This is a genomic window from Jannaschia sp. S6380 (assembly GCF_023015695.1).
In the GTDB taxonomy this organism is placed as follows: Bacteria; Pseudomonadota; Alphaproteobacteria; order Rhodobacterales; family Rhodobacteraceae; genus Jannaschia.
The window spans coordinates 167321-223222 of record NZ_JALKAS010000002.1 but is presented as its reverse complement, the minus strand read 5'-3'; the positions used below and the strand labels follow the sequence as shown (position 1 = coordinate 223222).

At 69.3% G+C, this 55902-nt stretch carries 55 protein-coding genes (2 of these 55 only partly in view); 26 read left to right on the top strand and 29 right to left on the bottom strand.

From position 1 onward, the window contains the following. Positions 1-905, top strand: partial view of an O-antigen ligase domain-containing protein gene (locus MWU52_RS14130; RefSeq protein ID WP_246953326.1) — the 3' portion only. It extends 484 nt beyond the left edge of the window; the window shows 905 of its 1389 coding nt (coding positions 485-1389); the start codon falls outside the window, past its left edge; the stop codon is at positions 903-905. Beyond that, complete coding sequence (locus MWU52_RS14125; protein ID WP_246953324.1) at positions 902-1837, top strand: glycosyltransferase family 2 protein; 936 nt, start codon at positions 902-904, stop codon at positions 1835-1837. The genes MWU52_RS14130 and MWU52_RS14125 overlap by 4 nt, the downstream gene beginning before the upstream one ends. Here the strand turns inward: MWU52_RS14125 and MWU52_RS14120 are convergent, their stop codons facing one another. From MWU52_RS14120 to MWU52_RS14110, 3 genes are read right to left on the bottom strand one after another with little or no spacing between them, the layout of a single operon-like run. Beyond that, positions 1838-2533: a fumarylacetoacetate hydrolase family protein gene (locus MWU52_RS14120; protein WP_246953323.1), complete on the bottom strand. Its 696-nt coding sequence runs from the start codon at positions 2531-2533 to the stop codon at positions 1838-1840. It lies immediately after the preceding gene. Positions 2534-2550: 17 nt separating this feature from the next. After that, the gene (locus MWU52_RS14115) at positions 2551-3549 is read right to left on the bottom strand and encodes an NAD-dependent epimerase/dehydratase family protein (RefSeq protein WP_246953321.1); all 999 of its coding nucleotides are present in this window, start codon (positions 3547-3549) and stop codon (positions 2551-2553) included. Positions 3550-3590: 41 nt separating this feature from the next. Continuing rightward, the gene (locus MWU52_RS14110) at positions 3591-5519 is read right to left on the bottom strand and encodes a nucleoside-diphosphate sugar epimerase/dehydratase (protein ID WP_246953319.1); all 1929 of its coding nucleotides are present in this window, start codon (positions 5517-5519) and stop codon (positions 3591-3593) included. A 186-nt stretch (positions 5520-5705) separates the two neighbouring features. On the opposite strand from MWU52_RS14110, the gene MWU52_RS14105 reads away from it, so the two are divergent. Both MWU52_RS14105 and MWU52_RS14100 read left to right on the top strand, forming a co-directional pair. Next, entirely contained in the window at positions 5706-6830 is a 1125-nt protein-coding gene (locus MWU52_RS14105; protein WP_246953317.1) for a polysaccharide biosynthesis/export family protein, read from the top strand. A gap of 80 nt (positions 6831-6910) precedes the next feature. Continuing rightward, positions 6911-8023, top strand: coding sequence for a DUF2793 domain-containing protein (locus MWU52_RS14100; protein WP_246953315.1), 1113 nt, complete (start codon positions 6911-6913; stop codon positions 8021-8023). A gap of 7 nt (positions 8024-8030) precedes the next feature. Here the strand turns inward: MWU52_RS14100 and rfbD are convergent, their stop codons facing one another. Genes rfbD through pip form a run of 4 tightly spaced genes read right to left on the bottom strand, consistent with a single transcriptional unit; the run spans position 8031 to position 11493 of the window. Continuing rightward, the gene (gene rfbD, locus MWU52_RS14095; protein WP_246953313.1) at positions 8031-8873 is read right to left on the bottom strand and encodes a dTDP-4-dehydrorhamnose reductase; all 843 of its coding nucleotides are present in this window, start codon (positions 8871-8873) and stop codon (positions 8031-8033) included. Beyond that, positions 8870-9910 carry a dTDP-glucose 4,6-dehydratase gene (gene rfbB, locus MWU52_RS14090; protein ID WP_246953311.1) on the bottom strand — a complete coding sequence of 347 codons (1041 nt, stop codon included), beginning with the start codon at positions 9908-9910 and terminating at the stop codon, positions 8870-8872. Before rfbB ends, rfbD begins: the two co-directional genes overlap by 4 nt. Further along, on the bottom strand, positions 9907-10461 hold the full coding sequence (rfbC, locus tag MWU52_RS14085) for a dTDP-4-dehydrorhamnose 3,5-epimerase (RefSeq protein ID WP_246953309.1): 555 nt from the start codon (positions 10459-10461) through the stop codon (positions 9907-9909). The genes rfbB and rfbC overlap by 4 nt, the downstream gene beginning before the upstream one ends. Positions 10462-10503: 42 nt before the next feature. Continuing rightward, the gene (gene pip, locus MWU52_RS14080; protein ID WP_246953307.1) at positions 10504-11493 is read right to left on the bottom strand and encodes a prolyl aminopeptidase; all 990 of its coding nucleotides are present in this window, start codon (positions 11491-11493) and stop codon (positions 10504-10506) included. 58 nt (positions 11494-11551) lie between these two features. Between pip and ubiG the strand changes: the two genes are divergently transcribed. Continuing rightward, positions 11552-12298: a bifunctional 2-polyprenyl-6-hydroxyphenol methylase/3-demethylubiquinol 3-O-methyltransferase UbiG gene (ubiG, locus tag MWU52_RS14075; RefSeq protein WP_246953305.1), complete on the top strand. Its 747-nt coding sequence runs from the start codon at positions 11552-11554 to the stop codon at positions 12296-12298. Here the strand turns inward: ubiG and MWU52_RS14070 are convergent. Further along, positions 12286-12900, bottom strand: a complete 615-nt coding sequence (locus MWU52_RS14070) for a TetR/AcrR family transcriptional regulator (protein ID WP_246953303.1) — start codon at positions 12898-12900, stop codon at positions 12286-12288. The genes ubiG and MWU52_RS14070 overlap by 13 nt on opposite strands. Positions 12901-13328: 428 nt before the next feature. On the opposite strand from MWU52_RS14070, the gene mbfA reads away from it, so the two are divergent. The 5 genes from mbfA to MWU52_RS14045 all read left to right on the top strand — a co-directional run bounded on the left by mbfA (position 13329) and on the right by MWU52_RS14045 (position 17630). Beyond that, positions 13329-14303 carry an iron exporter MbfA gene (gene mbfA, locus MWU52_RS14065; protein ID WP_246953301.1) on the top strand — a complete coding sequence of 325 codons (975 nt, stop codon included), beginning with the start codon at positions 13329-13331 and terminating at the stop codon, positions 14301-14303. 66 nt (positions 14304-14369) lie between these two features. Then, positions 14370-15308 (top strand): AEC family transporter, encoded by a 939-nt coding sequence (locus MWU52_RS14060; protein WP_246953299.1) that lies wholly within the window; start codon positions 14370-14372, stop codon positions 15306-15308. Then, positions 15305-16111: an S-formylglutathione hydrolase gene (gene fghA, locus MWU52_RS14055; RefSeq protein ID WP_246953297.1), complete on the top strand. Its 807-nt coding sequence runs from the start codon at positions 15305-15307 to the stop codon at positions 16109-16111. Before MWU52_RS14060 ends, fghA begins: the two co-directional genes overlap by 4 nt. Next, on the top strand, positions 16108-16731 hold the full coding sequence (locus MWU52_RS14050; protein ID WP_246953295.1) for an HAD-IA family hydrolase: 624 nt from the start codon (positions 16108-16110) through the stop codon (positions 16729-16731). The genes fghA and MWU52_RS14050 overlap by 4 nt, the downstream gene beginning before the upstream one ends. Further along, positions 16728-17630 (top strand): Gfo/Idh/MocA family oxidoreductase, encoded by a 903-nt coding sequence (locus tag MWU52_RS14045; protein WP_246953293.1) that lies wholly within the window; start codon positions 16728-16730, stop codon positions 17628-17630. The genes MWU52_RS14050 and MWU52_RS14045 overlap by 4 nt, the downstream gene beginning before the upstream one ends. 8 nt (positions 17631-17638) lie before the next feature. On the opposite strand, the gene radC is transcribed toward MWU52_RS14045, so the two are convergent. Further along, positions 17639-18322 carry a DNA repair protein RadC gene (gene radC / locus MWU52_RS14040; protein ID WP_246954598.1) on the bottom strand — a complete coding sequence of 228 codons (684 nt, stop codon included), beginning with the start codon at positions 18320-18322 and terminating at the stop codon, positions 17639-17641. Between the two features lie 110 nt (positions 18323-18432). After that, the gene (gene map / locus MWU52_RS14035; protein ID WP_246953291.1) at positions 18433-19245 is read right to left on the bottom strand and encodes a type I methionyl aminopeptidase; all 813 of its coding nucleotides are present in this window, start codon (positions 19243-19245) and stop codon (positions 18433-18435) included. A gap of 139 nt (positions 19246-19384) precedes the next feature. On the opposite strand from map, the gene MWU52_RS14030 reads away from it, so the two are divergent. Genes MWU52_RS14030 through MWU52_RS14015 form a run of 4 tightly spaced genes read left to right on the top strand, consistent with a single transcriptional unit; the run spans position 19385 to position 22303 of the window. Then, a complete protein-coding gene (locus MWU52_RS14030; protein WP_246953289.1) occupies positions 19385-20104 on the top strand; it encodes a molybdopterin-binding protein in 720 nt (239 codons plus the stop codon). Beyond that, positions 20101-20832, top strand: a complete 732-nt coding sequence (locus tag MWU52_RS18110) for a GNAT family N-acetyltransferase (RefSeq protein WP_246953287.1) — start codon at positions 20101-20103, stop codon at positions 20830-20832. Before MWU52_RS14030 ends, MWU52_RS18110 begins: the two co-directional genes overlap by 4 nt. Beyond that, positions 20829-21395 carry a peroxidase-related enzyme gene (locus MWU52_RS14020; RefSeq protein WP_246953286.1) on the top strand — a complete coding sequence of 189 codons (567 nt, stop codon included), beginning with the start codon at positions 20829-20831 and terminating at the stop codon, positions 21393-21395. The genes MWU52_RS18110 and MWU52_RS14020 overlap by 4 nt, the downstream gene beginning before the upstream one ends. Continuing rightward, positions 21392-22303, top strand: a complete 912-nt coding sequence (locus tag MWU52_RS14015; protein WP_246953283.1) for an OmpA family protein — start codon at positions 21392-21394, stop codon at positions 22301-22303. Before MWU52_RS14020 ends, MWU52_RS14015 begins: the two co-directional genes overlap by 4 nt. A 24-nt stretch (positions 22304-22327) precedes the next feature. Here the strand turns inward: MWU52_RS14015 and MWU52_RS14010 are convergent, their stop codons facing one another. From MWU52_RS14010 to ilvD, 4 genes are all read right to left on the bottom strand, one after another. Further along, entirely contained in the window at positions 22328-23233 is a 906-nt protein-coding gene (locus MWU52_RS14010) for a LysR family transcriptional regulator (protein WP_246953281.1), read from the bottom strand. Between the two features lie 176 nt (positions 23234-23409). Beyond that, entirely contained in the window at positions 23410-23763 is a 354-nt protein-coding gene (locus MWU52_RS14005; protein ID WP_246953279.1) for a hypothetical protein, read from the bottom strand. Positions 23764-23770: 7 nt separating this feature from the next. Then, positions 23771-24550: a DUF6478 family protein gene (locus tag MWU52_RS14000; protein WP_246953276.1), complete on the bottom strand. Its 780-nt coding sequence runs from the start codon at positions 24548-24550 to the stop codon at positions 23771-23773. A 15-nt stretch (positions 24551-24565) separates the two neighbouring features. Then, complete coding sequence (gene ilvD, locus MWU52_RS13995; protein ID WP_246953274.1) at positions 24566-26329, bottom strand: dihydroxy-acid dehydratase; 1764 nt, start codon at positions 26327-26329, stop codon at positions 24566-24568. Positions 26330-26474: 145 nt separating this feature from the next. On the opposite strand from ilvD, the gene MWU52_RS13990 reads away from it, so the two are divergent. Beyond that, entirely contained in the window at positions 26475-27386 is a 912-nt protein-coding gene (locus MWU52_RS13990) for a type II CAAX endopeptidase family protein (protein WP_246953272.1), read from the top strand. Positions 27387-27389: 3 nt separating this feature from the next. On the opposite strand, the gene MWU52_RS13985 is transcribed toward MWU52_RS13990, so the two are convergent. After that, positions 27390-29183, bottom strand: coding sequence for a hypothetical protein (locus tag MWU52_RS13985; protein WP_246953270.1), 1794 nt, complete (start codon positions 29181-29183; stop codon positions 27390-27392). 253 nt (positions 29184-29436) lie between these two features. Between MWU52_RS13985 and accD the strand changes: the two genes are divergently transcribed. Genes accD through MWU52_RS13970 form a run of 3 tightly spaced genes read left to right on the top strand, consistent with a single transcriptional unit; the run spans position 29437 to position 32166 of the window. Beyond that, entirely contained in the window at positions 29437-30381 is a 945-nt protein-coding gene (gene accD, locus MWU52_RS13980; protein ID WP_246953269.1) for an acetyl-CoA carboxylase, carboxyltransferase subunit beta, read from the top strand. 7 nt (positions 30382-30388) lie between these two features. Next, positions 30389-31651 (top strand): folylpolyglutamate synthase/dihydrofolate synthase family protein, encoded by a 1263-nt coding sequence (locus tag MWU52_RS13975; protein WP_246953267.1) that lies wholly within the window; start codon positions 30389-30391, stop codon positions 31649-31651. Continuing rightward, the gene (locus MWU52_RS13970) at positions 31648-32166 is read left to right on the top strand and encodes a hypothetical protein (RefSeq protein WP_246953265.1); all 519 of its coding nucleotides are present in this window, start codon (positions 31648-31650) and stop codon (positions 32164-32166) included. Before MWU52_RS13975 ends, MWU52_RS13970 begins: the two co-directional genes overlap by 4 nt. Positions 32167-32209: 43 nt before the next feature. Here the strand turns inward: MWU52_RS13970 and zapE are convergent, their stop codons facing one another. Beyond that, complete coding sequence (zapE, locus tag MWU52_RS13965) at positions 32210-33256, bottom strand: cell division protein ZapE (protein WP_246953263.1); 1047 nt, start codon at positions 33254-33256, stop codon at positions 32210-32212. Positions 33257-33304: 48 nt separating this feature from the next. Between zapE and MWU52_RS13960 the strand changes: the two genes are divergently transcribed. The 3 genes from MWU52_RS13960 to ggt all read left to right on the top strand — a co-directional run bounded on the left by MWU52_RS13960 (position 33305) and on the right by ggt (position 36891). Then, positions 33305-33718 (top strand): hypothetical protein, encoded by a 414-nt coding sequence (locus MWU52_RS13960; RefSeq protein ID WP_246953261.1) that lies wholly within the window; start codon positions 33305-33307, stop codon positions 33716-33718. Positions 33719-33835: 117 nt separating this feature from the next. Beyond that, positions 33836-35086, top strand: coding sequence for an MFS transporter (locus tag MWU52_RS13955; protein ID WP_246953259.1), 1251 nt, complete (start codon positions 33836-33838; stop codon positions 35084-35086). A 62-nt stretch (positions 35087-35148) separates the two neighbouring features. After that, complete coding sequence (ggt, locus tag MWU52_RS13950) at positions 35149-36891, top strand: gamma-glutamyltransferase (RefSeq protein ID WP_246953257.1); 1743 nt, start codon at positions 35149-35151, stop codon at positions 36889-36891. A gap of 10 nt (positions 36892-36901) precedes the next feature. Here the strand turns inward: ggt and MWU52_RS13945 are convergent, their stop codons facing one another. The 9 genes from MWU52_RS13945 to MWU52_RS13905 all read right to left on the bottom strand — a co-directional run bounded on the left by MWU52_RS13945 (position 36902) and on the right by MWU52_RS13905 (position 45651). Next, complete coding sequence (locus tag MWU52_RS13945; RefSeq protein WP_246953256.1) at positions 36902-37384, bottom strand: hypothetical protein; 483 nt, start codon at positions 37382-37384, stop codon at positions 36902-36904. A gap of 91 nt (positions 37385-37475) precedes the next feature. After that, on the bottom strand, positions 37476-37964 hold the full coding sequence (locus MWU52_RS13940; RefSeq protein ID WP_246953254.1) for an RNA pyrophosphohydrolase: 489 nt from the start codon (positions 37962-37964) through the stop codon (positions 37476-37478). Positions 37965-37998: 34 nt separating this feature from the next. Beyond that, entirely contained in the window at positions 37999-39336 is a 1338-nt protein-coding gene (locus MWU52_RS13935; protein ID WP_246953252.1) for a S41 family peptidase, read from the bottom strand. A 9-nt stretch (positions 39337-39345) separates the two neighbouring features. Continuing rightward, positions 39346-40440, bottom strand: coding sequence for a peptidoglycan DD-metalloendopeptidase family protein (locus tag MWU52_RS13930; RefSeq protein WP_246953249.1), 1095 nt, complete (start codon positions 40438-40440; stop codon positions 39346-39348). Continuing rightward, on the bottom strand, positions 40440-41951 hold the full coding sequence (gpmI, locus tag MWU52_RS13925) for a 2,3-bisphosphoglycerate-independent phosphoglycerate mutase (RefSeq protein WP_246953248.1): 1512 nt from the start codon (positions 41949-41951) through the stop codon (positions 40440-40442). Before gpmI ends, MWU52_RS13930 begins: the two co-directional genes overlap by 1 nt. 40 nt (positions 41952-41991) lie before the next feature. Continuing rightward, positions 41992-42456 (bottom strand): 23S rRNA (pseudouridine(1915)-N(3))-methyltransferase RlmH, encoded by a 465-nt coding sequence (rlmH, locus tag MWU52_RS13920; RefSeq protein ID WP_246953246.1) that lies wholly within the window; start codon positions 42454-42456, stop codon positions 41992-41994. A 1-nt stretch (position 42457) separates the two neighbouring features. Continuing rightward, entirely contained in the window at positions 42458-42955 is a 498-nt protein-coding gene (gene rsfS / locus MWU52_RS13915) for a ribosome silencing factor (protein ID WP_246953244.1), read from the bottom strand. Positions 42956-42977: 22 nt separating this feature from the next. Then, on the bottom strand, positions 42978-44324 hold the full coding sequence (locus MWU52_RS13910; RefSeq protein WP_246953241.1) for an amidase: 1347 nt from the start codon (positions 44322-44324) through the stop codon (positions 42978-42980). Beyond that, a complete protein-coding gene (locus MWU52_RS13905; protein WP_246953239.1) occupies positions 44311-45651 on the bottom strand; it encodes a mechanosensitive ion channel domain-containing protein in 1341 nt (446 codons plus the stop codon). Before MWU52_RS13905 ends, MWU52_RS13910 begins: the two co-directional genes overlap by 14 nt. Before the next feature lie 258 nt (positions 45652-45909). Between MWU52_RS13905 and leuC the strand changes: the two genes are divergently transcribed. Further along, positions 45910-47316 carry a 3-isopropylmalate dehydratase large subunit gene (gene leuC / locus MWU52_RS13900; RefSeq protein WP_246953238.1) on the top strand — a complete coding sequence of 469 codons (1407 nt, stop codon included), beginning with the start codon at positions 45910-45912 and terminating at the stop codon, positions 47314-47316. Positions 47317-47388: 72 nt separating this feature from the next. Here leuC and MWU52_RS13895 read toward each other — a convergent pair whose 3' ends face one another. Beyond that, entirely contained in the window at positions 47389-48456 is a 1068-nt protein-coding gene (locus MWU52_RS13895; protein ID WP_246953236.1) for a hypothetical protein, read from the bottom strand. A 211-nt stretch (positions 48457-48667) separates the two neighbouring features. After that, positions 48668-51445 carry a preprotein translocase subunit SecA gene (gene secA / locus MWU52_RS13890; RefSeq protein ID WP_246953234.1) on the bottom strand — a complete coding sequence of 926 codons (2778 nt, stop codon included), beginning with the start codon at positions 51443-51445 and terminating at the stop codon, positions 48668-48670. A gap of 185 nt (positions 51446-51630) precedes the next feature. On the opposite strand from secA, the gene MWU52_RS13885 reads away from it, so the two are divergent. From MWU52_RS13885 to MWU52_RS18035, 4 genes are all read left to right on the top strand, one after another. Beyond that, complete coding sequence (locus tag MWU52_RS13885) at positions 51631-52461, top strand: peptidylprolyl isomerase (RefSeq protein WP_246953233.1); 831 nt, start codon at positions 51631-51633, stop codon at positions 52459-52461. Between the two features lie 3 nt (positions 52462-52464). After that, positions 52465-53772 (top strand): bifunctional glutamate N-acetyltransferase/amino-acid acetyltransferase ArgJ, encoded by a 1308-nt coding sequence (gene argJ / locus MWU52_RS13880; RefSeq protein WP_246953231.1) that lies wholly within the window; start codon positions 52465-52467, stop codon positions 53770-53772. Beyond that, positions 53769-54167, top strand: coding sequence for an 8-oxo-dGTP diphosphatase MutT (gene mutT, locus MWU52_RS13875; RefSeq protein WP_348645523.1), 399 nt, complete (start codon positions 53769-53771; stop codon positions 54165-54167). Before argJ ends, mutT begins: the two co-directional genes overlap by 4 nt. A 107-nt stretch (positions 54168-54274) precedes the next feature. Further along, positions 54275-54403: a hypothetical protein gene (locus tag MWU52_RS18035; protein WP_281494132.1), complete on the top strand. Its 129-nt coding sequence runs from the start codon at positions 54275-54277 to the stop codon at positions 54401-54403. Positions 54404-54418: 15 nt separating this feature from the next. On the opposite strand, the gene hemH is transcribed toward MWU52_RS18035, so the two are convergent. Both hemH and MWU52_RS13865 read right to left on the bottom strand, forming a co-directional pair. Beyond that, positions 54419-55462 carry a ferrochelatase gene (gene hemH, locus MWU52_RS13870; protein WP_246953229.1) on the bottom strand — a complete coding sequence of 348 codons (1044 nt, stop codon included), beginning with the start codon at positions 55460-55462 and terminating at the stop codon, positions 54419-54421. A gap of 5 nt (positions 55463-55467) precedes the next feature. Next, positions 55468-55902, bottom strand: partial view of a methyltransferase domain-containing protein gene (locus MWU52_RS13865; protein WP_246953227.1) — the 3' portion only. Its footprint extends 378 nt past the window's final position; only the last 435 of its 813 coding nucleotides appear in the window; its start codon lies beyond the right edge, outside the window; its stop codon occupies positions 55468-55470.

Sequence of the window (55902 nt, the reverse complement as noted above, 5' to 3'; positions counted from 1 at the left end):
TCGAGATCACGCGCGACGACCCCCGCCTGGGCCTGGCGCGCGTGCAGACCGTGTTCGCGCATCCGATCCATTACGGGCTGTTCTGCTCGGTCGCGTTCTCGATGGCTTTCGTGGCGCTCAAGGGTCTCGGCTCCGACGTCTGGCGGTTTCTTTCGGCGGGCGGCGTCGCGCTCGCGGGGTTCACCGCGCTGTCGTCGGGGGCGCTGCTCGCCATCGTTCTGCAGGTCGCGCTGATCGGCTGGGCCTGGATGTTCCGCGGGATGGAGCGGCGCTGGTGGTTGCTCGTGGGTCTCTTCGCGCTGGCCTATATCGCCGTCGACCTGATTTCCAACCGGTCGGCCTTCCAAGTCTTCATGAGCCATGCGACCTTCTCGGCCCACAACGCCTATTGGCGCAGCATCATCTTCGAGTGGGGCGTGATGAACATCTTCGGCAACGCCGAGAACGAAATCCCGCCGTCGATCCTGTTCGGCATCGGCCTGAAAGACTGGGTGCGGCCCTATTTCATGTATTCCGGTTCGATGGACAATTTCTGGCTGGTGATGGGCGTGCGCTACGGCGTGCCGGGATTCGCCTTCATCGCCCTGGGTTGGGCCTGGCAGGTGGCGCGGCTGATGCGGGTCAGGCTGGGTCCGGGGCATCCGCTGCTGTTCATCCGGCGGGCCTGCGTCTTCACGCTGCTGGGGCTCAGCTTCACGCTGGCCACGGTGCATGTCTGGGGCAACCTGTTCTCCTTCACGCTGTTCGTGCTGGGCGCGACGGCCTGGCTGGTGCAGCCGGGCGCCACCGACATGGGCGCGCCGCCGCCGGCGCCCGCGGGGCCCGCACGGCCCCGCACGTCCTATACCCGCTTTGCGCCTCGCCCGGGCCGGGCGATGACGATCCGCGCGCGGCGCGTATCATGACCGACCTGCCCCGCCTCGGCGTCGTGATCGTCACCCATGGCTCGGCCGACGTGATCGGCGACTGCCTGGATACGCTTCTGCAAAGCAGGGGCGTCGCGCTATCGGTGGTGGTAGTCGACAACGACTCGCCCGATGCCACGGCCGAAGTGGTGGCCGGGCGCCGGGCCCCGGACCCGCACAACCTGCGCTGGTGCCCGACCCATCGCAACGGGGGCTTTGCGGCAGGCGTGAACCACGGGCTGCGGATCCTGATGGAGGACGCGGGCCTGGACCGGTTTTGGATTCTGAACCCCGACACGCTGGTCCCGCCGGACACCGCCGCCGCTTTCGCCACCCATGCCGCGCCCGACGGTTTCGGCATCCTGGGCGGGCGCGTGATCTATGCCGATCCGCCCGGGGCAATCCAGATCGACGGTGGCATCGTCGACTGGCGGACGGGCCGGACACGCAACCTCAACCAGAACGCGGACGCCGGGACGGCGCCGCCTTCGGCCTCCGACATCGTCTTCGTCACCGGGGCCAGCATGGTCGTCAGCCGGACCTTCGTCGACCGGGCCGGCCCCATGCCCGAAGATTACTTCCTGTATTACGAGGAGGTTGACTGGGCCCTGCGCCGCGGGCCGCTTCCGCTGCTCTATTGTCCGGACGCCGTGGTGCGGCACCGGGCCGGCACCTCGATCGGGTCGCAGCGCCCGGGTCGCCTGGCCTCGCCGTTCTCGGAGTGGTTCAAGCACCGCGCGCGGCTGCGGTTCGTGCGCCGCCACCGGCCCGCATCCCTGCCCGGCGCCTGGGCCTTCACCGTCGCCAAGGCCGGTCAACTGGTTCTGCGGCGCGACCTGCCCGCGGCGGGGGCGGTCCTGCGGGGCGGGTTCGGCCTCGCTCCGCCCCGGGACGTCAGGCGCAGGATGGCCGCCGGGGGCGTCACGCTCTGATCAGGCGGCGGGCCCGATGGTCAGCGTGACGGGGCTCAGCCCCTCGATCGAACCTTCCAGCACGTCGCCCGGCTGCACGGGGCCCACGCCGGCGGGCGTGCCGGTCATGATCACGTCGCCCGGGCGCAAGCGATAGAAGCGCGACAGGTCCGACACGATCGCGCCCACGTCATGGATCATGTCGGACAGGCGCCCGGTCTGCCGGACCTCGCCATCGACGGTCAGGCGTATCGCCTGCGGGCCCACGGGTCCGAACGCAGCGGCCGATGTCAGCGGACCCAGGACCGCCGAACCCTCGACATCCTTGCCCAGGTCCCACGGACGGCGCGCGGCCTTGGCGGCCGCCTGAAGGTCGCGGCGCGTCATGTCCAACCCACAGCCATAGCCGAAGATCGCATCCGCGGCCGCATCGCGGTCGACCCGGAATGCCGGCGTGCCGATGGCGACGACGAACTCCACCTCGTGATGATAGTCCGACGTGCCCGGCGGATAGGGCACCGTCTGGCCGGAAGACACGACCGAGAAGGCGGATTTGGTGAAGTAGAACGGCGCCTCGCGGTCGACCTCGTTGCCCATCTCGGCGGCATGGGCGGCGTAATTGCGGCCCACGCAGAAGACGCGCCCCACGGGGAAGGTCTCGGCCCGTCCCGCGACCGGGAGGCGTGGCAAGGCGGGCAGATCGAAGAGATCGAGCATGGGCACCTCCAGCGGTTTCAGCTTCGGTATTCGTCGCGGTACCAATCGACGAAGGCGCGCACGCCCTCCTCGACCGGCGTGCGCGGAAGGGCGTGGCCCAGAAGGTCCGTCAGCAGGCCGCAATCGGCCCAGGTGGCGGGCACGTCGCCCGGCTGCATGTCCATAAGATTGCGCGTGGCCTTTGTCCCGAGCGCACCCTCGATCGCCTCGATGAAGCGGCCGAGCTCGACCGTCTCGCCATTGCCGATATTGACGATCCGGTGCGGGGCGACGGGGCTGAGGCTGTCGCGTTCCGAGACGGGGTCCGTCCCCGGGGGCCGGCCGATCAGATCGGCGATGCCCTGCACCAGGTCGCCGACATAGGTGAAGTCGCGCCGCATCCGACCGTGGTTGTAGACGTCGATCGGCTGGCCGTTCAGGATCGCGCGGACGAACTTGAACAGCGCCATGTCCGGTCGGCCCCAGGGGCCGTAGACGGTGAAGAACCGGAAGAGCGTCGTCGGCACGCCGTAGAGATGGGCATAGCTGTGCGCCATCGCCTCGCCCGCCTTTTTGGTCGCGGCGTAGAAGGACATCTGCGTGTCGGCCTTGACCGTTTCGCGGTACGGCATGTCCGCGTTCGCCCCGTAGACCGAGGAGGTCGACGCGATCAGCAGATGCGCCGGCGGGTGGGCGCGGGCGGCCTCCAGCACCTCGTAGGTGCCCAGCAGGTTCGCCTCGACATAATCGCGCGGCGCGTCGATCGAATGGCGCACCCCCGCCTGGGCAGCCAGGTGGATGACGGCGTCGGGCCGGTGTTGCGCCAGGAGGTCCGTCATCAGGCCGGGCGTCGCGACATCGCCGATCACGGCGGTAAACCCGTCGCCAAGGCGGGCATGCCGCCGGCGCTTGAGCTCGGGGTCGTAGTAATCCGACAGATTGTCGACGCCGGTGACGTGCCAGCCGCGTTGCAACAACAGGTGGGAGAGGTGGTAGCCGATGAACCCGGCCGAGCCGGTGACGAGCGCGCGTTTCATGGGCCTTGGGTGACGGAAGCGGGATGCACTGTCAAACGGCCCTAGACCTGGATCACCGGTGGGGCAGCGGGTTCGGCGCGGTCCTGTCCGAAACCCGCGACGCGCCGCGACAGCAGGTCCAGTGCCAGATCCGCGTCGCCATCGGCCACCGCGCGGCGCAGGGTGCGCAGAATGTCGGCCATCTCGAACTCCGACAGGCCGTCCTCGCGCACGCGGAAGATCTTGCGATGCGCCGTGGGCCGCTCCGACCCGTCGAAGAACAACTCCTCGTGCAGCTTCTCGCCCTCGGACAGGCCGATATACTCGATCGCGATATCGCCCTGTGGGTTCTCTTCGGACTGAACGCTGTAGCCCGCCGCCTCGATCGCGTGGGTGGCCAGGTCGACGATCCGCACCGGCTCGCCCATGTCGAGAAGGAAGACCTCGCCGCCCTCGGCCATGGATCCGGCCCGCAGCACCAGGCGCGCGGCCTCCTCGATGGTCATGAAATAGCGGGTGACGTGGGGATGGGTGACGGTCACCGGCCCGCCGCGGCGGATCTGGTCGTGGAAGATCGGCACCACCGACCCCGAGGAACCGAGCACGTTTCCGAACCGGACCATCGACAATATCGTGCCGCCGTCGGGCACCCGCGCGGCCAGGTCCTGCACGGCCAGTTCGGCCAGCCGCTTGGTCGCGCCCATGACGCCGCGCGGCCGGACGGCCTTGTCGGTCGAGATCAGGATGAACCGTTCGATCCCCGCCTCGATCGCGGCGGCGGCAAGCATGTGGGTGCCCAGGACGTTGTTCGACAATCCGACCAGCGGGTTGGCCTGCACCAGGGCCACGTGCTTGTAGGCGGCGGCGTGCAGGATGATCTCGACCTCCTCGCGGTCGATCACCTGGCGGACCTGCCCGGCATCGGTGACGGACCCGAGGACGGGGACCAGTTCGACCCCGAATTCGGCGGCGGTGTGGCGCAGCTCCCGTCCGACGTTGAACAGGGCGATCTCGCTCATCTCGAACAGGACGAGGCGGCGGGGCCGACCTTCAAGCAGCTGGCGGCAAAGCTCCGCCCCGATCGATCCGCCGGCGCCCGAGACAAGGACGGACTTGCCGCGGTAGATGTCGAGGCCATCCATCAGGGGCGCCTCGACCTCGTCGCGGCCCAGGAACATCTTCGGCTTCATCGTCTCCAGCCGGTCGATCAGCGCCTCGGTCCCGATGAGTTGCGAGAAGGAAGGCAACGTCTGCACCTCCAGCCCCATCTCCTGCAGCTTGCGGGCGATGCGCGCCTGCTTGGGCGGGCTGAGCGACGGGACGGCCAGCAGCACGCGGTCGATGCGCTTCTGCGCGGCGATCTCGGCCACACGGGTCGGGCGGTGCACGGGCAGGCCGGCGATGGTCAGGCCCTGCATGGACGGGTTGTCGTCGACGAAGGCCACGGGGTCGATGCCCTTGTGGCTGCGGAACGCGCGCACGAGCTGCGTGCCGGTGGAGCCGGCCCCGTAGATCAACACCCGCGTGACCCGGCCGCCGCGCCGGTAGATGGCGAGGACGAGCTGCAGGAGCACGACCCGCGACAGGAACATGAGAAGGAACAGCGTGATCGCGAAACCGGCATAGACCGCGAAGGGCAGGCTCTGCCCCACGGCCACGGTCAGCAAGAAGGCCGCGAAGGCCAGCATCATGGCGAGAATCGCGCTGCGCAGCGTCGCGCTGCCGTCGAATTCGGCCAGCGCCAGGCCCGGCAGGCCAAGCCCGACCGACAGGCCGCCGGCCAGCGCGGTCAGGCTGGGCACCGCGACCAGAAGGGCGACGCCGGCGGGCGGAAAGCCGTAGGGCAGGTTGCTGACCGTCAGCGTCAGCACCAGGGCCGTCACCACGAGGATCAGGTCGAGCGTCAGGAAGAACGCGTATTTCTGGCGTCGGGTCAGGGAACGGAGGATCGATTCAAGACGGGACGGTTCGTTGATCTTGGTACGCGACAAGCCGGCATCCTCTGCATGGCGAATTCTGGCGAACGCCTTTCAACAGTGTGTATTCCATCCGGCAACCCCCGGCAACGCAGGCGAAAAGCGTGCGCGAATACCGGCGCGTCATACGGTAGGGCGCGTTGACCTCGCCGCCCCGTCCGGTAGGTTGGCGCGCGACGACGGGCCCCACTGCCGGGGCACATGGCGGTGGGGGACGACATCATGCGGATCATCAGGTTTTTCGCCGTTCTGGCGTGTCTCGGCACCCTTGGCGGGTGCGCCCTTCCGCGCGGCGCCGCCCTGCAGGGGGAAGTCGTGCGCGCAAGCGACACGCAGGGGGCGGATTTCGCCGTCTATCCCGTCACCCGCGCCCTGTTGCCTTCGATCGCGCAGTGGCCCGACGTCAACCAGCCCCATCTGGGCTGGATCACGGCCAGCCAGGGCAGCTCGGCCCAGGTGATCCGTCCGGGCGACATGGTGACGCTGACGATCTGGGACAGCGACATCAACTCGCTGCTGGTCCCCGCCGAGGGGCGGCGCACCGTCCTCGACCCGATGCGGGTGTCGCCGGCGGGATCGATCTTCGTGCCCTATGTCGGCAACGTCCAGATCGGCGGCACCACGCCACAGGGCGCGCGCAGCCGCGTCGAGGCGGCGCTGTTCGACGTGGCCCCGTCGGCCCAGGTCCAGCTTTCCATGGCCGAGGGCCGGGGCAACGCCGTCGATCTGGTGGGCGGCGTGCGCCAGCCGGGCAGCTTTCCGATGCCGGACGGGAATTTCACCGTTCTCGGCCTGGTGGCCGCGGGGGGCGGGGTCGATCCGTCGCTGGACAATCCGCAGATCCGGCTGCAACGCGGGTCGCGCCTCTACGGCACGTCCATCGACCGCCTTTATGACGAGCCGCGGCTGGACACGCTGCTGCGCAGCGGCGACCAGGTCATCGTTCAGGAGGACGAGCGTTATTTCCTTTCCGTCGGGGCCGCCGGAAGCGAGGCGCTGCACCCCTTCACCCGCAGCACGCTCAGCGCGATGGATGCGGTCTCGATCATCGGCGGCGTGCAGGAGCAGCGCGCCGACCCGAAGGGCATTCTGATCCTGCGCGAATACCCCGTCTCGGCCCTGGCGGCCGGCCAGCGCGGCCCGCGCAACCGGCAGGTCATCTTCACGCTGGACCTGACCTCGGCCGACGGGCTGTTCTCGGCACGAAACTTCCAGATCATGCCCAAGGACCTGGTTTACGTGACCGAAAGCCCGATCACGGCGACGCAGACGGTGTTCAGCCTGATCGGCTCGGTCTTCGGACTGATCCGCACCGCCCCGCGTTGACGGATCCCCACAGACGTTGACAAAGCGTTAACCGCTCAAACCGAGAGTCCCGGTCTTCACATCACCGGAGGCCGCGGCTCATGTCGGAAAACACCACCATCCTGTCCCTGCCCCTGATCCAGGGCGGTCAGGCACAGAAGCACATCACCCACAACGAAGCACTGCGCATGCTGGACGCGCTGGTCCAGCCGGTCGTCACCGATGCCGACCGCACCGCCCCGCCCGACCTGCCGGCCGAGGGCGACCGCCATATCGTTGCCCCCGGCGCCATCGGCGCCTGGTCCGGCCGTGACGGCGACATCGCGGTCTTCGCGGGCAACGGCTGGACCTTCCTGTCGCCCGCCCCCGGATGGCGGGTGCATGACGCCGAGGCACGGGTCGACCGCCGCCATGACGGCACCGCCTGGATCGCCGACGCCGCCCCCGCGCCCGAGACGTTGCCGCAACTGGGCATCAACGCGGCGGCGGACGCGGCGAACCGGCTGGCCGTGGCCTCGGATTCGACACTGCTGACGCATGACGGCTCCGACCATCGACTGGTGCTGAACAAGGCAGGTTCGGGCGATACCGGCACGCTGCTGTTCCAGACCGGCTATTCCGGGCGGGCCGAGATGGGCTGCGCGGGCGAGGATGCGTTTTCCGTCAAGGTCAGCGCCGACGGCACAGGCTGGACAACCGCGCTGCGCTTCGACGCGCTGACAGGACTTGCGACGGGTGCCGCCGTGCAGGACGGGCCCGGCGACGTGACCCCGGGGCGGCTGGCACGCACGGACGGCACGTTCGGCCCCGGCAACCTGCTGGCGCCGGTCGCCACGGTCGCGGGCCTGCCCGCCGGCGGCGTGATCGAACGGCGCGAGACCGCCACCGGAATCGCGGTCCTGCATGCCGACGGCACGATGATCTGCCACGGCACCGTGACGCTGACGCAGTCGGGCGGGCACAAGATGGTGGGTGATTGGGACTATCCGGCGGCCTTTGCCGAAACCACGCCGGTCATCAGCTTCGCCTCGGTCGATCACTCCTCGGTCTGGTCGACCTCCAGCGTACAGCCGAAATATCTGGGCGTGCTGACGCATCAGACCGTCTCGGGCGACACGCTGCGCCTGCATCAGTATAAGGGCGACAACCCGCATACCTTCTCCGAGATGGACGAGCTGGTGGTGAACGTGGTGGCGATCGGGTCCTGGCGGTGAAACCGCGCTAGCGCCGCGATACTTTCCCGACCACATTCTTCAGGGCGGCCCGCCAGTCGGGCCGCCCGATGCCGAAAACGTCCGCGAGCGCCGAGCAGTCCAGCCGCGAATTGGACGGACGCGGGGCCTTGGCGGGCCAATCGGCGGCCGCGATCCCGTCGACGGCGCAGTCCACGCCCGCGGTCGCGAATATTGCCCGCGCGAAGCCGGCCCAGTCGATATCGGGCGACCCCGCGAAATGATGGATGCCCGACGGCGCGCCCTCCGCCATCGCCGCCACGATCTGCCCGCAGGCATCGGCGATAGCGGCGGCAGGGGTCGGCCCGCCGACCTGATCGTTCACCACCGACAAACGGTCCCGTTCGGCCCCCAGGCGCAGCATCGTCGTGACGAAGTTCCGCCCCGTGCCGGAGAACACCCAGCTTGTCCGGAGCACGACATGGCGACCGCCGGCGGCGGTCACGGCGCGTTCGCCGGCCAGTTTGCTGCGGCCATAGGCGCCCAGCGGCGCCACCGGATCGTCCGGGCGCCAAGGGCCGGTGCCGGACCCGTCGAACACGTAGTCGGTCGACAGGTGAACGAAGGGCAGATCCAGTTCCGCGCAGGTGCGGGACATCTCGCCCGGGGCGTCCGCGTTGATGCGCATCGCCGCCGCCTCCGCATCCTCCGCCCCGTCGACATCGGTCCAGGCTGCGGCATTGATGACCGCGCGGGGCCGCGCCGCGCGGATCGCCGCGTCGCAGGCACCCGGCACGGACAGATCGGCGGCCGCCCGGTCCAGGTTGACGACCCCGTGGGATGCCAGCGCACGCGCGACCTGGCCTGTCCGGCCGAACGCCAGGATCGTCACCGCCCCGTCCCCAGCCGGGTGCCGACCCCGGCGCGATCCAGGAGCGGACGCCACCATGCCTCGTTGTCCAGATACCAGCGGACGGTCCGCTCCAGCCCCTCGGCCAGCGTGACGGAGGGGCGCCAGCCCAGTTCCTCGTGGATGCGGCCAGCATCGATGGCATAGCGCGCATCGTGGCCGGGCCGGTCCGCGACGAAGGTGACGAGGTCGGCATGCGGCGCACCCTCCGGCCGCAGCCGATCGAGGATGGCGCAGATCGCGCGGACGAGGTCGATATTGCGCGCCTCGCTGTCGCCGCCGATGTTGTAGCTGCGCCCGACGCGCCCGTTCCGCAACACGGACAAGAGCGCGTCGGCGTGATCTTCCACGAACAGCCAGTCGCGGACGTTCTCGCCGGCGCCGTAGACCGGGATCGGCCGACCGTGCAGCGCGTTCAGGATCACCACCGGAATCAGTTTTTCGGGGAAGTGATAAGGCCCGTAGTTGTTGGAGCAGTTGGTCAGCAGAACCGGCAGGCCGTAGGTCTCGTGCCAGGCGCGGACCAGATGGTCGCTTGCGGCCTTCGAAGCCGAATAGGGGCTGCGCGGGTCATAGGGCGAGACTTCGGTGAAACGCCCCGTGGGGCCCAGCGAACCGAACACCTCATCGGTCGAGATGTGGTGAAACCGGAACGCCTCGGCGCGGCCGCGCCGGTCCCAATGCGCGCGCGCCGCCTCCAACAGGTTGTAGGTGCCGGTGATGTTGGTGGCGACGAAGGCGCCCGGCCCGTCGATCGAACGGTCGACATGGCTCTCGGCGGCGAGGTGCATCACCGCGTCGGGGTCATGGGCGGCAAAGGCGTCATCCAGCGCGCGCCGGTCGGTGATGTTGGCGTGGACGAACGCGTAGTTCGGAGCATCCGCGACCGGGGCCACGTTGGCCAGGCAGGCGGCATAGGTCAGCGCGTCCAGGTTGACGACGTCCAGCCCGGCCGCCACCGCCTGCCGCACCACCGCCGAGCCGATGAAGCCCGCCCCGCCGGTGACCAGCAGCTTCATGCGTCGGCCCCGAAGGGCGCGGCGACGCGGGCAAGGGGCGGCGCGGCGGCGTCCTTCTCCGACAGCAGGGGCGCCCCGATCAGGCCCCAGTCGATGCCGCAGCTGTCCCACCGCACGGCACCTTCGGCCCCGGGCGCGTAGAAGCCGGTGCATTTGTAGACGATCTCCGTTCCCGGCGCGCGGGTCACGAAGCCATGCGCGAAGCCCTCCGGGATCCAGAGCATCCGCCCATTCTCGGCCGACAGGTCATGCCCCGTCCATTCGCCATAGGTGGCCGAGCCGCGCCGCAGGTCCAGGGCCACGTCGAACAGATGCCCCCGCCCGCAGCGCACCAGCTTGCCCTGCGCGTCGGGCGGTGCCTGATAATGCAGCCCCCGCAGCGTGCCGACGGCGTCCGAGACGGAGTGGTTGTCCTGTACGAACGTGGCCTCGATGCCGGCCTCGGCGAAGACGCGGGCGTTCCAGGTCTCGGCGAAGAAGCCGCGCGCGTCGCCGAAGCGGCGCGGGGTCAGCAGCATCACGCCGTCCAGGTTGGTCCGTTCGATCCGCATCGCGCCCTCATCGCTGCCCGCCTTTCCCTAGCGGGCGCGGTGTCAGAAACGCAACTCTCCCGACCGGGCGGCGGCGATGCGGTCCGTGGCCGCGACCAGCTCCTCGGCGATACCCGGCTCCGATAAGGCATGCCCGGCGAAGGGGGCGATCTGAAGCGTAGCGGCAGACCATCCCTCGGCCAGCAGCTGGGCCGAGACGGGCGGGCAGATCATGTCGTAGCGGCCTTGGACGATATCGCCCGGCACATCCGCGATCCGGTCTAGGTTCGCCCGGATCCACCCATCGTGGTCGAGGAACCCGCGATGGGTAAAATAATGGTTTTCCAACCGCGCGAAGGCGCGGGCGTATTCGCCCCCGGGCTCTCCCGACCGGCCCTGCGCCGCGACCGAGGCGAGCGCGTTCTCCCACGCGGCCCAGGCCCGCGCGAAGCGGACCTGTTCCTGCGCGGGCGTGTCGAACAGGCGGCGGTTGTAGGCCGCGATCAGGTCGCCGTGTTCCGCCTCGGGGATCATCCCCGCGAACCGGGCCCAGGCCTCGGGCCAGAACGCCCCCACGCCGCCGCCGTAGAACCAGTCGAGCTCGCGCTCCTCCATCAGGAACACACCGCGCAGGAACAGATGGGCGGCGCGGTCGGGATGGGTGATCGCGTAGATCAGCGCCAGCGTGGCGCCCCAGCTGCCGCCGAACACCGCCCATCGATCGATGCCCAGATGGCCGCGCAACCGCTCGATATCCCTGACCAGATGCCAGGTCGTGTTGTCGCGGATGCTGGCATGGGGACGCGAACGCCCGCAGCCGCGCTGGTCGAACAGGATCACCCGCCAGATATCGGGGTCGAAGAAACGCCGCATCATCGGGCTGCATCCGCCGCCCGGGCCGCCATGCAGCACCGCGACTGGCAGACCGCCGGGGTTTCCGCACTGCTCGACATAGAGGTTGTGACCGTCGCCCACGTCGACCCGCTGCCGATCGAACGGATCCAGCGGGGGATAGAGCGCACCGGCGCTGGTCTGTTGAAGGTTCCGATCCATCTCGCACCTATATAGACCAAGCGCAGCCCTTCAACAGGGCCCCGAGCCGGAGGACGCCATGACCAGCACCATCGACCCCGCCGAGATCGAGAAGTTCCAGGCCATGGCCGCCGAATGGTGGGATCCGAGCGGCAAGTTCAAGCCGCTGCACATGCTCAACCCCTGCCGGCTCGACTACATCACCACCCAGATCGCCGGCGAGTTCGACCGCGATCTGACGGCCGACCGCCCCTTCGACGGGCTCCGCATCCTCGATATCGGCTGCGGCGGCGGCCTTCTGGCCGAGCCGATGGCGCGACTGGGCGCGGACGTCGTGGGCGTCGACGCTGCCGAACGCAACATCCCCGTGGCGCAGGCCCATGCCGCGCAATCTGGCCTCGACATCGACTACCGCCACACCTCCGCCGAGGCGCTGGTAGAGACGGGCGAAGCGCCCTTCGACGTCGTCCTCAACATGGAGGTGGTCGAGCACGTCGCCGATCCGCTCGCCTACCTCACCGCCTGCCAGCGCCTCCTGCGCCCCGGTGGCTTGATGATCTGCTCGACCATCAACCGGAACCCGAAATCCTACGTCATGGCGATCATCGGGGCCGAACATGTCATGCGCTGGCTGCCCAAGGGCACGCACGAGTGGTCGAAATTCATCACCCCCGACGAACTCTACGACCTGATCGGACGCGCCGGACTGACCCCGGTCGACCGGATGGGCTTCGTCTTCAACCCGGTCGCCTGGTCCTGGCGGCTGTCGGATCGCGACCTGTCCGTGAACTACGTCACCGCCAGCACCAAGCCTCAGACGCCGTAGCGCGCCAGGAACGTCTCGACCGCGCCGTCGATCACGCGCTGGCGCTCGGCCTCGGTGACCGTGGTGCGGATGCCGAAGACCAGTTCGGGGAACAGCGTCGCCTTGCACAGCTCGAAGAACTGGTCCGCGGCCAGGTCGAAATCCTCGATCGCCAGTGCGCCATCGGCGACCGCGCAGCGGAAATACTCGACCATCTTCTCGCGGAAGAGCTGCGGTCCGGTCTCGTAGAATTCGCGCCCCAGTTCCGGGAATCGGTCGCTTTCGGCCACGCACATCCGGAAGATCGACTGCCCGAACGGCGACAGGAAGAACCCGAGCATCCGGTCCGCGGCGATGCAAAGGACCTCGCGTGGGCTCGAATCATCGGTCAGGACGGCATCGGCCTCGTCGGCCTGGAGACCACACTCGGCCTTGGCGACCTCCATGAAAAGGACGCGCTTGTCGGGGAAATAGCTGTAGAGCGTGGCCTTCGAGACCCCCGCCGACCGCGCGATCGCGTCGACGCTCGCCCCCTCGTATCCGTCGGCCATGAAAACGGCCCGTGCGCCCTCCAACACCTGGTCGAACTTCCGACCCCGCTTGATCGGTGAAACATCGTTCATTCCGGCACCCCTTTGCCCGAAATATAGCCGAGGCGCGTTGCCGCACAAGCCGAACGAGGCGGCAGGACCGCGCGCGAAGGCCGGCGCGGTCCCGTGACGACCGTCGCGGCGGGGCTGCCGAAAGGGAGACAGGCCGTCGGAACAGGCAACGGTTGCATGCGATTCCGGCTCGATCGAAATGCGCGTCCGATGAGGTTTGCGGACCAAAGCGCACCGCCGCGCGGGGGCACGGCGATGCGCCCGGCCCTCTGGGCCGACGCCCGGCCCGGCCGGCGATGCGGCCGCCATCGAATGTGGCGTTGACGGCCCGCGGCGTCGCGAACCAGCTTGTGGGCCGACGGCCCGCGGCGCAATTCGCGGAACTTCGCCATCGGCCAAGCGTCGCCGTCCCTTGCGCGTCGATCCGCCGGGCCTATCGTGGGATCATCATGTTTCCCGCGCTCCTCAACCGCCGACGTTTCAAGGACCTCTCCGAGCAGGAGATCCTGGCCCTCGCCATCTTCTCCGAGGAGGACGATGCCCGGATCTACCGCGCATTCGGCGAGCGGTTGCGCGGCGACTACCCTGACACGGCCGCGATGTTCGACGACATGGCCGCCGAGGAGGATGGTCATCGCCAACGGCTGATAGATCTGCACGCCGCGCGGTTCGGCGACGTCATCCCGCTGATCCGGCGCGAGCATGTGGCCGGCTTCTACGCCCGCCGTCCCGTATGGCTGGCCGAGACGCTGAGCCTCGACCGGATCCGGGCCGAAGCCGCCGCGATGGAGCGTCAGGCCGGGGATTTCTACCTGCGCGCCGCGCGCCGCACCTCCGACCCGGCCACGCGCAAGCTGCTGGGCGACCTCGCCGCGGCCGAGGCCGGACACACCGCCCGGGCCGAGGGGCTCGCCGACGCGCTGGCGCCAGACGCGCGCGCGGCCGAGGATGGACGCGCCCGCCGCCAGTTCCTGCTGACTTGGGTGCAACCGGGCCTCGCCGGCCTGATGGACGGCTCCGTTTCGACCCTGGCCCCGATCTTCGCCACCGCCTTCGCGACGCAGGACACCTGGACCACCTTCCTCGTAGGCCTGGCCGCATCGGTGGGGGCCGGCATCTCCATGGGCTTCACCGAAGCCGCCTCCGACGACGGCCAACTCTCGGGCCGGGGCAGCCCGTGGAAGCGCGGCCTGGCCTCGGGCGTGATGACGACGCTGGGCGGGCTGGGCCATGCGCTGCCTTACCTGATCCCCGATTTCCGGCTGGCCACCGGCATCGCCATCGCCATCGTCTTCGTCGAACTCTGGGCCATCGCCTGGATCCAGAACCGCTTCATGGAGACGCCGTTCTGGCGCGCCGCGATGCAGGTGGTGCTGGGCGGCGGGCTGGTCCTGGCCGCGGGCATCCTGATCGGACAAGGCTGACCGGGACCGGGGGGGGCGGCCACGGCCATTCTGGACAGCCCCGCCCCGGCCCGCTAGCCCTTCGCCATGCTGGCGATATTCCTGAAAACCGTGCCGTTCTTCGCGCTGATCGGGCTCGGCTATGCCGCCGGCCGCACGCGCTTCTTCACGCCCGAGGCAACGGCCTACCTGACCAAGTTCGTCTTCTGGTTCGCCCTCTCGGCCATGCTGTTCAACTTCGCCGCGAACCTGTCGCTGGCCGACATCTTCGATCTGCGCTTCATCACCGCCTATCTCTGGGGCACCGGCACCGTCTATCTGATCGCGACCGCCGTCGGGATGATCCGCGGCCTGCCCGTCGCGGAATCCGCGGTCGAGGCGCAGGTCGCCGTCATCGGCAATGTCGGCTTCCTCGGCATCCCGATGTTCGTGCTGCTGCTGGGCCCCGAAAGCGCGGGGCCGATGCTGATGGTGCTGGCGACCGACCTGATCGTGTTTTCCTCGCTGATCGTGATCCTCATCACCGGCTCGCGCGAGGGGCGTGTCACCGCACGCACGCTGCGCACCGTGGCGCTGGGCCTGGCGCGCAACCCGATGATCGTCTCGATCGTGCTGGGGCTCGGATGGTCCTATACCGGCCGCGACCTCTGGCAACCGGTGGGCGAGTTCCTGTCGCTTCTGGGCGCGGCCGCCACGCCCGGCGCGCTGTTCGCCATCGGGGCGTCGCTGGCCGGCAAGACGGCCGAACGGCTCTCGGTCGCCGGCTGGCTGACCTTCTGCAAGCTGGTGCTGCACCCGGCCGCCGTGGCGCTGGCGGCCCTCGTCATATTTCCCGTCGCCGACCCGTTCGCGGCGACGGTCATGATCTCGGCCGCCGCATTGCCGGTGGCGGGAAACGTCTACATGCTGGCGCAGCACTACGGCGTGGCGCCGCAGCGGGTCAGCGCCGCGATCCTCGTCTCCACCGCCATCTCGATCGTCACCGTCTCGGTCGTCATCGGCCTGATCACAGGGGGAAGCCCATGAAGACCATCTCCGAAAACCGCTGCTTCGGCGGCATCCAGGGCGTCTATTCGCATGCATCCGAGGCGACCGGCACGGACATGACCTTCGGCCTCTATCTCCCCGAGCACGCGACCGGTGCGGTGCTTTGGTACCTGTCGGGCCTGACCTGCACGCACGAGAACGCGATGACCAAGGCCGGCCTGCAGGCCTGGGCGGCCGAGGCGGGGCTGACGGTGGTCTTTCCCGACACCTCGCCGCGCGGCGCGGACGTCCCCGACGACAACGCCTACGACATGGGCCAGGGCGCGGGCTTCTACGTCGACGCGACCGACGGTTCCTGGGCCACGCATTTTCGGATGGCGCGCTACATCACCGAGGACCTGCCCGAGACGGTGTTCGCGGCCTTCGACCTCGACCCCGACCGTCAGGCCGTGACTGGGCACAGCATGGGCGGGCACGGGGCGCTGACGCTGGCGCTCAAGGCGCCGGGACGCTACCGCTCGGTCTCGGCCTTCGCGCCCATCGCCAACCCGTCCGAGAGCGAATGGGGCCGGCCACAACTGGGCGCCTATGTCGGCGACCCCGCCCCGCATGACGCGACCCTGCTGATCCGATCGGGGGCCGCCTTGCCGCCCTGCCTGATCGACACGGGAACGGCGGACCAGTTCTACGACAAGCTGGGCACGTCCGCCCTGGCCGGCGCCCTGGCCGAGACCCGGGCCGATGCCACGCTTCGCCTGCAGAAGGGCTACGACCACAGCTATTTCTTCGTCGCCAGCTTCGCCGCGGCCCATGTCGCCTTCCACGCGGAACACCTGGCATGAGCGCGATCCGCGCCGTCGTCTTCGACATCGGCAACGTCCTGATCGAATGGCAGCCGGAGCGGTTCTACGACCGCGAGATCGGCCCCGCCCGACGCCGGGAGATGTTCGCCGCCGTCGACCTGCACGGCATGAACGACTGCGTCGACCTGGGCCACGGCTTCCGCGACGTGATCTATGCCGAGGCCGAGCGCATCCCCGCCTTCGCCGCCGAGATCCGCATGTGGCACGATCGCTGGCTGGAGCTGGCCAGCCCGGTGATCGAACGCTCCGTCCGCCTGATGCGCGCGTTGCGGCGGCACGGCATCCCGGTCCACGCACTGACCAATTTCGGGATCGAGAGCTTCGACCTGGCCGCGCGGAACTTCGATTTCCTGCGCGAATTCGACCAAACCTTCGTGTCCGGCCATCTGGGCATCATCAAGCCCGATCCAGGCATCTTCGCCGCCGTCGAGGACGGGCTCGGCCTTCCGGGCGGGGCGCTTTTGTTCGCCGACGACCGCGCGGCCAACGTCGCGGCGGCGGCCGCACGCGGCTGGCAGGTGCATCACTTCACCACCCCCGACGGCTGGGCCGACCGCCTGGTCGCCGAGGGCCTGCTGACGAGCGAGGAGGCGGCATGACGATCCCCATCATCGGACCCGAAGCCGACACGCGGCTGGACTGGTTTGCCCTGACCCGCGCGCTGGCGGCCGGTCACGATCTGCCCCGCGCCGAGATCGGCGATACGTTCCTCTACCGCGATCCCGACACGATGCTCAGCCGATCCGCCTGGATCGACGGTTTGGGCCTGCTTGTGAAGACGGCGACGATATTTCCGGGCAACAAGGCGACTGGCAAGCCCGCCATCGGCGGCGCGGTCTCGCTCTTCTCGGACACCGACGGGGCGTTGGCGGCAATGCTGGATTTCGCGCTCGTCACCAAGTGGAAGACCGCGGGTGACAGCCTGCTGGCCGCCACGCGCCTCGCCCGGCCGGATAGCGAACGCGTCCTGATCGTGGGCGCCGGCGCGGTCGCGCGGTCACTGCACGAGGCCTATTCCGCCGCCTTCCCCGATGCGCGCTTCGCCATCTGGTCGCGGACGGCCGCGACCGCCCGGGCCTTCGCGGCGGAGCGCGGCATCGACCACGCCCCCGACCTCGAGGCAGCCGTGCGCGCGGCCGACATCGTCACCTGCGCCACCATGACGACCGTGCCGATCCTGCGTGGCGACTGGCTGCGTCCCGGTCAGCATGTCGACCTGATCGGCGCCTACCGCCCCGACATGCGCGAGGCCGATGACGTGGCGCTCCGCCGGGCCGACATCTTCGTCGACGCCCGCGCCACGACGCTCGACCATATCGGCGAGCTCAGGATTCCCCTGGCGCAGGGCGTCATCGCGCCGGGCGATGTCATCGCGGATCACTACGACGGCGACGCCATGCGGCGGACGTCGGATGACCAGATCACCCTGTTCAAGAACGGCGGCGGTGCGCATCTGGACCTGATGACGGCGCGCTACATCCTCGACGCCGTGGGCTAGGCCCCGCGCTACAACAGGCCCTCGGCGCGGAACGACACCTCGCGCCCTTTCCCGACGACCAAGTGATCGTGCAGCACGATGCCCAGCATCCCAGCCGCGTCGCGGATGGCACGCGTCATCGTCACATCCGCCTCCGACGGGGTCGGGTCGCCCGAAGGGTGATTGTGTACCAGGATCATCGCCGAGGCATCCAGCGCCAGTGCCCGCTTGACCACCTCGCGCGGATAGACCGGCACGTGGTCCACCGTCCCCCGCGCCAGTTCCTCGTCGGCGATTAGCGTGTTCCGGCGATCCAGGAACAGGATGCGGAACCGTTCCACCGATTGATGCGCCAGTGCCGTGCGCAGATAGGCCAGCAGCGCGTCCCAGGACGACAGGACGGGCCGGCCCAGCACGCGCGCACGTGCCATGCGGTGGCCCAACGCCTCCATGATCTTGATCTGCTCGATCACGGCAGGCCCGACGCCGGGCACGCCCGCCAGACGGTCCGGCGTTGCCGCCATCACGTGGTTCACGTCGCCGAACGTGGCCAGCAGACGCCTGGCCAGCGGCTTGACGTCGCCTCGCGGCAGCGCGCGGCACAGCACCAGTTCCAGCAGTTCGCCGTCGGGCATCGCCGCCGCGCCCCCGTCCATGAAACGGCGGCGTAGACGCGCGCGGTGCTGCGCCCGCAGGTCCGGCTCATTCGTCATCCGCGCGGCGGCGAACAGGTCCGGGAACGGCGCCTCGTGAAACGCGTCGGCGGGCTGGGGGGCGGGGCAGGTCATGAGGCGATAGATGCCCACCGCCCCTTAAGGCCGGGTTAAGCCGTCCAGGTCGGGTGGAACAGGCCGCCGGGCGACTGCGTGAAGATCTCCGCCCCGGTCGCCGTCACGCCCACCGAATGCTCGAACTGCGCCGAGAGCGACTTGTCGCGCGTCACCGCCGTCCAGTCGTCAGCCAGCACCTTGGTCTCGGGACGGCCCAGATTCACCATCGGTTCGATCGTGAAGAACATCCCCTCCTCCAGCACCGGACCGGTGCCCGGGCGGCCGTAATGCAGCACGTTGGGCGGGGCGTGGAACACCCGGCCCAGCCCATGCCCGCAGAAATCGCGCACCACGCCCATCCGGTGGCCCTCGGCATAGGCCTGGATCGCGTGGCCGATATCGCCGAAGGTCCGCCCCGGCGCGACCGCCTCGATCCCCTTCATCAGCGCGTCATGCGTGACCTGGATCAGGCGTTCCGCCTTGCGGGTCAGGGTGCCCGCCACGAACATGCGCGACGTGTCCCCGAACCAGCCATCGACGATCACCGTCACGTCGATGTTGAGGATGTCGCCGTTCTTGAGGATCTTGTCGCCCGGAATTCCGTGACAGACGACATGGTTCACGCTGATGCAGGAGGCGTGCGCATAGCCCTTGTAGCCGATCGTGGCCGAGGTGGCCCCCGCCGCCTCGATCCAATCGGTGATCAGCTTGTCCAGCGCCCCGGTCGTGGCGCCGGGCACGACATGCGCGGCGACCCGGTCCAGGATCTCGGCCGCCAGACGACCGGCCCCGTGCATGCCGGCGAAATCCGCGTCTTCGTGGATGCGGATGCCGTCCCGGGTCAACCTGCCGCGATGTTCGTCCAAGGTTCATTCTCCGTCGTTCGCGGGCGACATAATCCCATCGGTAGGAATTATCCACCGTCCCGCGACAGGATCGACCCCGCGCACCTGTGGCGAAGCGCCGAGGCCCGTCCTATACCCGGACCCGAGCGAGGAGGTCACCATGCCCAACCCCACCGCCGCGATGCTGGTCATCGGCGACGAGATCCTGTCCGGCCGCACCCGCGACGCGAACATGCACCACCTGGCCGGACGCCTGAGCGAGGCCGGAATCACCCTGGCCGAGGTCCGCATCGTCAGCGACGACCACGACGCCATCGTCGCAGCGGTGCGGGCGCTGTCGCGGGATTGGGACACGGTCTTCACCTCGGGCGGGATCGGGCCCACGCATGACGACATCACCGCCGACGCCATCGGCGCGGCCTTCGGCGCTGGCGTCGGCATCCGCGACGACGCGCGCGCGCTGCTGGCCGACCATTACGCCCGCACCGGGTCGGAGTTGAACGCCGCCCGCCTGCGCATGGCCCGCATCCCCGAAGGCGCCACGCTGATCGACAACCCGGTCTCGGTCGCGCCGGGCTTCACCCTCGGCAACGTCCACGTCATGGCCGGGGTCCCGGCGGTGTTCCGGGCCATGGTGGCGACGGTGCTGCCGACGCTGACAGGAGGGGCGCCGCTTTCCTCGACCTCCACCCGGATCGACCGGGGCGAGGGCGACATCGCCGGGCCGCTGGGCGATCTGGCGCAGGCCTTCCCGGACCTGTCGATCGGCAGCTATCCGTTCCAGAAGGATGGCCGGTTCGGCGCCAACATCGTGATCCGCGGCCAGGACCCCGCGCGGGTCGATGCCGCCACCGCCGAACTCGGGACGCTGTTCGCGTGACCGATCCGGCCGCCGACTTGCCCTACGCGGCCCAGGTCCTGGCGGCCATCCGCGCCACCTGGCCGCCGTCGCGGCTCGACCGGATCGGGCCGTTCGATCTGCCGGCGGAACGCATGGGCACGCGGCGCGCGACCTCGGCCCGCCTGCGCCCCGGCGCGACCCCCGACGACGAAGGCATCGCCGCGGTCGAGGCCGCGCGCCCCGGCACCGTCTTCGGTACGCTGGACGGGGCGGAGGACGGTCTGGCCGCCCTTTTGTCCGAACGAGGCTATGCGATGGGCGGCGTCTCGGACCTGATGGCCGGACCGGTCGGGGCGATCCCGGACAACGCGCCGCCCGTCAGCGGCTTCGCCCATTGGCCGCCCCTGGCGATCTGCGACGCCCTGTGGGACGCACATGGCAACGACGCCGCCCGCCGCGCCCCGGCCCATCGCGTGACCGGCCCGCGCACGGCGATCCTGCTGCGTTTCGACGACCGCGCGGCCGGCGCACTCTTCGTGGCGATCCACGACCGTCTGGCCGTCTGCCATATGGTGCTGACGCTGCCGCGCTTCCGGCGGCGGGGTGTCGGGCGGATCGGCCTGGCCCATGCCGCCCGCTGGGCGCGGGGGCACGACGCGTCCCACATCGCCTTGCCGGTCGAGGCGAACAATGCCGCCGCCGTCGCGTTGTACCGGCGCGCGGGTCTCGCCCGACGGGGCGGTTACCGCTATTGGAGTCCGACATGACCGATCTGCCCACCGCCCTGAACCTGCCGCCCGTCGATCCGCTGCCGCCCGAAACGCAGCGCTATTTCGACATCTGCGTCGAGAAGCTGGGTTTCGTGCCCAACGTCCTGCGGGCCTATGCCTTCGACATCGACAAGCTGAACGCCTTCACGGCCATGTACAACGACCTGATGCTGGCACCCTCGGGGCTCTCCAAGCTGGAGCGCGAGATGGTCGCCGTCGCCGTTTCGGCCGAGAACCGGTGCTTCTATTGCCTCGTCGCGCACGGCGCGGCCGTCCGGCAATTGTCGGGCGACCCCGCCCTGGGCGAGATGATCGCGATGAACTACCGCGTGGCCCCCATCGACGCACGCCAACGTGCCATGCTCGACTTCGCCGTGACCATTACCCGCGCCTCCGCCACGATCGAGGCGGCGGACCGCCAATCCCTGCGCGATCATGGGCTGAGCGATCGCGACATCTTCGACCTCGCCTCCGTCGCGGGGTTCTTCAACATGACGAACCGAGTGGCCTCGGCCATCGCGATGGCGCCGAACCCCGAATATCACGGGCAGGCGCGTTGATCCGGGCACTGGCGCTCTCGTTCGCGCTTGCCGGCCCGGCGGGGGCGGTCGATCTGACGATGCCGTTTCCGGCCGCGGCGACGTTCACGGAAAGCCGACCGCTGGCCGCGCATCGCATCGCGACGGGACCGTTCGTCGACACGCTTCCGGTGGTCACGGTCGAGGGCGGGCTGACCCGCCGCGTCTGGCGGCTGGACGCGCCCGAGGCGACCGTGCTGCAGATCCTCGCCCCCCTGCGCGCCCAGTTGGAGGCGGAGGACTGGCGCGCGGTCTTCACCTGCGCCGATCGGGCCTGCGGCGGGTTCGACTTCCGCTTCGGGATCGACGTGACCCCGGCACCGGCGATGTTCGTCGACTTGGCCGACTATCGTTATCTGGCAATGCGCAAGGGCGAGGCCTGGACTACCCTCGTCGTCAGCCGTTCGGGCGCGCAGGGTTTCATCCAGGTCACCCGCATCGACCCCGAAGCCGAGGCCGCCCCGGTCAAGAGCGCGTCGAACCCCGCTCCGCCGCCGATCCCGTCCACCGGGTCTGATATCGTGCGGGCGCTCGTGTCGTCCGGTCATGCGGTGCTGGCCGATCTCGATTTCGCCACCGGGTCCAGCACGCTGGGCCGGTCGGACCATGCTTCGATCGCAGCACTGGCGGCGTTCCTTCGCGACAATCCCGGCACCACGGTCGCGCTGGTCGGCCATACCGATGCCGAGGGCGGCACCCAGGGGAACATGGCCATCTCGCGCAGGCGGGCCGAAAGCGCGCGCGCGCTACTGATCGAACGTCATGGCATCGCCCCCGGCCGGGTCGAGGCGCAGGGCGTGGGCTATTTCGCCCCGATCGCCCGCAACGACACGCCGGACGGGCGACGGGCGAACCGCCGGGTGGAAGTGGTCATCACCTCGACCGAATGACGCGGGCGCCGCGCGCGCGTCCTATCACCAGCCGCCGGGGCCGCGGTCGCGAAAACTCTCGACCAGGAAATCGATGAAGGCGCGCACCTTGGGCTGCGTATAGCGGCCCGGCGGATAGACGGCGTAGATGCCTTGCGTCTCGGGCGCCATGCCGTCGATGGCGGGAACCAGACGCCCGTCCTTCATCGCCTCGGCATAGAGGAAATCAGGCAAGAACGCGATGCCCAGCCCGTTGCAGGCGGCGTTCAGCAGCGATTGCCCGTCATTCACGGTCAGCCAGCCGGCGGAGCGGACCTGACGCTTTTCGCCCGAAGGCGCGGTCAGCTTCCAGACCGATCCGTTGGCCTGGTTGGAATAATGCAGCAGCTTGTGTTCGTTCAGGTCGTCGATGCGCTGTGGACGGCCGTATTCCTCTAGGTACTGGGGGGATGCGATCATCTGCTTGTGGGTCTCGGCCAGCTTGCGCGCACGCAGGCTCGAATCCTCCAGATCGCCGATCCGTACGGCCAGGTCGAACCCTTCGGAGATGAGTTCCACGTAGCGGTTGTTCAGCACCATGTTGACGGTGATCTCGGGGTATTCGTGCAGGAACCCCCCCAGGATCGGCGACAGGTGGTTCACGCCGAAATCCGTGGCCACCGAGACACGCAGCATCCCCGAGGGGGCCGATTGCATCGACGTGACCAGGGCATCGGCCTCACCGGCGTCGTTCAGGACACGCCGGGCCCGATCGTAATAGGCCAGCCCGATCTCGGTCGGGGACACCCGGCGGGTCGTGCGGTTCAGAAGCCGCGCCCCCAGGCGCGTCTCGAGGGAGGACACATGCTTGGACACCGCCGATTTCGAGATGCCGAGCTTCTTCGCGGCATCGGTGAACCCGCCCTGGTCGACGACCGTGGCGAATGCTTCCATTTCTGACAGACGGTCCATGAAAAGGCCCTTGGGAATAATTCGACTGTCCCGAAGCTGACGACCAATTGCGGCACGACCAAGCCGCGCGCCGGTCAATCGCGGGATGGATTCGGGATTAAAGCGGGGCACGAAACGCCGAAGCCGACCGTGCAGATGAAGGTTAACGCAACGTTAACACCCTTGGCGAACAGCGATTATCCGCCGCTGGCCAGACGTCGGAACGCCGCCTTGAGGATCGAAAGTTCGGCCCGCAGCGCGCCCAGCTCGGCGCGCAGATCCTCGGGCGCCGAGAGGCCGCAGACGATCGTCAAGCTGTCCAGAACCTGTCCGTCGGCCGTGCGAATCACCACCGTGCCGGTTCCCTCGCTCAGCGCGCGGCGGCCGATCTCGCCCTCCACCTGCCAGCCGCTCTCGACAGCCACCGCCGTCAGGTCGCCCACGGTCTCGCCGTCCAGTTCCATCCGCAGGTCGGGCGGCGCGCCGTCCCCTCGGAGCAGTCCGCGATAGCGGCCGGCGGTGATCGCGATGCGGTGAAGGGTCCAGGACATCGCGGCCTCAGATATCGGCGCGCGGGCGGCGCGTCAGGGTCAGATCCTCGATCCGCACCAGGTTCATCTCGGGCTTCTCGAAGATGATGTCGATCCAGGCACCCTCCAGCCGCGCGGGGTTGATTTCGACGAAGCCCAGGTCAAATTCCGCCTTGGCCGGCCCGCCGGTGGGACCGTGAGGGCGCAGCTCGCTGACAAGCTGTTCGGTGTTGGGACCGTGGCGCACGTTCAGCCGCACGAACATCTCCGCCGGCCGCTCCATCTTCAGGCGCGCGGCGACACCGATCAGCTGCCCCGACCCAAGACCCGCGACCCCCCCGGTCGGCAGGTTGACGACCAGCGACAGGAACGATCCCTCGAAGCCCAGCGCATCCAGCGTCAGCGCAAAGGGTGCGGCCGCCGCGGCATCGCGCACCCGGTCCTGGCGCAGGGTGATCTCGGCCAGCGGGCAGTCGTGGAACAGGGTCACGCCCTCGGCCAGTTCGGTGCCGCCCCCGGCGCCGGCGAAGGTGGCCTGCGACAGCGCCCGCGCCCAGGGGGCCGGCCGCCAGGCCCAGTCGCATTGGGCCGGACGGTCCATCACTTCGGCCCCGATACGCGGCCCCAGCAGGCGCCGGTCGGCCGCCTTGGCGACCTGCCGGGCGCGCTGCGCCACCTCGCGCGCCAGGGGTGCCAGCCGCGCCAGCGTTTCGGCATCGGCGGTCTCGCCCGCGGCGGCCGCACGCTGCCAGGCGCGCAACGCGCGGCGGGAGCGCAGACTTTCGAGGAACCCCGGGGGCCGGTGCATCGCCGCGGACCCCGCTTAGAGGTCCATGTACACATGCGCCTCGCCGGCACCGCCCGGATGGGTCGGCGCCCCATCCTTGGCCGAGCCCACGAGCTGCGCGTATTTCCACAACGCACCCGAAGCATAGATCGTCGGGCGCGGTCCGGCCCAATCGGCGCGGCGGGCGTCCATCTCCGCCTCGTCGATATCGACCTCGATCGTACCCTCGACGGCATTCAACGTGATGACGTCGCCGTCCCGCACCAGGGCGATCGGGCCGCCATGCGCCGCTTCCGGCCCGACATGGCCGACGCAGAACCCGCGCGTCGCGCCCGAGAACCGCCCGTCGGTGATCAGCGCGACCTTCTTGCCCATCCCCTGACCGGAAAGGGCGGCGGTCGTCGCCAGCATCTCGCGCATGCCGGGGCCGCCGGCGGGACCCTCGTTGCGGATGACGATGACCTCGCCCTCGGCGTATTTGCGGGCCTTCACGGCCTCGAACGCGTCCTCCTCACACTCGAAGACGCGGGCCGGGCCGGTGAACACCTGGCTCTCCTCGGACATGCCCGCGACCTTCACGATGGCCCCTTCGGGCGCGAGGTTCCCCTTCAGGCCGACGACGCCGCCGGTCTTCGTGATCGGCGTCGCGACCGCGTGGATCACGCGGCCATCGGCCTCGCCCTTCACCTCGTCCAGCATCTCGCCGATGGGCTTGCCATGCGCCGTCATGCAATCCTCGTGGACCAGGCCGGCCTTCCGCAGCTCCTTCATCACGACGGGCACGCCGCCCGCCTCGTAAAGGTCCTTGGCGACGTATTGCCCGCCCGGCTTCATGTCGACGAAATAGGGCGTGTCGCGGAAGATGTCGCAGACATCCTGCAGGGTGAACGCGATCCCCGCCTCGTGTGCGATGGCCGGCAGGTGCAGGCCCGCATTGGTCGACCCGCCGGTGCAGGCCACGACCCGCGCCGCGTTCTCCAGCGACTTGCGGGTCACGATGTCACGCGCGCGGATGTTCCGGTCGATCAGGTCCATCACCGCGCGGCCCGACGCCTCGCCATATTGGCCACGGCTTTCATAGGGCGCGGGCATCCCCGATGAGTTGAAGAGCGCCAGCCCGACCGCCTCGGACACGCAGGCCATGGTGTTCGCGGTGAACTGCCCGCCGCAGGCGCCCGCCGAGGGGCAGGCCACGCGCTCCAGCACGGCCAGTTGCGCGTCCGACACGTCGCCAGCCTGATAGCGGCCGACCGCCTCGAACATGTCCTGCACGGTCAGGTCGCGCGACGCGAAATCCTCGGGCACGTCCGACCCCTCGGGCACCTTGCCCGGCAGGATGGAGCCGCCATACATGAATACGGACGGCGTGTTCAGCCGGACCATCGCCATCATCATCCCGGGCAGCGACTTGTCGCAGCCGGCGAGCCCCACAATCGCGTCGTAGCAATGCCCCCGCATCGTCAATTCGACCGTGTCGGCAATCGCGTCGCGCGACGCGAGGCTCGACCGCATCCCCTCGTGCCCCATGGCGATGCCGTCGGTGACCGTGATCGTGGTGAACTCCCGCGGGGTGCCGAACGCGGCCTTGACGCCGACCTTCACCGATTGCGCCTGCCAGTTCAGCGCGATGTTGCACGGCGCCGCCTCGTTCCAGCAGGTCGCGACGCCGACGAAGGGCTGCGCGATCTCCTCCTCGGTCAGTTCCATGGCATAGAAATACGACCGATGCGGCGCCCGCGCGGGGCCTTCGGTGACGTGGCGGCTGGGCAACTTCGACTTGTCGGTGCGGTTCCGCAGCATCTCGGCTCTTCCTTCTTCGAATGTCGCCCCCGGGGATAGACGCCGCGTCACGACGGGACAAGCGGCGGATGGGGCCCCGCGCGCGATTGCCCTGACGACAAGGCGTTGCTAGCATCCGCGAAAAAGACCCGAGGGACCGTCGCGCATGTGGACCACAGATTTCGACCGCTTCGTGGCCCCCGCCCGGGCCCGACCGGCGCTTTGGCGCGTGCTCCTCGGCTTCCTGATCGTGGCCGTGGGCTTCGCGCTGGGCTTCGCGGCCATGCTCGTGGCACTCATCGCCGCCTTCGGGCCGGACGGCGCGAACGCCTATCTCGGCACGCTGGCCACTGGGGGCGGCACGCCGACGATGGTGGTGCTGATGCTCGCGGTCTTCATCGGCCCCCTACTCGCGGTGATGGCCGTCGCGCGCCTGCTGCATGGCCGGCCGGCGGCCACGCTGTTCGGGCCGAACCTCGGGCGCGGTTTCATGACCGCCGTGGTGATCGCCGCGCTGGTCTACGCGGCCGTGACACTGCTGCTGCCGATGCCGTTCCGCCCGGTGCCCAACACGCCGCTGTCGCTGTTTCTCAGCTTCCTGCCGCTGGCGCTGGTGGGCATCGCCATCCAGACCGGCGCCGAGGAGGTGGTGTTCCGCGGCTACCTGCAACAGCAGCTCGCCGCCCGCTTTCGCCACCCGATCGTCTGGATGGGCCTGCCGGCCATCGCCTTCGGCCTGTTGCATGGCGACCCGTCCGGCGGGACGGAGGATCTGTGGCTCATGCTGCCCCCCACGCTTTTCGGACTGATCGCGGCGGACCTGACGCGTGTGACCGGCTCCATCGGGGCGGCCTGGGGGTTGCATTTCCTCAACAACTGCTCGGCGATCCTGCTGCTGTCGGTCGACGGCAACCTCTCGGGCCTGTCGCTTTACCGCACGCCCTTCGGAATTGAGGCACTGTCGCTCGCCGACCCCCTCATCTGGCAGGAGATGCTGACCACGATCATAGTCTGGGTCTGCATCCGCCTGTGGCTGGCGCGCCGTTCGACCGGCACCGGCGCGGTCGAAGACGCCTGAACTTCACGCGAACAGGAAATCGTTCGCGCCCAGATCGTCGGGGTCCAGCCGTCCGCGCGTCACCGACACCTCCAGCCGTTCGCCGCGCAGGTCGATCGTGACGCCGCCCGGTCCGGCATTGCGGATGTCCAGATCGAAATAGTCGACATCGCCGAAATTCCGCAGGTCGATCCGGTCGACATCCGCCTCCCAGTCGGTGATCGCGTCGTCGCGCCGGTCGCGGCTCAACACGAAGACATCCGCGCCGGCACCCCCCGTCAGACGATCGCTGCCACCGCCATCATGAAGGACGTCGTCGCCGGCATCGCCCTGGATGCGGTCGTTGCCGTTGCCACCGTAGAGGATGTCCGCATCGCCACCGCCATAGAGCCGGTCCGCCCCCGTGCCACCCTCCATGATATCGAGACCGGCGCGGCCGATCAGGCGATCGTTGCCGTCGCCGCCGGAAAAGGCGTCGAACCCGGCGCCGCCGTCCAGCGTGTCGTTGCCCTTGCCGCCGTCGAGATTGTCGTGACCGGCGCCGCCCACCAGGCGGTCGCGTCCCGACTGCCCCTCCAGCAGATCGTCGCCCCCGCGCCCTTTCAGCACGTCGTTGCCGCCGCGCCCCGCGATCCAGTTCTCGGCCCCGTTCCCGTTCAGCGTGTTGTTCCCGCCATTTCCGGCGCGCTCCGCGTCGCCCTTGGTGAACTGATGCACCTGGATGCCGTTGCTGTCGCGAAACCCGGTGATCTCCTTTGCCAGCACGAAGGTCTTGCCGCCCTTCTGCAAGACCTCGACATCGGTGGTCCGGCCGTAATCGGTGCCGTCGAAGCGGCTCTCGTCGACCTCGTGCAGCATGCCGTTGCCGTTCAGGTGGAACACGGCCTGCGTGGTGCCGCCGACCGCCACGAAGGTCTCGCCATCCATCTCGAAGCCTTCGAAATAGGGTCGCAGGCTGTTCCAGTGATCCTCGCCGGGGGTCAGGACCTGCAGGTCGCGCGCCTCGACCCGGCCATCCGCGGTCAACTCGAACACGCCCATCGTCAGGGTCCCGCCCGACAGAAGGAACGTCCGGCCACCGACCTTCACCTCCTCCACGAGGCCCAGGCCGCCCAGCGTGTCCAGCATCGACGGGTCGACCTCGCTTTGCCGGCCGACCTTGCCGTCCTGACGGATCTTCACCAGCTGGTGGCCGTCATAGATGACGTAGCCGTCCTTCCCGACCGAGGCCGTGCCGATGACGCGCGACGGGTATTCCTCGTCCGACAGGTCCAGCGTGTCCGTCACCTCGATCCCGCCGTCGCCGCCGATCCGCATGATCGACAGGATGCCCTCGTCGTCGTCGAAGCCGGTCACGAACTTGCGGTTGTCGGTCTGGATCGTCTGGAGGTACTGCACACCGCCCCAGGACGACGCGGGCAAGCTGTCGGCGACCGTCAGGCTGCCGTCCCGTCCGATCTCGACGCTGTGGAAGCCGTAGACATGGTCGCGGCCGTCGAAATACCGCCCCGAGGTCAGCATGTACGCGCTGCTGCCCTTGTCGATGACGGCCATCTGGTCCCAGTAATACTCGCCACCGACCAGCAGGTCCGGCGCGCTGCCCGGCCCGTCCTGCAGATATTGCGCGGCATGTTCCATCCGGCCGGCCCCGCTGACCGTCATGCGCGCGATGCCCTGCGCCGGGCCCGACCCACCCTCGGTCGTGGCGAAGACGAAGCTGCGCCCCAGCACATGCGCGACCGTCAGATCCGTGATCTCCGCCACACCCGGCAGCATGTCCGCCGCGTCGTCGAAGATGTCCGTTGCCCGAAGCCCCATGCCGAATCCCCCGCCTGGCTGCCATTCCCCGGGGTAAACCGTTACGGCGGCTTGGGACGGGGGGCGAGGGGCCAGCCGGCAGGTGTTGCCGCAACACCATGTTTCCGGGCGGAAATTCGCCTGTTTTTACCAAAGCCTATGTCGCAGTTTAATCACCGCCCGCACGTCGCTCCGTCCGCGTGGCCCGGGCGCGTCGAATTGCAATCCGCCGGTCCGCTGGCTATCTCGACGGAAGGTCTCGAAGGAACGCCCGATGAACTGGATCTCGAACTACGTCCGGCCCAAGATCAACTCGCTGTTCTCGCGCCGCGAGGTGCCCGAGAACCTGTGGTCCAAATGCGACGAGTGCGGCACGATGCTGTTCCACCGCGAGCTTCGCGACAACCTCAACGTCTGCACCAATTGCGGCCACCATATGCACATCCCGCCGCGCGAACGTCTGGAGGCGCTGTTCGATGGCGGCGTGTTCACGCAGATCAAGGTCCCCGCCCCGATCGAGGACCCGCTGAAGTTTCGCGACCAGAAACGCTATCCCGACCGCCTGAAGGCCGCGCAGAAGGCCAGCCAGGAGGCCGAGGCGATGCTGGTGGCCGAGGGCGAGATCCTGCGCACGCCGGTCGTGGTCGCGGTCCAGGATTTCGGCTTCATGGCCGGGTCGATGGGCATGTATGTGGGCAATGCCATCATCGCCGCCGCCGAACGCGCGATCAAGCTGCGCCGCCCGCTGGTCCTTTTCTCCGCCGCCGGCGGCGCCCGCATGCAGGAGGGCATCCTGAGCCTCATGCAGATGCCGCGCACCACCGTCGCCGTCGAGATGCTGAAGGAGGCGGGGCTGCCCTATATCGTCGTGCTGACGCACCCGACCACCGGCGGCGTCACCGCCTCCTACGCGATGCTGGGCGACGTCCACATTGCCGAGCCGAACGCGCTGATCTGCTTCGCCGGCCCCCGCGTCATCGAGCAGACCATCCGCGAGACCCTGCCCGAAGGGTTCCAGCGCGCGGAATACCTGCTCGATCACGGCATGCTCGACCGGGTGACGGCACGCGGCGACCTGCGCGACGAACTGGCGACGATCCTGCGGATGCTGATGGGCGAGGGGCCGGTGGTCCACGGCGACCTGCCCGCGCCTGCCGCCGACGAAGGCGCCGAACCCGCCACCGCCGAACCCGCCCCCGCGACCGCTGACCGGGGCTGACGGGCCAATGACGACGGGGTCGGATCTGGTCCTCGACCGGTTGATGCGGCTGCATCCCAAGGTCATCGACCTGGTGCTGGACCGCGTTCATCGCCTGCTCGACGCGCTTGACCATCCCGAGACGCGCCTGCCACCCGTGATCCACATCGCCGGCACCAACGGCAAGGGCTCGACGCTGGCGATGCTGCGCGCCGGGCTCGAAGGGGCGGACGACATCTGCCACGCCTACACCTCGCCGCACCTGGCGCGCTTTCACGAACGCATCCGCATCGCCGGCGATCTGATCCCCGAGACGGCGCTGGCCGACCTGCTGGCCGAGTGCGAGGCCGCCAACGAGGGCGCGCCGATCACCTATTTCGAGATCACGACCGTCGCCGCGCTGCTGGCCTTCGCGCGGACGCCCGCGGACTGGACCCTCTTGGAGGTGGGGCTGGGCGGCCGGCTCGACGCCACCAACGTGGTGAACCCGGCGCTGACGGTCATCACGCCCATCTCGATGGACCACGAGGGGTTCCTGGGCGACACGATCGAGAAGATCGCCGCCGAGAAGGCCGGCATCCTGAAACCCGGCATTCCCTGCATCGTCGGCCCACAGGACGACGCCGCGCTGGAGATCATCGAGTACCGCGCCGCCCGCCTGAATGCGCCGCTGCAAGTCCACGGCCAGCACTGGCACGTGACCGAGGAGGATGGCCACCTGCTGTTCCAGGATGAGACCGGATTGATGGACCTGCCCCTGCCCCGCCTGATCGGCGCGCACCAGGTTGCCAATGCCGGCATGGCGGTCGCCGCGCTGCGCATGCTCGACCGTGCGACGGGGGCCGAGGCGGCGATGACCGATGCCGTCTGGCCCGCGCGGATGCAGCGCCTCACGTCGGGCCCGCTGGTCGATGCGGCGCCCGCCGACATCTGGCTCGACGGTGGCCACAACCCCGCCGCGGGCGCCGCCCTGGCCGAGGCGCTGACCCGCCTGCCGCCGCGTCCGCTGCACCTGATCTGCGGCATGCTGAACACCAAGGATGCCGTGGGATACATGCGTCCGCTGGCGCCGCTGGCCGCGCATCTGCACGCCGTCTCCATCCCCGGCGAGGTCAACACCCTGACCGCCGCCCAGACCGCCGCCGCCGCCCGCACCGCCGGCATCCCCGCGTCCGAAGCGCATGATCCTACCAATGCCGTCGCCGCCATCGCGCGGACCGCGCCCGACGCACGCATCCTGATCTGCGGTTCGCTCTACCTCGCGGGCCGCATCCTGCGCGACCACGGATGATCCGCGCCGCCGCCTTCCTCGCCGCGCTGACCGCGCCGGCCGGGGCCGCCACCCACGGCTTCTGCTGGATCGGGGCGCAGGGTTACCGGATCGAGGGGTTCATCTCCTATCCCGATACCGCCACCGGCATCGTGACCGAAGCCGACGTGACCGGTTTCGGCATCACCGGCTGGCGCGACGACAGCTATCTCGGCCGCTGGTCGCTCAAGGACCTGACGCCCGACACCTCCTGGACGCTGCGTTTTGATACCGACCGGCTCGCCTTTCCGATGGGCGGCTATGTCGAGGACGGCACTTATCAGGAATGGAACGCCAACGGCTTCGCCGACGATTGCGGCGACCCGGGCTTCGGCTTCAACGGCGGCAACCGCGCGCAGGACGTCTGCGTCGACGGCGTCTTCATCGAGGAGTCGGGCATCGACCCGAACACGCCGCTGTCGATCTCGCCCGACGCGTCGAACCCCTGCGGCCCGCTGCCGATGTCGGCCCTCCCGGTGCGACGGGCGCGCATCTGACCGGTCTGCGTCTCGCGGGCGCGATGCGCGCCGGTCGGTCAGGTCATCCCTGATCGGCGCCCCAATCCGCGGCCTGCATCTCGCGCAGGCGCGACGCGGTGCGCTCGAACTCGAACACATCGCCGGGGGCCAGGTCCTCCGGCTCCGCCTCCGCAGACACGATCAGGCGCACGCGCGCCTCGTAGAGCGCGTCGATCAGCGTCACAAAACGCCGCGCCTCGTTGCCGTGCGCCCGGCTCAACTTCGGCACGTCGGTCAGGATCAGGACCCGCACCGCCCGCGCCAGCGCCAGGTAATCCGCCGCCCCCAGCGGCCGCCCGCACAGTTCCGCGAAGGACGCGCGCGCCACGCCCGAGGCGAAGTCCTCCAGCCGCAGATCGCGCCCCTTCACCCGCAGCGTCAGTCCCTCGGACCGCCCGTCCGACAGCCGCGCCCAGACGTCGTCCAGCCGTCCGCCGCCCACGAAATACGCGGGCTCTCCGCCCAAGCGGTCCTGGCGGTAATCGCGCCGCGCTGCCAGTTCGTGCACGATCATTCGCGTCTTCACCATCTCGATGAAGGGCAGGAACAGCGCCCGGTTCAGCCCGTCCTTGTACAGATCGTCCGGCACCCGGTTCGACGTGGTGACGACATGCACGCCGCCGGCGAACAGCTTTTCGAACAGGCGCCCGACGACCACCGCGTCGGTGATGTCGGTGATCTGCATCTCGTCGAAGCACAGTACCCGTATGTCCGCGATCACGCCGTCCGCGAAGGGCCCCAACGCGTCGCGCGTGCCCGCGGCGCGGGCCTGGTGCATCGCCTCGTGCGCTTCCTGCATGAAGGCGTGGAAATGGACGCGTCGTGACGGGGCGGGCGCGGCCTCGTGGAACAGGTCCATCAGCATCGACTTGCCGCGCCCCACACCGCCCCAGAGATAGCATCCCATCGGCCCCTCGGGCGTCTTGCGGCGGCCGAAGAACCCGCGCGCCGGGGGCGCGGCCAGCTTGGCCCTTATCGTCTCCAGCGGGGCCAGCGCCGCCTTCTGGGCCGGATCGGCGGTCAGATGGCCCTCCGCCACCCGGGCATCATAGATCTCTTGCAGCGTCATCCCCCGAGCCATAGCGTCGGGGCCCGAATTGCGAAAGGCATCGAGAGGATGGCAGATCGCGACCTGACCGGCTCCTGGCTCGGCCGATACGCCTATGCGGACGCCACCGGCGAGGACGACGACATCGTCCCGTTCGAGGCGCGTCTGGCCCAGGACGGCACCGATCTGACGGGCCGCGCGACCGAGCCGAACACCTTCCGCCCCGATTTCGGGCCGGAACTGGCATCGACCCTGGACGGGCGCACGGCCGGCGACGAGATCCGCTTCGTCAAGCGCTACGACGGCCTGCCGCGGAACGAGGCGCCGCACTACCGCGGCCGGATCGACGCCAAGGGCGAGCGGATCACCGGCACCTGGGGCTTTCCGTCCTATCCGGGCTTCACCGGGACCTTCACGATGATGCGCAAGCCCCGCGCGGCGGCGCGCAAGGGGTCCCGGGCCGGGGCGTCCATCGACGCGTGACCCCCACACCGTGACCCGTTCGCGTCGCAACAGGATGGCGCTTCACATAAGGGTTCGTGTCGGTCGCATCAGAAATGCTGAATTGAACCGGCGGCGGGAAAGCGGAACACTTGCCCGATGACCGATCGCGCCCCGCCCGCCGCCAGCCCCCTGCTGACGCCCGTCCTGATCTCGGGCTGCGTCGTCCTGATGATCGGCTTCGCGATCCGCGCCAGCTTCGGCGTCTTTCAGATCCCGATCGCCTCGGAGTTCGGCTGGCCCCGCGCCGAATTCTCCCTCGCCATCGCCATCCAGAACCTTGCCTGGGGCATCGGCCAACCCATCTTCGGCGCCATCGCCGACCGCTTCGGCGACCGCAAGGCCATCGTCGCGGGCGTGATCTGCTACGCCGCGGGACTGGTCCTGTCGTCGATGGCGACGACGCCGGGCGCGCATCAACTGCTCGAAATCCTGGTGGGCTTCGGCATCGCCGGCATGGGCTTCGGCGTCATCCTGGCCGTCGTCGGCCGCGCGTCCTCGGACGAGAACCGGTCGATGACGCTGGGCATCGCCACCGCCGCCGGCAGCCTGGGCCAGGTCTTCGGCGCGCCCGCCGCCGAATGGCTGCTGGGCTTCTATTCGTGGCAAGAGGTGTTCCTGATCTTCGCCGGCGTGGTGGGCCTCGCGCTCTTCGCGCTGCCGACGATGCGTGCGCCCGTCGCCTCCAGGGCGGAGCTGGAGGAGTCGATGGGCGCCATCCTCGGCCGCGCCGTCCGCGACCCGTCCTACGGCCTGATCTTCGTCGGCTTCTTCTCCTGCGGCTATCAGCTGGGCTTCATCACCGCCCATTTCCCCGCCCTCGTGACCGAGATGTGCGGCCCCATCGATCCCGGCTCCACGCTCCATTCGATGGGGATCACCACCACCTCGGCCCTGGGCGCGGTATCGATCTCGCTCATCGGCCTCGCCAACATCGCGGGCACCCTCTACGCGGGCTGGCTGGGCAAGCGGTACTCCCGCAAGTACCTGCTGGCGGGCATCTACATGGGCCGCACCGTCGTCGCCGCGCTTTTCATCGCGCTGCCGATCACGCCGCTCTCGGTCATCCTGTTCTCGGTCGCGATGGGCGCGCTCTGGCTGGCCACGGTGCCGCTGACCTCCGGGCTCGTGGCCCATATCTACGGGCTGCGCTACATGGGCACGCTCTACGGGCTGGTGTTCTTCAGCCACCAGCTGGGCAGCTTCCTCGGCGTCTGGCTGGGCGGCTCGCTCTACGATTCCACCGGCAGCTACGTCGCTGTCTGGTGGGTCGGCGTGGGCGTGGGCCTCCTGTCGGCCGTCGTCCACCTGCCCATCCGGGAGGTGCCTTTGCGGCTGCGGGCGGCCTGAAGGGGTTGCCCTTACGTCAAATCGGTTCATCCTGTCCCGGACGTCCAGACAGGAGAGAGACCATGCGCACAGCCCTCAGCCTATCGCTGCTGCTTGCCCTGCCCGCCCATGCCCAGACCGCCGCCGACGCCGTCGCGCCCGAGGCCGCGTCCGGCCTCTCGCCCGAGGCCGCCGCCCCGGTCGAGGCTCAAGACTGGATGGTCGCCGCCGCGAACCCGCTGGCCGCCGAGGCCGGGGCCGACGTCCTGCGTGAAGGCGGCAGCGCGGCCGATGCCATGGTCGCGGTGCAGGCCGTGCTGGGCCTGGTGGAGCCGCAATCCTCGGGCCTGGGCGGCGGCGCCTTCCTGGTCTGGTACGACGCCGAAACCGGCGAGTTGACCACGCTTGACGGGCGCGAGACGGCACCCGCCGCCGCCACGCCGACGCTGTTCCAGACCGATGGCGAGACGATGGGCTTCTTCGACGCGGTGGTCGGCGGCCTGTCCGTCGGCACACCAGGCACGCCCATGCTGATGGAGGAGGCGCATCGCCGCTGGGGCCGCGCGAGTTGGAGCGGGCTGTTCGACGCGGCCATCGCCCATGCCGAGGACGGGTTCGCCGTCTCGCCGCGCTTGGCCACGCTGGTCGCGGACGATGCCGAGAAGCTGTCGACGCAGCCCGCGACGGCGGCCTATTTCCTGCCCGGTGGCACCCCGCTGGCTGAAGGCGACACGCTGACGAACCCGGCCTATGCCGCCACGCTGCGCGCCATCGCGCAGGAGGGGACCGATGCCTTCTACGCAGGCGAAATCGCCGAGGGGATCGTCGCCGCCATCCGCGGCGCGTCGCAGCCCGGCCTTCTGTCGACGCAGGATCTTGCTGCCTACGAAATCGCCGAACGCCCCGCCGTCTGCGCGCCCTATCGCGGCGCGGAGGTCTGTGGAATGGGCCCGCCCTCCTCCGGCGCACTGACCGTGGGGCAGATCCTCGCCCTGGTGGAGCCGCACGACCTCGCCGCCCTCGGCCCCGATTCGCCCGAGGCCTGGCGCCTGATCGGCGACGCCTCGCGCCTCGCCTTCGCCGACCGGGGCCGCTACATGGCCGACAGCGACTTCGTCCCGATGCCGAACCTGCTCGATCCGGCCTACCTGTCCGAACGCGCGACCCTGCTCGACGGCGACGATGCCCTGCCCGAGGTCAGCGCCGGAACGCCGCCCTGGGACCACGCGGCGCTGGACATGATCCCGGACTGGGGCGACGGCTGGACGCCCTCGATGCCCTCGACCTCGCACATCTCGATCGTCGATGCCGACGGCAACGCGCTGTCGATGACCACCACGATCGAGAACGGTTTCGGCAGCCGGGTGATGGCGCCGGGCGGGTTCCTCCTGAACAACGAGCTGACCGACTTCTCCTTCTCGACGCATGACGAGGGCCGTCCGATCGCCAACCGGGTGGAGCCGCGCAAGCGTCCCCGCTCCTCGATGTCGCCGACGATCGTGATGCGGGACGGCGCGCCGGTGCTGGTCGTTGGCTCGCCCGGGGGCAGCCGGATCATCGGCTACGTCGCCAAGACGATCATCGCGCATGTGGACTGGGGCATGGACGTGCAGGAAGCGGTCGCGATGCCGCACCTGGTCAACCGCTTCGGCACCTACGACCTGGAGGCCGGAACCGCGGCCGAAGCCCTGGCCGAACCACTGACCGAGATGGGGTTCGAGACGAATGTGCGCGACTTGACCTCGGGCCTGCACATCATCGCGGTGGGCGAGACGCTGACCGGCGGGGCCGACCCGCGCCGCGAAGGGGTGGCCATCGGCGAATGAAGCCTGCCCGTCACGAGGGCGGGGTGCAATCCTCGCCCTTCAGGCAAGCCGCCGCGCCCGCGACGACCTCCGGCGTGGCGCTCAGGGCGAAGCGGGGACAGGGCCCCTGGACCAGCACGTTCTCCTCGCCCCTGCGCTCCAGGAACAACAGCACGCGGTCCAGCGGCACGCCGCCGCACCAGGCGCCGGCGCATTCGACCTCGACCGTCACCGGGAATGCCGCGTCGGTGCCGAAGCCGCCCGCATCGGCCAGCTTGCCGTCGAACCGCGTGCGGACGGTGTAGCCCTGCCGGTCGTTCGGGTCGGTTCCCGTCGTGTCCGGGATCGTCTCGCCCGGCAGCAGCTGCAGGCGTCCGACGGAAAGGACATATTGCGCCTCGGCGGCGTCCGCCGCCTGGTACGACGCCTGAACGCTCGGGCGCAGGCAGGACAGCGCGGCGGCGGGCGACGCGAGCGCGGTCGAAAGCAGAACGGCGAGGATCGTGCGTGTCATGGGCGGGCTCCGGTATCCGATTGCGCGAAGGCTGCGCGCAGGCGGGTCGGACAGGCAATAACGGCCCGCATCCACCCGCGGATCGCCGCCGTCACAGAAGGCCGAACGCCCGAAGGACCCGTTCGTAGAGGTCACGCTTGAACGGAACGATGGCCTGCACGACGTCGGCCGGATCCATCCAGGCCCAGCGTGAGAACTCCCGCTCGTGGGCGTCCAGGTCGACCGCCGAATCCGGCCCGTCGTAATGCATGCGGAACCAGTGCTGTTCCTGCCCCCGGAACCGCCCTTTCCACAATGTCGGCACCAGTTCCGGCGGCAGGTCGTAGGCCACGGGCGTGTCCAGACGATCCACGATCCGGACGGCCCCGGCCGCGAGACCGGTTTCCTCGCGCAGTTCGCGCAGGGCCGCGGCCTCCGGCGTCTCGCCCGGGTCGATCCCGCCCTGCGGCATCTGCCAGGCGACCGGGGCGCCCGCCGGGCGGTCGATGCGTTCGCCCACCCAGATCCGCCCCTGCGGGTTGGTCAGGCAGACGCCGGCGCAGGGCCTGTAGGGAAGCCCCGCGATCTGCTCCGGTGTCATGACCGGAGGTCGGCGCGCGGTTCGCGGCACCGCCTCACTCGACCTCGATCGCGGTCAGGCCCTTCAGGATGTCGATCGCATAGGCCAGCTGGTAATCCTCGTCGCGCAGCTCCGCGGCCTCTTCGGCGGCCTCCTGCTCCTTGCGGATCTGCTCCTGCTCGTCCTCGGTCAGGCTGTCATTGGTGATCGCCCCGCGCAGCGAGGATTCGGAGCGGCGCGAGCGGCCGTTCGTCTCTTCGGTCTCCTCCTCCTCGGCCTCGGGATCGCGGGGCGGCTGCTGGACGACGATGTCCGGCGACACGCCGAGCGCCTGGATCGACCGGCCCGATGGCGTGTAGTAGCGCGCCGTGGTCAAACGGATCGCCCCGTCGCCCTGCACCGGCATGATGGTCTGGACCGATCCCTTGCCGAAGCTCTTGGTGCCGACGACGACCGCGCGGCGATGGTCCTGCAGCGCGCCCGCCACGATCTCGGATGCGCTGGCCGAGCCGCCGTTGATCAGCACCACCATCGGCAGCCCCTCGACCACGTCGCCGGGCTTGGCGTTGAAGCGGTCGCCACCCTCGGATTGCCGCGACCGGGTCGAGACGATCTCGCCCTGCTCCAGGAACGCGTCGGCCAGTCCGACGCCCGCCGTCAGCAGGCCGCCGGGATTGTTGCGCAGGTCGAGCACGACGCCGTTGACGCTTTCCAGCCCGCCCATCTCCTCGAGCGTGTCCTCAAGCCCGTCCATGACGTTCGGGATGGTCTGGTCGTTGAAGGTCGACGCCCGGATCACGACGCTCTCGCCGACCTTGCGGACATGCGCCGCGGTCAGCTTGATGATGTCGCGCGTGATCGAGATGTCGATCGGCTCCTCCAGCCCGTCGCGCACGATGGTGATCAGAATGTCGCTGCCCACCGGGCCGCGCATCAGGTCGACCGCCTCCTCCAAGGTGAAGCCCAGGATGCTCTCGCCGTCGACGCCGGTGATATAGTCGCCGGCCTCCACGCCTGCCTCGAAGGCGGGCGTGCCGTCGATGGGCGTGATGACCTTGACGTAGCCCTCCTCCTGCGTGACCTCGATGCCCAGACCGCCGAACTCGCCGCGCGTGTCCTCCTGCATGTCCTCGAAATCGCGGGGCGGCAGATAGGAGGAATGCGGATCGAGCGAGGTGAGCATGCCGTTGATCGCGGCCTCGATCAGTTCGCCCTCGTCCACGTCTTCGACATACTGGTTGCGGATGCGCTCGAAGACGATGCCGAACAGGTCGAGCTGTTCGTACACCGTCGCCTTCTCGGCTTCCTGCGCCAGCAGCGGACCTGCGACCTGCGTTGTGGCCAGGATACCGGCCAGGATTCCGCACCCGGCGGCCATCGCGAACTTCTTCATCTCGTTCCCCTACTCGGTGGCGAAATACTCCGCCGGATTCACGGGCCTGCCGCCCTGTCTGACTTCGATATAAAGCGTCTCGGGCCGCGAAGCGCCACCGTCCCGGACCGCGTCGCGCCGGAAATCGTCACGCCGTGGCGGGCCACCGCCCATCAGGCCCAGGGGTGCGCCCCGGTCCACGATCTCCGCGTGGCGAGCGTAGACCTCGGCCAGCCCGGCGAAAACCAGCAACAGCTCCGGTCGCGGCTCCAGGATGATCACGTTCCCGTAATCGAGAAGCGGACCGGCATAGCGGACCGTTCCCGTGACCGGAGCGGTGACCAGCGCGGCGGGCGCCGTCGCCAGCACGATGCCCGGCCGCGCGATGCCGGCGGCATCGGCCTCGCCCGCGCGGCGCAGGGCGACGCCTTCGGCCGGGCGCGGAAACGGCAGGTCCAGCGGCGCGTCCGCGGATTGCGACAGCGTGCCCAGCCCGTCGGCAAAGGCCGCGAGCGTGTCGACCCGGGCCAGCAGCGCGTCGATCCGTTCCTCGTCCCCGGCCAGACGGGGGGGCAGATCGTCGCGCTCGGCGATCGCCTCGGAGAGGGCCACGCGCGCGTCCTGCACGCCGGCCAGCCCCGCCTCCAGGTCCGCGGCGGCGGACCGCTCAAGCATCCGCAACTCCCGCAGCGTCTCGAGGTCCGACCGGAGCGCATCGGCACGGGCCTGAAGCGCGGGCGCGATCCCGCTCAGCATCATCGACGAACGCGCGGTTCCCAGCGGGCCGGAGGGATGCAGCAGCAGAAGCGGCGCCGGGGCCCGTTCCATCGACGACAGGACCGCCACGAGGCGCGCGATCTCGGTCTCCCGCGCGCCCAGGTCGGCGGCGAGCGCGCGCTCCCGGATCGCAACCTGCCGCAACCCGTCGCGCAGGGATGCCAGCCCCCGTTCATAGGCGGTGATGACAGCCGTCAGCGCGGCGACCCGGTCGCGCGCGCCCCGCGCATGATCGAGCGCGGCGGCCGCGCGGGCCAGCTCGTCCGCGGCCGCGCGCGCCTGGTCCGCCGCCGTTTGCGCCGAAACCGGCCAGCCCAGGCAGAGGAGCACGAGGACGGCGCGGAGCATCAGGCGATCAGGCTTTCGCCGGTCATCTCTTCGGGCGCATCGAGCGCCATCAGCTGCAGCAGCGTCGGCGCCAGATCGCCCAGCTTGCCGTCGCGCAGCCGGGCGCCGTCCGGCCCGCCCCACAGGATCACCGGGACGGGGTTCAGCGTGTGCGCGGTGTGCGGCTTGCCGGTCTCGGGGTCGATCATCGTCTCGCAATTGCCGTGGTCGGCGCAGACGATCATCGCGCCGTCGGTCCCCTCCAGCGCCTCCAGCACGCGACCCAGGCCCCGGTCCACCGCCTCGCAGGCGCGCGTCGCCGCCTCCAGGTCGCCGGTATGACCCACCATGTCGGGGTTGGCGTAGTTCACGACGATCAGGTCGTAGCCCTCCCCGATCGCGGCGACGAAGTGATCGGTCACCTCGACCGACGACATCTCGGGCTGCAGGTCGTAGGTGGCGACGTCGGGTGACGGCGGCATGTGGCGGTCCTCGCCCTTCTCGGGCGACTCCTTCCCGCCGTTCAGGAAGAAGGTCACGTGGGGGTACTTCTCGGTCTCGGCCAGGTGGAACTGGCGCAGGCCCTTTTCGGCGACCCAGTGGCCCAGCGTGTTCGGGACGGTCTGCTTGGGAAACACCGTCGTCATGTAGGCGTCGTGCCGCTCGGAATAGTCGACCATGCCCAGCATGTGCAGCTCGGGGCGGTCGCGGGTCTCGAACCCGTCGAATTCGGGATCGGCCAGCGCGGCCAGGATCTCGCGCGCGCGATCGGCGCGGAAGTTCAGGCAGAAGACGCCGTCACCGCCCCGCATGCCCTCGTAATCGCCCAGCACGGTAGGCTGAATGAACTCGTCGCTCTCGTCGCGGTCCCGCGCGGCAGCGAGGGCGGCGGCGCTGTCCGCCGCATGTTCCCCCTCGCCCCAGACCATCGCGGCCCAGGCGCGTGCGACCCGGTCCCAGCGATTGTCGCGGTCCATGGCGAAATAGCGCCCCGAGAGCGTGGCCACCGTCACCCCCTCGGGCAGATCCGACGTCAGGCGTTCGAAGAAATCCTCGGCCGATCGCGGCGCCACGTCGCGCCCGTCGGCAATCGCATGCAGCGCCACCTTCACGCCTTCAGCGGTCACGGCACGACAGGCGGCAAGGACGTGGTCGATATGGCCGTGAACGCCACCATCCGAAATCACGCCGATCAGATGCGCCGTCCCCCCGGACTGGCGGAGCGTGTGCACCCAGGATGTCAGCGCGGCCTCGGCGGCGAAGCTGCCGGTCTCGATGGCGTGGTTGATCTGGCCCAGATCCATGCGCACGACGCGGCCCGCGCCGATATTCATGTGACCGACCTCGGAATTGCCCATCTGCCCCTCGGGCAGGCCCACGGCGGGGCCGAACGTGGTCAGCGTGGCATTCGGGCGGGTCGCCATCAGCCGGTCGAAATGGGGCGTCTCGGCCCGGTCGGGCGCCGATTGCTCGGGCCGGTCCGACAGACCCCAACCGTCGAGAATGCAAAGGATGACGGGTTTCTTCTGCATGGGTGATCTCCGGATCGCTCGGGGTCGTTCTAGGCCGCGATCAGGTCCGATGGTAGGGGGACCCCGACAGGATCGACGCCGCGCGGTAAAGCTGTTCGGCCAGCATGGCCCGGATCAGCATGTGCGGCCAGACCATCGTGCCGAAGGCGAAGGCGGCATCGGCCCGGCCACGCAGGCCCGCGTCGAGGCCGTCGGCCCCGCCGATCACGAAGGCCACGTCGCGCGCGTCGTCGCGCCAGCGTCCCAACTGCGCGGCGAATTCGGGCGACGTCGCCTGCCGCCCGCGCTCGTCGAGGATCGCGACGACGGCGCCCGGCGCCACCGCCCGTTCGATCGCCTCGGCCTCGGCAGCCATGCCGGCGCCCTTGGCCTCGATCTCGACCAACGCGACGGGGGGCAGGCCGACGCCGCGTCCGGTTCGGGCGAAGCGGTCCAGGTAGTCGTCGACGAGGGCCTTCTCGGGGCCCTTGCGCAGGCGCCCGACCGCGATCAGCTGCAGCCTCACCTCAGGCGGGGCGGGCGGGCTGATCGGCGGCGGGGTCCTGCCACATCTTCTCGAGCTGGTAGAACTCGCGGACCTCGGGGCGGAAGATGTGCACGATGACATCGCCCGCATCCAGCAGGACCCAGTCGCCCTGCCCCTTGCCTTCGGTGCGCGCGGTGCGGCCCAGACGGGACTTGAGCCGTTCGGTCAGCTTTTCGGCCAGCGCCGTGACCTGGCGCGTGGACCGACCCGAGCAGACGACCATGTGATCGGCGACCGTGGACTTGCCGCGCAGGTCGATCTGCACGATCTCCTCGGCCTTCTCCTCGTCCAGCGATGTCAGGATAAGCGCCAGCGTCTCGTCGCTGGCCCGGGTGTCCCCGGTGGGCCGTTGGGCCCGGTCGGTGGGCAATTGGGTTTCGGCAGGCAGTGTCCGATCCTCCGGTATGGTGGGCGCGGGTGGCCCGGCATGAAAACAGGCTAGCACCGGGTCGGTGACCGGGCAATGCGTCCCGGTCATGTGGGGACGCCCGCCCCCGGGGTCAATCGATGTCGGGCCGGCGATCCGCCCAGGGGGCTGCGGCGTGCATCCGGCGGGCCAGCGCGATCAGATCGCCATCGGCCCCGCGCCGCCCGATCAGCTGCACGCCCATCGGGAGCCCGTCCCGGAACCCGACCGGCACGCAGATCGCGGGCAGCCCGGCCAGCGCGGCGGGCACGACCACCTCCATCCACCGGTGGTAGGTGTCCATCGACCGCCCGGCCACCTGTTGGGGCCAGTCCAGCGCCGCGTCGAACGGAAAGCACTGGGCCGCCGGCAGCGCGATCACGTCGATGTCGAGTGTGGCCATCCGGCGGAACCACGCGGCGCGGATGCCGCTGGCGCGGGTTACTTCCTCCAGCTTCAGGGCTAGGCCGCGCTCCACCTCCCAGACCAGTTTCGGCTCCGACCTTGCGGCGAAGGCGTCCGACCAATGCGGGCGCAGTTTCTCGGCGATGGCGAAGCTGCGCAACGTCGTCCAGGCGGTCCAGATTTCCTCGGCTGGGAAGGGTGGCGCCATCGGCTCGGCCAGGCCATCCAGGGCGTCCTGGCACAGGTCCAGGATCCCCGCCTCGCAGGGATAGGCTCCGCCCCAGTCCCCCGCCCAGCCGATCCGCAGCGATTTGGCCGGCGTGGCGCGGTAGGGGCCCGACGACCCCGGCACGCGGGCGTCAGGCGCCGCCATCACCGACAGCAGCAGTTCCAGATCGTCGGGCGTGCGCGCCATCGGCCCGTCCGTGGCGAGCTGGTGCAGCGCCGGGTCGCCCTGCGGCGCGGCCGGCACCAGGCCGAAGCTGGGCCGCAGACCGAAGACGTTGTTCCAGGCGGCCGGGTTGCGCAGCGAGCCCATCATGTCCGACCCGTCGGCCAGCGCCACGAGCCGGGCGGCCAGCGCCGCCCCCGCCCCACCCGAGGAGCCGCCGGCGCTGCGCGACGGGTTCCACGGGTTCACCGTCGTGCCGTGCACGGGGTTGTAGCTGTGCGAGCCCAGTCCGAATTCGGGGGTGTTCGTCTTGCCGATGACGATGGCCCCTGCCGCCTTCAGGCGCGCGACCATCGGGGCGTCGACCTCGGGGACGTGATCGGCGAAGGCCGGGTGCCCATAGGTGGTGCGCAGCCCGGCCGTGTCGGCCAGGTCCTTGATCGCCATCGGCAGCCCACTCAGGGGGCCGGGGCGCGGATCGGCCGCCTCGGCCAGCAGATCGTCGCGGGGGCGCAGTGACACGATGGCGCGCAGATCGGACGCGGCGATCCGGTCCAGCGTGTCGGCCATCAGGTCGGGCGCGCGCAGGCGACCGCCGCGCATGGCGGAGAGCTGCGCGAGGGCGTCGCGGTCAGTCCAGCGCACGGGCGGCGCCGTCGGTGTCCGCGTCCGGGTGGATGCGCACCTCGCGCTGCGGGAAGGGGATCGAGATGTCGTGTTCCTTGAACGCGTCCCAAAGCGCGAGATAAACGTTGCCGCGGATGTTGGTCAGGCCATCCGTCGGGTCGGTGATCCAGAACCGCAGGATGTAGTCGACCGACGAATCCCCGAAGCCGACGATGTGACAGACCGGACGCTTGGACGACAGGACCCGCTCGGTCGAGGCCGCCGCGCCGATGGCGACCTTGCGGACCAGGTGGGGGTCGTCGCCGTAGGCCGTGCCGAAATAGATGTCGAGCCGGACGAGCGCGTTGGAATGCGACCAGTTCACCACCAGGCCGGTGATCAGGTCCTCGTTCGGGACGAGGTATTCCCGGCCGTCGCGCGTCGTGATCGACACGTAGCGCGCCGTGAGCGCGTCGACCCAGCCGAACGTGTCGCCGATGGTGATGACGTCGCCGGGCTTGATCGACTTGTCGAGCAGGATGATGACGCCCGACACGAGGTTCGACACGACCTTCTGCAGGCCGAAGCCGATGCCCACGCCGATGGCGCCGGACAGGACCGCAAGCCCGGTCAGGTCGAACCCTACGGCCTTCAGCCCGAGGAAGAACGCCCCGGCATAGAGGACGATCTGCAGCAGCTTTACGACCAGCACCCGCATGGACGGGCTGATATCCTCGTTCTTCGAGATCCGGCTCGACGTGGTCTGCGCGAGGAAGCGGGCCACCGCGAAGAGGATGCCGATGACGACGAGCGCGGTGATGATGCCGAGAAGCGAGATCCGGAAATCGCCGAACTCGATCGCCAGGTCGTCGAGGACACGCGTCGTTTCGTCGAGAATGCCCAGATAGAAGACCGTGACATAGATCCACAGCCCCCAGGCCACGATCTTGCGCAGGAACGGGTTGCGCACCAGCCGGGCGACGAAGCTGACGACCATCCAGGCGGTGCCGATCGTCGCCGCCAGCCCGATCAGGTAGGAACGCGACGGCCATGTCACCTCGCGCATGATCGTGAACGCGCCCCAGGCGAGGGCCGCGAAGATCACCAGGCCCAGCCGGTTGCGCACGATCACGAGCCAGCGAAGCTGCCATTTCGGCCGCCCGGTCTGCGTCCGCATCCAGCGCGTCATCCGCTCGCCTGCCCAGCGGCGCAGAACCCAGGCCAGCAGCACCAGCCCCAGGATGATCAGCACCTGCCAGAGCTTCCACCCCGGTTGCAGCAACTCGCCGACGAAGCCCGCGCCCTGCGTCACGATGCGCAGGATCTCGTCCTTCAGGGGGATCGTCTCGAGGATGTCGTCTTCCATGCCTCCATCTATGGGGGATGGGACGCGCCAATATCAATCGCGCCCGTACCGGGCGGGGCGGGATGTCCCGTTGCCTCGCGCGGGCAAGGGGTCTATCCAGCGGGACCATGAGACGAATGCACGATCTGGGCGATCACGCCTTCCTGCCGTGGCGGTTCTTCGGCCGCGCGCATGGCGATTGCGCGGGGGGCTGAGGCGCGATCCGCCCCCGACCCGATCCGACCAAACCCGAGACCCATCCGCCAAGGGATCCAAGCGATGACCGGCAAGACGCTCTACGACAAGATCTGGGACGCCCACCTGGCCCACGAGGCCGAGGACGGCACCTGCCTTCTCTATATCGACCGCCACCTGGTGCACGAGGTCACCAGCCCGCAAGCCTTCGAGGGGCTGCGCATGGCGGGTCGCGCCGTGCATGCGCCCGACAAGACGATCGCCGTGCCCGATCACAACGTGCCCACCACGCTGGACCGCGCGAACGCCGCCACCATGACCGAGGACAGCCGCATCCAGGTCGAGGCCTTGGACCGGAACGCGCACGACTTCGGCATCCACTACTACCCCGTCTCGGACGTCCGGCAGGGCATCGTGCACATCGTCGGGCCCGAACAGGGATGGACCCTGCCCGGCATGACAGTCGTCTGCGGCGACAGCCACACCGCGACCCATGGCGCCTTCGGGGCGCTCGCCCACGGGATCGGGACGTCCGAGGTGGAGCATGTGCTGGCCACGCAGACCCTGATCCAGAAGAAGTCCAAGAACATGAAGGTGGAGATTACGGGCAAGCTGCGCCCGGGCGTCACCGCCAAGGACATCACCCTGTCGGTGATTGGCAAGACCGGCACGGCCGGCGGCACCGGCTATGTCATCGAATACATGGGCGAGGCGATCCGCGACCTGTCGATGGAAGGCCGGATGACGGTCTGCAACATGGCTATCGAGGGCGGTGCGCGGGCCGGCCTGATCGCGCCGGACGAGAAGACGTATAAGTACTGCATGGGTCGGCCCCACGCGCCCAAGGGCGCCCAGTGGGAGGCCGCGTTGACCTGGTGGAAGACGTTGAAATCCGATGAAGACGCGCATTGGGACAAGGTGGTGACCATCGCGGGCGAGGACATCGCCCCCGTCGTCACCTGGGGCACCTCGCCCGAGGATGTGCTGCCGATCACCGCTTCCGTGCCGGCCCCCGGCGATTTCGAGGGCGGCAAGGTCGACGCGGCGAAGCGGTCGCTCGACTACATGGGTCTGACGCCGGGCACGCCGCTGAGCGAGGTTCCCATCGACACGGTGTTCATCGGCTCCTGCACCAATGGCCGGATCGAGGATCTGCGCGCCGCCGCCGCGATCCTGAAGGGCAAACGGATCAAGGACGGCATGCGGGCCATGGTGGTGCCCGGCTCGGGCCTCGTCCGCGCGCAGGCCGAGGAGGAAGGGCTGGCCGACATCTTCATCGACGCCGGTTTCGAATGGCGCCTGGCGGGCTGCTCGATGTGCCTGGCCATGAACCCCGATCAGCTGTCCCCGGGCGAACGTTGCGCGGCCACGTCGAACCGCAACTTCGAGGGCCGGCAGGGCCGCGGCGGACGCACGCACCTTATGTCGCCGGCGATGGCCGCCGCGGCGGCCGTGACGGGCCGCCTGACCGATGTGCGCGAGATGATGTAGATCCGATGCCGGGACGCAGGATGAAGGGGCGGTCCGACGGGCCGCCCCTTTCCGCTTGCGTCGATGTCCGGCCTAGTTCGCGGCGAGGGCCACGTTCGGGGCGATGTCGCCCAGCATGACGAAATGGCCGATATCCTCGCATCCCGGCATCGTGAAGCCGAGCGTGGTGGTGCGGGCCGACGTGCCCGGCATCGTGCGGATCGTCCTGGCCTCGACGGGGCGGCCGCAATTCTCGGCCAGGACGGGTGCCTCGACGCTCAGGCGGACAGGTTGCGCGGCCGGGGCGGTATAGACCCAGGCCATCGCGGCCCCCGCAGATATCGCTTCGCCCAGGCGCACGAGGTGTCCCCCCGTCCCGGTCAGGGTGCGCGCCACGGTGAAGGGCGTCTCGGGCCCGATATGTCCGGGGTCGCCATAACCGGCCGCGTCCTCGAAAGCATGCAGCTCCAGCCCGGCCGTGCCCTGCCATTGCAGGACGGCGCGTGTGTGGTCGCTCAGACCGATGACCGGAGCGGTGACATCCGCACGATCCCCGCCCGCGACCTCGACCGCGATGGCGGCAGGGTCGGACAGGGCGGGCAGCGTGATCTGCGCCACACCGGACGCATCCAGCGAGACCGTGAAACGCAAGTCGTCGTGGATCACGTCCAACCGGGACGCACCGTCGCAGGGTGCGCCGATGTCGAGCGCGACGAGCGCGCCGGCGAGCGGCACCGCGTCGACGGTCAGGGCGCATTCGGCCACGCGGACCGGGTTGCCGTAGGATGCGTCGATGGCATCGTCCAGCACCGGCGCCACCGGCTCCGCCCCGCCAAGCGGCAGCGCGACGGCCGGGCGACCGTCGGGCGTGACGGATCGGGGCGCCGGCCCCGCCATCTGGACCGGGTCACCCGAAAGGGTCGGTACGGCCGGCAGCGTGGGCAGGTCCGGCGAATAGGCCAGCGTCGGCTCGTAGCTGCGCGGGATCAGAAGATAGAGCAGGGCCCCGCCGAGGACGACCGCGGCGCCGACGGACGCAAGCCGCGCCGGCGGCTGCGCGCCGAGCGCCGTGCGCGCGGAGGTCAGAAGCGCGCGGCCACGCGACGGCGCGGCGGCGGGCGGCGCGTCGTCTTCGAGCGCGTCGAATTCTTCCTGGGTCATCGCCTATCCTCGGGGAAACAAAGCGTTTCCGGGACCGTGCCCCACGATTCGGGCGATTCTTGGGAGACTCCGGCCCGAATCCGCGACGCATCGTGCGAGTTGTGTCGAACCAGCCACCGCCCCTAAGCCACCGACGCCATCCGAAATCGGCACGCGGTCGGACCGGGGTCGTCGCAACCGCTTGAATCTGTGTCGAAATTCGCGCTCGGGCCTAGTAGGCGCCGTGGCAATGCTTGAACTTCTTGCCCGACCCGCACGGGCACGGGTCGTTGCGGCCGGGGTTGCCCCAGGTGGTCGGGTCCCCCTCGACGAAACCCGGTGCGGCCGCGGCCACGGCGGCGGGGATGGCGGCCGCGGGGGCCGCCTGTCGCGCAGCCTCACCGCCGGGTGCCTGCGGCGCGGCACCAGCCGTGGCGGGCTCGGGCCGACTGGGCGTGCCCTCGGGGGTGGCGCCCGCGCCGCGCTGCTGCGCGATCAGCCGGTCCATCATCGCTTTCCGCTCCTCGTCCGAGAGCGGCCGGACCTTCGCCAGCTTGCGCGTCACTTCCACGCGCAGGCTGTCCAGCATGTTCTCGAACAGCTGGAATCCTTCGGTCTTGTATTCGTTCAGCGGATCGCGCTGCGCATAGCCCCGGAAGCCCACGACCGAACGCAGATGCTCCAACGTCAGCAGATGTTCGCGCCACTTGGCGTCGATGGTCTGCAGCAGGAACTGCTTCTCGATCTGGCGCATCTGGTCGGTGCCGAAGACCTCGACCTTCTCCTCCATCAGCTTGTCCGTCGCCGCGTAGAGCCGTTCGCGGATGACCTCCTGGTCGACGCCGTCCTCCTCGGTCCATTCCATGATCGGGACGTCGACGCCCAGCGTCTCGATCGCCGCGACATAGAGGCCCTGCCCGTCCCACTGGTCGGAATAGGTCTTGGGCGGCATGTATTCGTCGACCAGGTCGTCGACGACCTGATGGCGCATGTCCTGGGCGATCTCGCCGATATCCTCGGCCTCCATGATCTCCAGGCGCTGCTCGAACACAGCTTTGCGCTGGTCGTTCATGACGTCGTCGAATTTCAGCAGCTGCTTGCGGATGTCGAAATTGCGCCCCTCGACCTTGGCCTGCGCGCGCTCCAGCGACTTATTCACCCAGGGGTGCACGATCGCCTCGCCTTCCTTCATGCCCAAGCTCGACAGGACCTTCTCCAGCCGTTCGGACCCGAAGATGCGCATCAGGTCGTCGTCCAGCGACAGGAAGAAGGCCGACCGCCCCGGATCGCCCTGCCGCCCCGACCGACCGCGCAGCTGGTTGTCGATCCGGCGGCTCTCGTGCCGCTCGGTCGCCAGCACGAACAGGCCGCCGGCCTCCAGCACGCGCTGCTTCTCGTCGGCATGTTCGGCCTCGATGCGGCTGCGGGCGGTGTCCGGGTCGGCCTCGGGGTCCGCGGCCAAAGCCTCCAGCACCTTCATCTCGACATTGCCGCCCAACTGGATGTCGGTGCCGCGCCCGGCCATGTTGGTGGCGATGGTGATCGCGCCGAACTTGCCGGCATCGGCGACGATCTGCGCCTCCTGCTCGTGCTGGCGGGCGTTCAGCACGTTGTGCGTCAGCCCCTCCTTGGTCAGCAGGTCCGACAGCATTTCGGATTTCTCGATCGAGGTGGTGCCGACCAGGACGGGTTGCCCCCGCTCGTGCGCGCCACGGATCTCGTCGACGATGGCGGCGTATTTCTCGGCAGCGGTGCGATAGACGGCGTCATGCTCGTCGGCGCGCGCGATGGGGCGGTTGGTCGGAACCTCGACCACGCCCAGCCCGTAGATCGACATGAACTCCTCGGCCTCGGTCGCCGCGGTGCCGGTCATGCCGGAAAGTTTCGCATAGAGGCGAAAGTAGTTCTGGAAGGTCACGCTGGCCAGGGTGACGTTTTCGGGCTGGATCGACACGCCCTCCTTGGCCTCGATCGCCTGGTGCAGACCGTCGGACAGGCGGCGGCCGGCCATCATGCGACCCGTGAACTCGTCGATCAGCACGACCTCGTCATTGCGCACGATGTAGTTCTGGTCCTTCTGGAACAGCTTGTGCGCGCGCAGGCCCTGATTAACGTGGTGGACGATCGTCGTGCTCTCCGGGTCGTAGAGCGACTGCCCCTCGGGCAGGATGCCCGCGACCGACAGCCGCGTCTCCAGCCACTCGTTGCCCTCGTCGGTGAAGGTCACGCTGCGCTGCTTCTCGTCGAGGGTGAAATGCTCGTCCTGGATCTCGGGGATCAACTGGTCGACGCGGGTATAGAGGTCGCTGCGATCCTCGGACGGGCCCGAGATGATCAGCGGCGTCCGCGCCTCGTCGATCAGGATCGAATCGACCTCGTCCACGATGGCGTAGTTGTGACCGCGCTGCGCCATCTCTTCCTTCGAGGCGCGCATGTTGTCGCGCAGGTAATCGAAGCCCAGCTCGTTGTTCGTCGCGTAGGTGATGTCGGCGCGGTAGGCGGCGCGCTTCTCCTCCTCGGGCTGCTGCGGCACGACGACGCCGACGGTCAGGCCCAGCGCGTTGTAGACCTTGGCCATCCAGTCCGCGTCGCGGCGCGCGAGGTAGTCGTTGACGGTGACGACATGCACGCCCTTGCCCGACAGCGCGTTCAGATAGGCCGGGAAGGTGGCGACCAGGGTCTTGCCCTCGCCCGTCTTCATCTCGGAGATGTTGCCCTGATGCAGGAAGATCCCGCCCAGCAACTGCACGTCGAAGGCGCGCAGGCCCAGGGCGCGGCGCGCCGCCTCGCGGCAGTTCGCGAAGGCTTCGGGGAGGAGATCGTCGAGCTTCTCGCCGCCCCGCGCGCGTGTGGCCAGGGCCTCGGTCCGCTCCTTGATGCCCTCGTCGGTCAGCGCCTCGAACTCCGGCTCGAGCGCGTTGATCCGTTCGACGATCTTCAGCGTGGCCTTGACCTTGCGGTCGTTCGGCGTGCCGAACACTTTCTTCGCGATAGCACCAAGTCCCAGCATGTCCGTCCCAATCCTCGCACCCTTGCCGACTGTGAGAAGTCCCCATATCTCAAAGGGGATTTTCCGGGGCGGGGGCGCGGTAAAAAAAGCCTTGGCCGCACTTAAGACCCGCCCCCACGGGTGTCAACGAAGGCGCCCCGGACACCTGCAACGTTTGGCCCCGCCGGGCCTGAAAGGACCCCCCAATGCGACACATTCTGACTTCGGCCGCCGCAACACTCGCCCTTTGCCTGCCGCTCCAGGCCCAGGCGCAGGATGCCTCGACCGTGCTGGCGACGGTGAACGGCACGGACATCACGCTGGGTCACCTGATCGCGCTGCGCGGCCGGTTGCCCGCCCAGTATCAGCAGCTTCCCGACGATGTGCTTTTCCAAGGCATGCTGGATCAGCTGATCCAGCAGCAGGTCCTGACCGACGTGGCCGAACCCGGTCCGGCCGACGAGATCTGGCTGGAGAACGAGCGCCGTGCCTACCTCGCCGGCCGCGCGCTGGAGGAGATCGCCGCCGGCGCGGTGGACGAGGCTGCGGTCCAGGCCGCCTATGACGAGGCCTATGCCGATGCCGAGCCGCAGACCGAGTTCAACGCGAGCCACATCCTGGTCGAGACCGAGGAGGCCGCGCAGGAGATCGTCGCCCGGATCGAGGCCGGCGAGGATTTCGCCGAGGTCGCGCGCGAGGCGTCCACCGGCCCTTCGGGTCCCAATGGCGGCATGCTGGGCTGGTTCGGCAAGGGCATGATGGTCCCCGCATTCGAGGAGGCCGTGGCCACCATGGAACCCGGCACGATCAGCGCCCCGGTCGAGACGCAGTTCGGCTGGCACGTCATCAAGCTGAACGAGACCCGCGAGAAGGGCGCCCCCGAGATGTCCGAGGTGCGCGCGGAACTCGAGGCGGAGGTCCAGAACGAGGCGGTCGAAGCCGAGATCGCGCGCCTGACCGACAGCGCCGAGATCACCCGCAGCGCGGCGGAGATCGACCCCGCGGTGGTCCGCGACGACGCGCTTCTGGAGAACTGAGCCATGGGGAAGGGGGGAAAGAAGAAGGCGCTGAAGACGCGCATCGCGGAATTGGAGGCGCAGCTCTCCGCGCCCGCGGGGCCGGCGGTGTCGCCGCTGGCACCCGCCTTTTCCGATCTTCCTCCCATCGACGGGGTGCGTTTCGCGACCGCCAAGGCCGGCATCAAGCAGCGCGATCGCGCCGACGTCATGCTGGCCGAAATCGCCGCGGGCAGCGCCATCGCGGGCGTGTTCACCAGTTCGGCCACCCGATCCGCCGCGGTGCTGGATTGCCAGGCCAAGCTTTCGCGGCGCACGGCGTCGGGCGGCTGGGCGATCCTGGTGAATTCCGGCAACGCGAACGCGTTCACCGGGGCCGATGGCGAAACCGCGGTGGCCGCGATCTGCAAGGGGGTGGGACAGGCGCTGGGCCTCGCGCCTTCGCGCGTCCTGACCTCCTCGACCGGGGTTATCGGCCAGCCTCTGGCGCATGACCGGATCACGGCGGTTCTGGACAAGCTCGCCACCAAGCTTTCGGCCGAACGGATGGCCAAGGCCGCGCGTGCCATCATGACCACCGACACCTTTCCCAAGGGCGCGACGCGGAGTGTCGAGATCGACGGCGAGACCGTCACCATCGCCGGGATCGCCAAGGGCTCGGGTATGATCGCGCCGGACATGGCGACGATGCTGGGCTACGTCTTCACCGATGCCCGGATCGGCGACCGGCCGTTGCAGACGATGCTGTCGGATCTGACGAAGCGCACCTTCAACGCGGTGACGGTCGACGGCGACACCTCCACCTCGGATACGGTGATCGCGGCGGCGACGCGTCGGGCGGGGCCCGAGATCACGTCCGCGCGCACCACGGCCGGAAAGGCGTTCAAGGCCGCGCTGCACGAGGTGCTGCACGACCTGGCCCTGCAACTCGTCATGGATGGCGAGGGCGCGACCAAGCTGGTCGAAGTGCAGGTCACCGGCGCCGCCAACACGCTCGACGCACGACGGGCGGCGCGGGCCATCGCCAACTCCCCGCTGGTGAAGACGGCCGTCGCGGGCGAGGATCCGAACTGGGGCCGCGTGGTGATGGCCGTCGGCAAATCGGGCGCGCGCGCCGATCGCGATCGCCTGACGATCCGGTTCGGCGAGATCACCGTCGCCGAGAACGGCCGCATCGCCGAGGGCTATACCGAGGAGGCGGGCGCCGCCTACATGACCCGCGACCGGATCACCCTGGCGGTGGATCTGGGCATGGGGCAGGCCGCGGACAAGATGTGGACCTGCGACCTGACCGCCCGCTACGTCGAGATCAACGCCGACTACCGTTCGTGACGACGGTTCTCGTCTCGGCGGCCGCGCTCATAGATCGCGACGGCCGCGTCCTTCTGGCGCGGCGTCCCGAGGGCAAGGAACTTGCCGGTCTGTGGGAATTCCCCGGCGGCAAGGTCGAACCGGGCGAGACGCCCGAGGTCGCCCTTGTCAGGGAGCTGCGGGAGGAGCTGGGCATCGAGACCTGGGATAGCTGCCTCGCGCCGCTGACCTTCGCTTCGCATGCCTATCCGCGGTTCCACCTGCTGATGCCGCTCTTCGCCTGCCGCAAGTGGGAGGGGCAGCCCCGCTCGCGCGAGGGGCAGGAACTGGCCTGGGTCCGGCCCGCACGGCTGCGCGACTATCCGATGCCGCCGGCGGATCTGCCGCTTATCCCGATCCTGCGGGACTGGCTCTAGCGCTTCAGATTGGCAACAGTGACGCAAGGTTGAGCAATTTGTGTCTTCCAATGCCGCGATCGGTCCATAGAATCCGGACGCAGACACAGCGCATCGGAGATTCCGGCATGCTCAAGACAATCGTCATCGGCAATCATCTCTCGATCCAGGGAACCTTCGTGCAGATGCTGCGCGACGGTCTCTGCCAGGTCCGGGTCGGCACCCAGACCTTCACCGGGCGCCCGATCTCGGGCTGAGACTCCGGGCGCGGCCTAGAGCCACCCCGCCATGTTCTCGGCCGCGATCTCGGCCAGCGCGTCCATATGCGCCGCGTCGTCGTTCAGGCACGGGATGTAGGTGAAACGCGCGCCGCCGGCGTCCTCGAAGCTCTCGCGGATCTCCTCGTTGATCTCTTCCAGCGTCTCGATGCAATCGGCGCTGAAGGCCGGCGCGATAACGGCGATGTTGCGACGTCCCGCCTCGGCCAGCCGCGCCACCTCCTCGACGGTGTAGGGCTTGAGCCACTCCTCCGGGCCGAACCTCGACTGGAAGGTCGTCACGATCCGGTCCTCGTCCCAGCCCAGACGCTCGCGCAGCAGCCGCGTCGTCTTCTGGCACTGGCAGTGATAGGGGTCGCCCTCCGTCAGGTACCGTCGCGGCAGCCCATGATAGGAGCAGACCAGCATCTCGGGCGGCGTCTCGGCCAAGGCGTAGGCCCGCTCGACCGAGGCGGCCAGCGCGTCGATATAGCGGGGGTCCGCGAAATAGGGGGCGACCGTGCGGCTGGCCGGCTGCCATTTCAGCTTCATCAGCCCGCGAAAGAACTGGTCGTTCGCCGTCGCCGCGGTCGCGCCGGCATATTGCGGATAGAGCGGGAAGAACACGATCCGCTCGCACCCCGCCGCCTGCATCTCGGCCACCTTGGCGATCGTCGACGGCTTGCCGTAGCGCATGGCGTAGTCGACCATCACCCGGTCCCCGAACCGCGCCTGCATCCGTTCGGCCATTGCGGCCGTCTGCGCCTTGGTGATCGTGGCCAGCGGGCTCTCGTCCGCGTCGTTGTTCCAGATGGAGGCATAGGCCTTGCCGGATTTCGACGGCCGCGTCGACAGGATCACGCCCTGCAGGAGCGGCTGCCACAGGAACGGCGAATAATCGATCACGCGGCGATCGCTCAGGAATTCGTTCAGGTAGCGCCGCATCGGCCAATAGGACGTCCCGTCAGGCGTGCCCAGGTTGGCCAGCAGCAGCCCGACCTTGCCCATCCGGACGGGCGGATGATCCGCCGGTGCGTCCGCCAGGGGCAGCTTGTCCATCCTGTTCATCGCTCACCGTCCAGTTCGGTCACGCCCAGCGCATCCGCCAGCCGGGCCTGCGCCGATCCCGGCCGCAGGGGTTTCGGTTGCGTTTCCGACGGGGCCCATCCGTTCAGGAAGATCGTCTGGAACGTCGCCGATATGCCGTCGCCCGAAGGGAAGGCAGCACGGTAGATACGGTCGGCGCGGTCGAACAGATCGCGCGGCGGCGTGCGGCGATGCCGCGCAGCCAGCGCGTTGGTCTCGCCCATCGCGCGAAGGTCCCGCGCCAGATGGGCGAGGTCGCGATAACGCACCGCCAGGTTGGTGACGTCGGCCACCGGCAGGGCCAGGCCCGCGCGTTGCAGCAGCCCGCCCAGATCGCGCGTGTCGGCCATGGGCAGGACACGCGGGCTCAGCCCCCCCGTCAGCTCGACCTCCGCCTGGCCGAGGGCCGCGCG

Coding starts and splice junctions, on each gene's coding strand:
- MWU52_RS14125 (WP_246953324.1), top strand. CDS start 902: ATGACCGACCTGCCCCGCCTCGGCGTCGTGATCGTCACCCATGGCTCG.
- MWU52_RS14120 (WP_246953323.1), bottom strand. CDS start 2,533: ATGCTCGATCTCTTCGATCTGCCCGCCTTGCCACGCCTCCCGGTCGCG.
- MWU52_RS14115 (WP_246953321.1), bottom strand. CDS start 3,549: ATGAAACGCGCGCTCGTCACCGGCTCGGCCGGGTTCATCGGCTACCAC.
- MWU52_RS14105 (WP_246953317.1), top strand. CDS start 5,706: ATGGCGGTGGGGGACGACATCATGCGGATCATCAGGTTTTTCGCCGTT.
- MWU52_RS14100 (WP_246953315.1), top strand. CDS start 6,911: ATGTCGGAAAACACCACCATCCTGTCCCTGCCCCTGATCCAGGGCGGT.
- rfbB (WP_246953311.1), bottom strand. CDS start 9,910: ATGAAGCTGCTGGTCACCGGCGGGGCGGGCTTCATCGGCTCGGCGGTG.
- rfbC (WP_246953309.1), bottom strand. CDS start 10,461: ATGCGGATCGAACGGACCAACCTGGACGGCGTGATGCTGCTGACCCCG.
- pip (WP_246953307.1), bottom strand. CDS start 11,493: ATGGATCGGAACCTTCAACAGACCAGCGCCGGTGCGCTCTATCCCCCG.
- ubiG (WP_246953305.1), top strand. CDS start 11,552: ATGACCAGCACCATCGACCCCGCCGAGATCGAGAAGTTCCAGGCCATG.
- MWU52_RS14070 (WP_246953303.1), bottom strand. CDS start 12,900: ATGAACGATGTTTCACCGATCAAGCGGGGTCGGAAGTTCGACCAGGTG.
- mbfA (WP_246953301.1), top strand. CDS start 13,329: ATGTTTCCCGCGCTCCTCAACCGCCGACGTTTCAAGGACCTCTCCGAG.
- MWU52_RS14060 (WP_246953299.1), top strand. CDS start 14,370: ATGCTGGCGATATTCCTGAAAACCGTGCCGTTCTTCGCGCTGATCGGG.
- fghA (WP_246953297.1), top strand. CDS start 15,305: ATGAAGACCATCTCCGAAAACCGCTGCTTCGGCGGCATCCAGGGCGTC.
- MWU52_RS14050 (WP_246953295.1), top strand. CDS start 16,108: ATGAGCGCGATCCGCGCCGTCGTCTTCGACATCGGCAACGTCCTGATC.
- MWU52_RS14045 (WP_246953293.1), top strand. CDS start 16,728: ATGACGATCCCCATCATCGGACCCGAAGCCGACACGCGGCTGGACTGG.
- radC (WP_246954598.1), bottom strand. CDS start 18,322: ATGACGAATGAGCCGGACCTGCGGGCGCAGCACCGCGCGCGTCTACGC.
- MWU52_RS14030 (WP_246953289.1), top strand. CDS start 19,385: ATGCCCAACCCCACCGCCGCGATGCTGGTCATCGGCGACGAGATCCTG.
- MWU52_RS14020 (WP_246953286.1), top strand. CDS start 20,829: ATGACCGATCTGCCCACCGCCCTGAACCTGCCGCCCGTCGATCCGCTG.
- MWU52_RS14010 (WP_246953281.1), bottom strand. CDS start 23,233: ATGGACCGTCTGTCAGAAATGGAAGCATTCGCCACGGTCGTCGACCAG.
- MWU52_RS14005 (WP_246953279.1), bottom strand. CDS start 23,763: ATGTCCTGGACCCTTCACCGCATCGCGATCACCGCCGGCCGCTATCGC.
- MWU52_RS14000 (WP_246953276.1), bottom strand. CDS start 24,550: ATGCACCGGCCCCCGGGGTTCCTCGAAAGTCTGCGCTCCCGCCGCGCG.
- ilvD (WP_246953274.1), bottom strand. CDS start 26,329: ATGCTGCGGAACCGCACCGACAAGTCGAAGTTGCCCAGCCGCCACGTC.
- MWU52_RS13990 (WP_246953272.1), top strand. CDS start 26,475: ATGTGGACCACAGATTTCGACCGCTTCGTGGCCCCCGCCCGGGCCCGA.
- MWU52_RS13985 (WP_246953270.1), bottom strand. CDS start 29,183: ATGGGGCTTCGGGCAACGGACATCTTCGACGACGCGGCGGACATGCTG.
- accD (WP_246953269.1), top strand. CDS start 29,437: ATGAACTGGATCTCGAACTACGTCCGGCCCAAGATCAACTCGCTGTTC.
- MWU52_RS13975 (WP_246953267.1), top strand. CDS start 30,389: ATGACGACGGGGTCGGATCTGGTCCTCGACCGGTTGATGCGGCTGCAT.
- MWU52_RS13970 (WP_246953265.1), top strand. CDS start 31,648: ATGATCCGCGCCGCCGCCTTCCTCGCCGCGCTGACCGCGCCGGCCGGG.
- zapE (WP_246953263.1), bottom strand. CDS start 33,256: ATGACGCTGCAAGAGATCTATGATGCCCGGGTGGCGGAGGGCCATCTG.
- MWU52_RS13960 (WP_246953261.1), top strand. CDS start 33,305: ATGGCAGATCGCGACCTGACCGGCTCCTGGCTCGGCCGATACGCCTAT.
- MWU52_RS13955 (WP_246953259.1), top strand. CDS start 33,836: ATGACCGATCGCGCCCCGCCCGCCGCCAGCCCCCTGCTGACGCCCGTC.
- ggt (WP_246953257.1), top strand. CDS start 35,149: ATGCGCACAGCCCTCAGCCTATCGCTGCTGCTTGCCCTGCCCGCCCAT.
- MWU52_RS13945 (WP_246953256.1), bottom strand. CDS start 37,384: ATGACACGCACGATCCTCGCCGTTCTGCTTTCGACCGCGCTCGCGTCG.
- MWU52_RS13940 (WP_246953254.1), bottom strand. CDS start 37,964: ATGACACCGGAGCAGATCGCGGGGCTTCCCTACAGGCCCTGCGCCGGC.
- MWU52_RS13935 (WP_246953252.1), bottom strand. CDS start 39,336: ATGAAGAAGTTCGCGATGGCCGCCGGGTGCGGAATCCTGGCCGGTATC.
- MWU52_RS13930 (WP_246953249.1), bottom strand. CDS start 40,440: ATGCTCCGCGCCGTCCTCGTGCTCCTCTGCCTGGGCTGGCCGGTTTCG.
- gpmI (WP_246953248.1), bottom strand. CDS start 41,951: ATGCAGAAGAAACCCGTCATCCTTTGCATTCTCGACGGTTGGGGTCTG.
- rsfS (WP_246953244.1), bottom strand. CDS start 42,955: ATGACCGGGACGCATTGCCCGGTCACCGACCCGGTGCTAGCCTGTTTT.
- MWU52_RS13905 (WP_246953239.1), bottom strand. CDS start 45,651: ATGGAAGACGACATCCTCGAGACGATCCCCCTGAAGGACGAGATCCTG.
- leuC (WP_246953238.1), top strand. CDS start 45,910: ATGACCGGCAAGACGCTCTACGACAAGATCTGGGACGCCCACCTGGCC.
- MWU52_RS13895 (WP_246953236.1), bottom strand. CDS start 48,456: ATGACCCAGGAAGAATTCGACGCGCTCGAAGACGACGCGCCGCCCGCC.
- secA (WP_246953234.1), bottom strand. CDS start 51,445: ATGCTGGGACTTGGTGCTATCGCGAAGAAAGTGTTCGGCACGCCGAAC.
- MWU52_RS13885 (WP_246953233.1), top strand. CDS start 51,631: ATGCGACACATTCTGACTTCGGCCGCCGCAACACTCGCCCTTTGCCTG.
- argJ (WP_246953231.1), top strand. CDS start 52,465: ATGGGGAAGGGGGGAAAGAAGAAGGCGCTGAAGACGCGCATCGCGGAA.
- MWU52_RS18035 (WP_281494132.1), top strand. CDS start 54,275: ATGCTCAAGACAATCGTCATCGGCAATCATCTCTCGATCCAGGGAACC.
- hemH (WP_246953229.1), bottom strand. CDS start 55,462: ATGGACAAGCTGCCCCTGGCGGACGCACCGGCGGATCATCCGCCCGTC.